Source organism: Rothia nasimurium (assembly GCF_928381705.1).
GTDB classification, from domain to species: Bacteria; Actinomycetota; Actinomycetes; order Actinomycetales; family Micrococcaceae; genus Rothia; species Rothia nasimurium_G.
In genome coordinates this window covers 1-57,671 of the sequence record NZ_CAKMSR010000006.1, presented here as the reverse complement: position 1 = coordinate 57,671, position 57,671 = coordinate 1, and the positions used below count along the sequence as shown (strand labels likewise).

48 protein-coding genes and 1 tRNA gene (1 of these 49 running past the window's edge) are annotated in these 57,671 nt (G+C 59.7%); 10 read left to right on the top strand and 39 right to left on the bottom strand.

All coding sequences use genetic code 11. The annotated features are described in order from the left end of the window. From gndA to L6762_RS06395, 5 genes are all read right to left on the bottom strand, one after another. A protein-coding gene (gene gndA, locus L6762_RS06415) for an NADP-dependent phosphogluconate dehydrogenase (RefSeq protein ID WP_237186115.1) crosses the window boundary here: on the bottom strand, positions 1–368 show its start. Its footprint begins 1,111 nt before the window's first position; the window shows 368 of its 1,479 coding nt (coding positions 1–368); the start codon lies at positions 366–368; the stop codon falls past the left edge of the window. 98 nt (positions 369–466) lie between these two features. Next, positions 467–652 (bottom strand): hypothetical protein, encoded by a 186-nt coding sequence (locus tag L6762_RS06410; protein ID WP_237186114.1) that lies wholly within the window; start codon positions 650–652, stop codon positions 467–469. 26 nt (positions 653–678) lie between these two features. Continuing rightward, a complete protein-coding gene (locus L6762_RS06405) occupies positions 679–1,329 on the bottom strand; it encodes a hypothetical protein (protein ID WP_237186113.1) in 651 nt (216 codons plus the stop codon). Between the two features lie 183 nt (positions 1,330–1,512). Continuing rightward, a tRNA-Val gene (locus L6762_RS06400) sits at positions 1,513–1,585 on the bottom strand. Positions 1,586–1,849: 264 nt separating this feature from the next. Next, the gene (locus L6762_RS06395; RefSeq protein WP_237186112.1) at positions 1,850–2,266 is read right to left on the bottom strand and encodes a DUF3052 domain-containing protein; all 417 of its coding nucleotides are present in this window, start codon (positions 2,264–2,266) and stop codon (positions 1,850–1,852) included. Between the two features lie 389 nt (positions 2,267–2,655). On the opposite strand from L6762_RS06395, the gene aceE reads away from it, so the two are divergent. From aceE to L6762_RS06370, 5 genes are all read left to right on the top strand, one after another. Next, positions 2,656–5,397, top strand: a complete 2,742-nt coding sequence (gene aceE, locus L6762_RS06390; RefSeq protein WP_237186111.1) for a pyruvate dehydrogenase (acetyl-transferring), homodimeric type — start codon at positions 2,656–2,658, stop codon at positions 5,395–5,397. A gap of 297 nt (positions 5,398–5,694) precedes the next feature. Further along, positions 5,695–6,606, top strand: coding sequence for an ACP S-malonyltransferase (locus L6762_RS06385; RefSeq protein ID WP_237186110.1), 912 nt, complete (start codon positions 5,695–5,697; stop codon positions 6,604–6,606). A 23-nt stretch (positions 6,607–6,629) separates the two neighbouring features. Further along, positions 6,630–7,655, top strand: coding sequence for a beta-ketoacyl-ACP synthase III (locus tag L6762_RS06380; protein ID WP_237186109.1), 1,026 nt, complete (start codon positions 6,630–6,632; stop codon positions 7,653–7,655). A gap of 233 nt (positions 7,656–7,888) precedes the next feature. Further along, the gene (locus tag L6762_RS06375; protein WP_185174557.1) at positions 7,889–8,128 is read left to right on the top strand and encodes an acyl carrier protein; all 240 of its coding nucleotides are present in this window, start codon (positions 7,889–7,891) and stop codon (positions 8,126–8,128) included. A 92-nt stretch (positions 8,129–8,220) separates the two neighbouring features. Beyond that, positions 8,221–9,492 (top strand): beta-ketoacyl-[acyl-carrier-protein] synthase family protein, encoded by a 1,272-nt coding sequence (locus L6762_RS06370; RefSeq protein ID WP_237186108.1) that lies wholly within the window; start codon positions 8,221–8,223, stop codon positions 9,490–9,492. 96 nt (positions 9,493–9,588) lie between these two features. On the opposite strand, the gene L6762_RS06365 is transcribed toward L6762_RS06370, so the two are convergent. From L6762_RS06365 to ftsY, 32 genes are all read right to left on the bottom strand, one after another. Further along, a complete protein-coding gene (locus L6762_RS06365; protein ID WP_237186107.1) occupies positions 9,589–10,140 on the bottom strand; it encodes a DUF3145 family protein in 552 nt (183 codons plus the stop codon). A gap of 32 nt (positions 10,141–10,172) precedes the next feature. Further along, positions 10,173–11,210, bottom strand: coding sequence for a tyrosine recombinase XerC (locus tag L6762_RS06360; RefSeq protein WP_237186106.1), 1,038 nt, complete (start codon positions 11,208–11,210; stop codon positions 10,173–10,175). Position 11,211: 1 nt separating this feature from the next. After that, positions 11,212–12,456 carry a DNA-processing protein DprA gene (dprA, locus tag L6762_RS06355; RefSeq protein ID WP_237186105.1) on the bottom strand — a complete coding sequence of 415 codons (1,245 nt, stop codon included), beginning with the start codon at positions 12,454–12,456 and terminating at the stop codon, positions 11,212–11,214. Then, a complete protein-coding gene (locus L6762_RS06350; RefSeq protein WP_237186104.1) occupies positions 12,453–14,003 on the bottom strand; it encodes a YifB family Mg chelatase-like AAA ATPase in 1,551 nt (516 codons plus the stop codon). Before L6762_RS06350 ends, dprA begins: the two co-directional genes overlap by 4 nt. 2 nt (positions 14,004–14,005) lie before the next feature. Beyond that, on the bottom strand, positions 14,006–14,422 hold the full coding sequence (locus L6762_RS06345) for a YraN family protein (protein ID WP_237186103.1): 417 nt from the start codon (positions 14,420–14,422) through the stop codon (positions 14,006–14,008). Positions 14,423–14,700: 278 nt separating this feature from the next. After that, entirely contained in the window at positions 14,701–15,036 is a 336-nt protein-coding gene (locus L6762_RS06340; RefSeq protein WP_185174550.1) for a DUF2469 family protein, read from the bottom strand. Continuing rightward, complete coding sequence (locus L6762_RS06335; protein WP_336603585.1) at positions 15,033–15,815, bottom strand: ribonuclease HII; 783 nt, start codon at positions 15,813–15,815, stop codon at positions 15,033–15,035. Before L6762_RS06335 ends, L6762_RS06340 begins: the two co-directional genes overlap by 4 nt. A gap of 4 nt (positions 15,816–15,819) precedes the next feature. Next, on the bottom strand, positions 15,820–16,554 hold the full coding sequence (gene lepB, locus L6762_RS06330) for a signal peptidase I (protein ID WP_237186101.1): 735 nt from the start codon (positions 16,552–16,554) through the stop codon (positions 15,820–15,822). 50 nt (positions 16,555–16,604) lie between these two features. Continuing rightward, the gene (gene lepB / locus L6762_RS06325) at positions 16,605–17,261 is read right to left on the bottom strand and encodes a signal peptidase I (protein WP_237186100.1); all 657 of its coding nucleotides are present in this window, start codon (positions 17,259–17,261) and stop codon (positions 16,605–16,607) included. Between the two features lie 23 nt (positions 17,262–17,284). Further along, entirely contained in the window at positions 17,285–17,632 is a 348-nt protein-coding gene (rplS, locus tag L6762_RS06320) for a 50S ribosomal protein L19 (RefSeq protein ID WP_135011098.1), read from the bottom strand. A 290-nt stretch (positions 17,633–17,922) separates the two neighbouring features. Beyond that, on the bottom strand, positions 17,923–18,747 hold the full coding sequence (gene trmD / locus L6762_RS06315; protein ID WP_237186099.1) for a tRNA (guanosine(37)-N1)-methyltransferase TrmD: 825 nt from the start codon (positions 18,745–18,747) through the stop codon (positions 17,923–17,925). 5 nt (positions 18,748–18,752) lie between these two features. Next, complete coding sequence (gene rimM / locus L6762_RS06310; RefSeq protein WP_237186098.1) at positions 18,753–19,370, bottom strand: ribosome maturation factor RimM; 618 nt, start codon at positions 19,368–19,370, stop codon at positions 18,753–18,755. Between the two features lie 143 nt (positions 19,371–19,513). Beyond that, a complete protein-coding gene (locus L6762_RS06305) occupies positions 19,514–21,133 on the bottom strand; it encodes an McrC family protein (RefSeq protein WP_237186097.1) in 1,620 nt (539 codons plus the stop codon). Then, positions 21,123–22,754, bottom strand: coding sequence for an McrB family protein (locus L6762_RS06300; protein WP_237186096.1), 1,632 nt, complete (start codon positions 22,752–22,754; stop codon positions 21,123–21,125). The genes L6762_RS06305 and L6762_RS06300 overlap by 11 nt, the downstream gene beginning before the upstream one ends. A 67-nt stretch (positions 22,755–22,821) precedes the next feature. Beyond that, a complete protein-coding gene (locus tag L6762_RS06295; protein WP_237186095.1) occupies positions 22,822–23,064 on the bottom strand; it encodes an RNA-binding protein in 243 nt (80 codons plus the stop codon). 2 nt (positions 23,065–23,066) lie between these two features. Further along, a complete protein-coding gene (gene rpsP, locus L6762_RS06290; protein WP_185174544.1) occupies positions 23,067–23,495 on the bottom strand; it encodes a 30S ribosomal protein S16 in 429 nt (142 codons plus the stop codon). A 207-nt stretch (positions 23,496–23,702) separates the two neighbouring features. Beyond that, positions 23,703–24,884 carry an ABC transporter permease gene (locus tag L6762_RS06285; RefSeq protein WP_237186094.1) on the bottom strand — a complete coding sequence of 394 codons (1,182 nt, stop codon included), beginning with the start codon at positions 24,882–24,884 and terminating at the stop codon, positions 23,703–23,705. Beyond that, a complete protein-coding gene (locus L6762_RS06280) occupies positions 24,881–25,798 on the bottom strand; it encodes an ABC transporter ATP-binding protein (RefSeq protein ID WP_237186093.1) in 918 nt (305 codons plus the stop codon). Before L6762_RS06280 ends, L6762_RS06285 begins: the two co-directional genes overlap by 4 nt. A gap of 118 nt (positions 25,799–25,916) precedes the next feature. Beyond that, the gene (locus L6762_RS06275) at positions 25,917–26,639 is read right to left on the bottom strand and encodes a response regulator transcription factor (RefSeq protein ID WP_237186092.1); all 723 of its coding nucleotides are present in this window, start codon (positions 26,637–26,639) and stop codon (positions 25,917–25,919) included. Beyond that, the gene (locus L6762_RS06270; RefSeq protein WP_237186091.1) at positions 26,636–28,027 is read right to left on the bottom strand and encodes a sensor histidine kinase; all 1,392 of its coding nucleotides are present in this window, start codon (positions 28,025–28,027) and stop codon (positions 26,636–26,638) included. Before L6762_RS06270 ends, L6762_RS06275 begins: the two co-directional genes overlap by 4 nt. A gap of 63 nt (positions 28,028–28,090) precedes the next feature. Further along, on the bottom strand, positions 28,091–30,022 hold the full coding sequence (locus tag L6762_RS06265) for a hypothetical protein (protein WP_237186090.1): 1,932 nt from the start codon (positions 30,020–30,022) through the stop codon (positions 28,091–28,093). A gap of 70 nt (positions 30,023–30,092) precedes the next feature. Then, entirely contained in the window at positions 30,093–30,587 is a 495-nt protein-coding gene (locus L6762_RS06260; RefSeq protein ID WP_237186089.1) for an NUDIX domain-containing protein, read from the bottom strand. Positions 30,588–30,762: 175 nt separating this feature from the next. Beyond that, positions 30,763–32,337 (bottom strand): signal recognition particle protein, encoded by a 1,575-nt coding sequence (gene ffh, locus L6762_RS06255; protein WP_237186088.1) that lies wholly within the window; start codon positions 32,335–32,337, stop codon positions 30,763–30,765. A 216-nt stretch (positions 32,338–32,553) separates the two neighbouring features. Next, positions 32,554–34,269: an ABC transporter family substrate-binding protein gene (locus L6762_RS06250; protein WP_237186087.1), complete on the bottom strand. Its 1,716-nt coding sequence runs from the start codon at positions 34,267–34,269 to the stop codon at positions 32,554–32,556. A 339-nt stretch (positions 34,270–34,608) separates the two neighbouring features. Next, the gene (locus L6762_RS06245) at positions 34,609–36,324 is read right to left on the bottom strand and encodes an ABC transporter family substrate-binding protein (RefSeq protein WP_237186086.1); all 1,716 of its coding nucleotides are present in this window, start codon (positions 36,322–36,324) and stop codon (positions 34,609–34,611) included. A gap of 75 nt (positions 36,325–36,399) precedes the next feature. Further along, positions 36,400–38,475: an ABC transporter ATP-binding protein gene (locus L6762_RS06240; protein ID WP_237186085.1), complete on the bottom strand. Its 2,076-nt coding sequence runs from the start codon at positions 38,473–38,475 to the stop codon at positions 36,400–36,402. After that, positions 38,476–39,450: an ABC transporter permease gene (locus tag L6762_RS06235; protein ID WP_237186084.1), complete on the bottom strand. Its 975-nt coding sequence runs from the start codon at positions 39,448–39,450 to the stop codon at positions 38,476–38,478. Then, positions 39,447–40,433, bottom strand: coding sequence for an ABC transporter permease (locus L6762_RS06230; RefSeq protein WP_237186083.1), 987 nt, complete (start codon positions 40,431–40,433; stop codon positions 39,447–39,449). Before L6762_RS06230 ends, L6762_RS06235 begins: the two co-directional genes overlap by 4 nt. A 428-nt stretch (positions 40,434–40,861) precedes the next feature. Next, positions 40,862–41,692 (bottom strand): exodeoxyribonuclease III, encoded by an 831-nt coding sequence (locus L6762_RS06225; RefSeq protein WP_237186082.1) that lies wholly within the window; start codon positions 41,690–41,692, stop codon positions 40,862–40,864. A 145-nt stretch (positions 41,693–41,837) separates the two neighbouring features. After that, a complete protein-coding gene (locus tag L6762_RS06220) occupies positions 41,838–42,176 on the bottom strand; it encodes a P-II family nitrogen regulator (RefSeq protein WP_237186081.1) in 339 nt (112 codons plus the stop codon). A 14-nt stretch (positions 42,177–42,190) separates the two neighbouring features. After that, positions 42,191–43,447, bottom strand: a complete 1,257-nt coding sequence (locus tag L6762_RS06215) for an ammonium transporter (RefSeq protein ID WP_237186080.1) — start codon at positions 43,445–43,447, stop codon at positions 42,191–42,193. A 285-nt stretch (positions 43,448–43,732) separates the two neighbouring features. Further along, a complete protein-coding gene (ftsY, locus tag L6762_RS06210) occupies positions 43,733–44,836 on the bottom strand; it encodes a signal recognition particle-docking protein FtsY (protein ID WP_237186079.1) in 1,104 nt (367 codons plus the stop codon). A 155-nt stretch (positions 44,837–44,991) separates the two neighbouring features. Here ftsY and L6762_RS06205 point away from each other — a divergent pair, with 155 nt between their 5' ends. Beyond that, positions 44,992–46,350, top strand: coding sequence for an MFS transporter (locus L6762_RS06205; RefSeq protein WP_237186078.1), 1,359 nt, complete (start codon positions 44,992–44,994; stop codon positions 46,348–46,350). A gap of 6 nt (positions 46,351–46,356) precedes the next feature. On the opposite strand, the gene smc is transcribed toward L6762_RS06205, so the two are convergent. Then, positions 46,357–49,833: a chromosome segregation protein SMC gene (gene smc / locus L6762_RS06200; protein ID WP_237186077.1), complete on the bottom strand. Its 3,477-nt coding sequence runs from the start codon at positions 49,831–49,833 to the stop codon at positions 46,357–46,359. Positions 49,834–50,033: 200 nt separating this feature from the next. On the opposite strand from smc, the gene L6762_RS06195 reads away from it, so the two are divergent. The 3 genes from L6762_RS06195 to L6762_RS06185 are packed head-to-tail and all read left to right on the top strand — an operon-like array spanning position 50,034 to position 54,850. Next, on the top strand, positions 50,034–51,065 hold the full coding sequence (locus tag L6762_RS06195; protein WP_237186076.1) for a 3-oxoacyl-ACP synthase III: 1,032 nt from the start codon (positions 50,034–50,036) through the stop codon (positions 51,063–51,065). Positions 51,066–51,074: 9 nt separating this feature from the next. Next, entirely contained in the window at positions 51,075–53,792 is a 2,718-nt protein-coding gene (locus L6762_RS06190) for an alpha/beta fold hydrolase (protein WP_237186075.1), read from the top strand. Then, positions 53,786–54,850 (top strand): NAD-dependent epimerase/dehydratase family protein, encoded by a 1,065-nt coding sequence (locus L6762_RS06185; RefSeq protein WP_237186074.1) that lies wholly within the window; start codon positions 53,786–53,788, stop codon positions 54,848–54,850. Before L6762_RS06190 ends, L6762_RS06185 begins: the two co-directional genes overlap by 7 nt. Before the next feature lie 143 nt (positions 54,851–54,993). Here the strand turns inward: L6762_RS06185 and mutM are convergent, their stop codons facing one another. Then, complete coding sequence (gene mutM / locus L6762_RS06180; RefSeq protein WP_237186073.1) at positions 54,994–55,947, bottom strand: bifunctional DNA-formamidopyrimidine glycosylase/DNA-(apurinic or apyrimidinic site) lyase; 954 nt, start codon at positions 55,945–55,947, stop codon at positions 54,994–54,996. A 166-nt stretch (positions 55,948–56,113) separates the two neighbouring features. Here mutM and L6762_RS06175 point away from each other — a divergent pair, with 166 nt between their 5' ends. After that, the gene (locus L6762_RS06175; RefSeq protein ID WP_237186072.1) at positions 56,114–57,622 is read left to right on the top strand and encodes an amino acid permease; all 1,509 of its coding nucleotides are present in this window, start codon (positions 56,114–56,116) and stop codon (positions 57,620–57,622) included. Positions 57,623–57,671 lie beyond the last annotated feature (49 nt).

Genomic DNA, 57,671 nt, shown 5'->3' with positions numbered 1-57,671 from the left:
GCCAGGGCACGCTCGCGGCGGATGGTATCGGGGAAGTGGGAGTTACCGCCGTCAATGATGACATCGCCTTCATCGAGCAGGGGTTCGAGCTGCTCAATGACAGCATCAACGGGGCCGCCTGCCTTAACCATGATGAGGATGCGGCGGGGAGCTTCGAGAGAGTCAACCAGTTCCTGCAGGGTCTCGGTGCGGATGAAGTCACCTTCATCGCCGTGGGCTTCGAGCAGGGCGTCGGTTTTTTCAACGGAGCGATTGTGCAGGGCTACGGTGTAGCCGTTGCGGGCCAGGTTGCGGGCCAGATTTGCACCCATGACAGCCAGGCCGGTTACACCAATTTGTGCCTTACGAGCAGTATTGTTTTCAGTCATGTCTTAAGACTACGCTGGTCTGCTCTATTTATGCTTCAGGGCTGGGTGAGATGAAGCAAACTCTCACATTATGGGAGAGCAGTAGGGGTCATGGGTTTTTAGGAGTTGTAGGTATCGGTGAAGAGCACCCACAGAGCAGCAGCCCCGATGACCAGGGCCACGCACGCAAAAATCGACCAGAGGGTCACCATAGCTCCCTGAGTGATAAAGAAAATCGATATCAGGAGCCAGACAACTGAGAGGAAGACTGCTGTGAAATTGCGGGGCTTAAAATTTCGGTTCATCGGGGTTGCTGTGAGTGTTTTTGTGGTTAGCGGACGCTGATAGCAGCGGGGCTGACGGTGGATGCTGTTGCTGCGGAACCACCGTCAACAGCGTAGGTTGCGACGTAGCCTGCGTAGATGCCGGCGACAGCGGCGGGGTCGCCAGATGTAATGGCGATGTCAGCGTTGATGGTGCTTCGGTCAACCGGCAGTGAATCAGCCTGGCCACCAACAGCGTAGTTGGTGATGGGCAGGGTGGAGTAGCTAACCGAGTAGAAAGTGTAATCAGCTGCGGTCAGCACCTGACCATCTGCTGTAGCGATTGAAGCGTCCCTGGCGAGGCCAAAGGCAGTCCAGGCGGTGTCGACAAGGTCAAAGTTATGCTTGACCATATCCACAGTCCAGCCCTGGTTCTTGGGGAAGGCGATGTAGTAGGTCAGGGCAGAAATCGTGGCGGTGGTTGCGGTACCTGATGTCCGGTAAAGACGGAAGCCAGCGGGGTCGGTGGATGAGACCGCAGAACCGCTGACGCGACCGCTTGCACCGGAGACGGTGTTTTCCAGGGTGATTTCGGTGGTGGAGCCGTGGGCTACCACGGAGGGAGTTGATGCTGCGTAGGCAGGGATAGCTGCAGTAGCGAGGACGGCAGGTGCCGCCCAGGCAGTCCCCTCAAGTAGAGCACGGCGTGAGGTAGTCACGATAGGTTTCCCCTCTAAAGGTATGTGTGTGAGTCAGACTGAAGTTTTCAGTCTACCTATCGGCGCCTTCTGCCGGTGCGACTTTCACCCTGATAAGAAGCCCACATTTTCTCTCGCCCCACCCGACCTACAGCTAGCCGTAGAAAAACAAAAAGCCCCACACCGAGGTGTGGGGCTTATCTGTGGGTCCTACCGGGATCGAACCGATGACATCCACGGTGTAAACGTGGCGCTCTACCAGCTGAGCTAAAGACCCTTGTTGTCCCTTCCGCGTTATCTCTCGCGGCGACATGTAATACTTTACGCAGACCCAAACGGTCTTGCAAATCGAAACCGCCCCTCAGGGTGCAAAAAGCCCGATTTTCTGACTATTTTACACAGACAAATATCAGAAAATGCCGATTTGACAAGCACTTATATTTTTTCAAAAAATTTCTAATTTTTTTCTGAACCACCGCTCTCCATGGCTAAAACCCATGAAAAAGGGCCCCCTGTCTACCCTGACAGAAGGCCCTCACACTTATTTCCCCTGTTTCATGACCAGGCGAAAAGCAGCCCAATCCTGAGCTAGCGACTCAGATGTGGTCACATGCAGCCCCGCCAGCGGGGCAGCTTCTTGAATCTCCACCGGAGGAATATGCCCATCCCGACCAGACTTGGGGGTCAGCAGCCATACCACCCCACCCTCGTCAAGAGTAGCTAGCACATCCATCAGACCATCGACCAGGTCGCCGTCCTCAGCACGCCACCACAGCAAGATGCCATCGACAACTTCTTGGTCATCCTCATCAAGAAGCTCTGTTCCCAGAAAATCCTCCAAGGCATCGCGCAGGTCGAAGTCGACATCCTCATCGTAGCCAAACTCCTGCATCAGGCTGCCAACAGGCAGCCCTAGCTTCTGACCAACAGTCTCTTTAGCAGCACCGGTGGCGCTCACGTACATCCTCCAAGATTCAAATGACAATGGCGGGCTAGCAATTCAACAAAGCCCCACACACCCTCCTTCACCACTTCCGCAACGAAAGTAAACGAGACCGGGCATGCCTTTAGTTCCTACTGAACACGCTTCATGCCCCCAAATCAACAGAACACGACCAAAATAGGCCAGCTAATTTCACCCTCAGAAAAAGTAGGGGCAAGTGACGGCTATTTCACACCCCCAAACCCTTGAAACCACAACCTTAAAAGAAGCAATTTGTGACAACATAGAAGGGAAGTTGTCTTAGCGCCTGCCCACCGGCCGCGCAAGGCATACACCCAAGGCTCACCGGGCACATAGGCTGCCGCTGGTGAACACATACCCCTACAACAAAGAGAGGTTGACTAGTGGGACCCTCAGAAACGAACGATCACGTTTTGAGTGCACTGACCAACAGCTTCACCGACATCGACCCCGAAGAGACCAACGAGTGGATTGAGTCCTTCGACGACCTGGTAGAAGCCCACGGCACCGAACGTGCACAGTTCATCGTGCGCTCACTTATGCAGCGCGCAGGCCAGAAGTCGATCACCGTACCCATGGTGACCACCACTGACTACGTCAACACCATTCCTGTCGACCAGGAACCCGAATACCCCGGCGACGAGCAGATTGAACGCCGCTACCGCGCCATGCTCCGCTGGAACGCTGCCATGATGGTACAGCGTGCCCAGAAAGCCACTATCGGCGTAGGTGGCCACATTTCCTCCTACGCAGGTGTAGCCACCCTCTACGAAGTAGGTTTCAACCACTTCTTCCGTGGCCGCAACCACCCCGGTGGCGGCGACCAGATTTTCTTCCAGGGCCACTCCTCCCCCGGTAACTATGCACGTGCCTTCCTGGAAGGTCGCATCACCGAAGAGCAGCTCGATGGCTTCCGCCAGGAAAAGACCAAGCAGGGCACCCATCTGCCCTCCTACCCCCACCCCCGCAACCTGCCTGATTTCTGGCAGTTCCCCACGGTATCCATGGGTCTTGGTCCCCTCAACGCTATCCACCAGGCTCAGTTCAACAAATACCTGCACAACCGCGGTATCAAGGACACCTCAGACCAGCATGTCTGGGCCTTCCTGGGCGACGGCGAAATGGACGAGCCCGAGTCACGCGGTGCCCTGCAGCTAGCTGCCAACGACAAGCTCGACAACCTCACCTTCGTTGTTAACTGCAACCTGCAGCGTCTGGACGGCCCCGTCCGCGGTAACGGCAAGATTGTTCAGGAACTTGAAGCCTTCTTCCGCGGCGCAGGCTGGAACGTCATCAAGGTCCTCTGGGGCCGCGAATGGGATTCCCTGCTCGAAAAGGATAAGTCCGGCGAGCTCGTCCGCATCATGAACGAAACCCGCGACGGTGACTACCAGACCTACAAGGCTGAGTCCGGCGGCTTTATCCGTGAACACTTCTTCGGTCAGACCCCTGAAACCAAGGAACTCGTTGCGGACATGACCGACGACGAGATCTGGGCCATGAAGCGCGGCGCCCACGACTACCACAAGGTTTACTCAGCCTTCAAGGCAGCTGTTGAGCACAAGGGCCAGCCCACCGTCGTCCTTGCTCAGTCTGTTAAGGGCTACGGCCTGGGTGCTTCCTTCGAGGCTCGCAACGCCACCCACCAGATGAAGAAACTGTCGATGGAAGACCTGAAGCAGTTCCGCGACCACCTGCGCATCCCCATCTCCGACGAGGAGCTGGAGAAGGACCTCTACAACCCGCCCTACTACCACCCCGGTAAGGACTCCGAAGAGTACAAGTACCTCATGGCCCGCCGTGAGGAACTGGGCGGCTTCGTCCCCTCCCGCAAGAATGTTCAGCCCAAGATTACCCTGCCTTCAGACAAGGCCTACAAGGGTGCATTCAAGGGCACCGGTAAGCAGATGGCTGCAACCACCATGACCTTTGTGCGCCTGCTCAAGGACCTCATGCGCGAGAAGGACTTCGGCCACCGTATCGTGCCCATCATCCCCGATGAGGCTCGTACTTTCGGCATGGACTCCTACTTCCCCACCGCCAAGATTTACAACCCCAACGGCCAGAACTACCTGGCTGTTGACCGTGAACTCATGCTGGCCTACAAGGAATCACCCGAGGGCAAGATCATTCACGTAGGTATCAACGAGGCCGGTGGCACCTCAGCCTTCACCGCCGTAGGTACTTCCTACGACACCCATGGCGAGCCCATGATTCCCGTATACATCTTCTACTCGATGTTCGGTTTCCAGCGCACCGGCGACTCCTTCTGGGCTGCTGCTGACCAGCTGACCCGTGGCTTCATCATGGGTGCAACCGCAGGTCGCACCACCCTGACCGGTGAAGGCCTGCAGCACGCAGACGGCCACTCACCGATCCTGGCCGGCACCAACCCCGCAGTGATTCACTACGACCCTGCCTACGGTTACGAAATCGGTCACATCGTCAAGCGCGGCATCGAGCACATGTACGGTGACAAGGACGAAGACCACAACGTCATGTACTACATCACCGTCTACAACGAGCCCATTCAGCACCCCGCTGAACCCGAAAACCTCGACGTTGACGGCCTGATTGGTGGTATCTACCGCCTGCACGAGGCAAAGAATGACGGCCCCCGTGCCCAGCTTCTGGCCTCAGGCGTTGCAGTTCCCTGGGCTGAAAAGGCACAGCAGATTCTTGCCGAAGACTGGGGCGTCTCAGCAGATGTTTGGTCAGTTACCTCCTGGACCAACCTGCGCCGCGACGGCCTTGAGACCGAACGTGAGCTGCTGAACAACCCCTCAGCTAGCCCCCGCACCCCCTTCGTTGCCCAGCAGCTTGAGGGTGCCACCGGCCCCATCGTTGCCGTGTCTGACTACCAGACCGACCTGATGGACGGTATCCGCCAGTTCGTTCCCAACGAATTTGCAACCCTGGGTGCAGATGGCTTCGGTTTCTCTGATACCCGTGCCGGTGCCCGCCGCTTCTTCAAGATCGATGCCGAGTCCATCGTCGTCCGCACCCTGCAGATGCTGGCTAAGCGAGGCGAAGTTCCCGCTGACGCTCCTGCTAAGGCCTTTGAGAAGTACGACCTGAACAACATCAACGCAGGCACCTCAGGCACCGCCGGTGGCGACGCCTAAGCCCCTGTGCTGATCAGTTCCTAGCTCACAGCGAGTCCTAGATTCGCGCTGAGTGTAAGGGCGGCCCCCACGATTATCGTGGGGGTCGCTTTTGTTCTGGGCAGTCTTTGGCCTAGCCTGTCTTACTCTCTAGCTTTCTTGGGCCGAAGTCCTTAGCTGTGAGTTTTCTTGGCTTTTGAGATTGAACAGCTGTGCCGTCCCAGCTAGCCTGCCAACAGGAGTAGGATAGTTATTTGAACAAAGCGCTAGAAACTTTCAAGTTCTAGGTCTCACACTCTATTTTCAAGGCGGTTACGCGTGATAGCACTGGTGTGCCCCGGCCAGGGGTCGCAGAAGCCCGGATTCCTCACAAACTGGTTAGACCTCGATGGGGTACGCCCCCACCTCGAGCGCCTCTCTGAGGCTGTAGAGCTCGACCTGGTTCATTACGGCACCGAGGCCGATGAGGAAACCATCAAGGACACCGCTATTGCCCAGCCCCTGATTGTGGCAGCTGGTCTTGTCACCGGTCGCCTAGCCCAGAAGACCTTGGAGGGCCAGAAGCTTGTTTTTGCCGGTCACTCGGTAGGTGAAATTACAGCTTCAGCCCTAGCCGGTGTGCTCACCGAAGAGGACGCCATGCGGTTTATCAAGGTGCGGGCCGACGGCATGGCTCAGGCAGCTGCCGCTACCCCCACCGGCATGGCCGCCGTGCTTGGCGGAGTTGAGGACGACGTCCGCGCCGCTATCGCTGAAGCAAACCTCACCGCCGCCAACTCGAACGGCGGCGGGCAGATTGTAGCCGCTGGTTCCATCGACGCTCTTGCAGCTTTCGCCGAGAACCCGCCCGCCAAGACCCGCGTGATTCCGCTGAAGGTAGCCGGTGCTTTCCATACCGACTACATGGCGGCAGCCCAGGGGCCCCTGGCAGACTTTGCGGCAGGCCTCTCCCCCGCAGAACCGACTGCTGAGCTGCTCTCAAACTTCGACGGCCAGCCCGTTGCCTCGGGGGCAGCGGCCCTTGAATCGCTGGTTGCCCAGGTGACCCGCCCCGTCCGCTGGGACCTGTGTATGGCAACCCTCGCGGAGCGGGAAGTTACCCGTCTTGTTGAGGTTGCTCCCGCTGGTACCCTCGTGGGTCTCGCCAAGCGCGGTATGCGCGGCACACCGGCGTCTGCCATCAACACCCCCGACGACCTTGCCGCCCTAGCCCAGGCTCTCCAGGCCTAAAGTTTCCCCGAAAGGACTTCACGATGCCTACTCTCAAGCAGGTTGAGCCCAACCGCTACTCCCGTATTCTGGGCTACGGCGCCTCCCGCCCTGACCTCATCGTCACCAACGACGACATTGCCGGCCCCATTGATTCCTCCGACGAGTGGATCGTCCAGCGCACCGGCATTAAGACCCGCCACCGCGCGTCAGAGAAGATTTCAGTTACCGACCTGGCTGTGGGAGCTGCCAAGGACGCCCTGGCCGCCTCAGGTGTGCAGGGCGAAGAGCTGGATGCCGTCATCGTCGCCACCATCTCCCACCCCTACGCAACCCCCGCCCTCGCGACCCTGGTAGCGGAAGCTGTGGGGTCCAAGGCTCCTGCTTACGATATCTCAGCAGCCTGTGCAGGCTTCTGCTACGGCATCGCCCAGGCGGACGCCCTGGTGCGCTCCGGCACCGCCCAGAAGGTTCTGGTCATCGGCGTTGAGAAACTCTCGGATTTCATCGACAACACCGAACGCACCATTTCCTTCCTGCTCGGTGACGGTGCTGGTGCGGCGGTCGTAGGTGCCTCCGATGAACCCGGCATCGGCCCCACTATCTGGGGTTCGGACGGCGAGCGCTGGGGCGCTGTGGGTATGACCCATTCCATGCTTGATATCCGCAACCGTGATTTTGTGGCTAACCCGGTGCAGGAGGGCGAGAAGCTTTGGCCGACCCTGCGTCAGGACGGTCAGACGGTCTTCCGTTGGGCTGTCTGGGAGATGGCTAAGGTTGCGCAGAAGGCTCTCGATGCTGCCGGTATTACTGCAGATGATTTGGGAGCGCTGGTGACTCACCAGGCGAACATGCGCATTATCGACCAGATGGTGAAAACCCTGAAGCTACCCGAGAGCGTTGTGGTGGCCCGCGATATTGAGTGTGCAGGTAACACCTCTGCTGCCTCTGTTCCGCTAGCTGCCCACCAGCTGCTCCAAGACAACCCCGACCTCTCTGGTAAGTTTGCCCTGCAGATTGGTTTCGGTGCGGGTCTGGCCTACGCGGCCCAGGTTGTTGTGCTCCCCTGACCTGCCCTGTGCCGGGTGGGCGGGGCGGGCGTCCGCACCGTATTTTGACAAAATGTTAGATTTATTTCAAAAATTAGGTGGCGTCACAGCTGAGCTTTGTGCGGGCTAGGGGCTACACTCATTTTTGGAAGCTAAAGTGGGCATCGCTCACTTACCCTTAACCGCTGCGCGCCCCTGCGCGGTGAGTTACATCAGTGGCCCCACGCCACTCATACTAAGACGAAGGAGCCATCATGGCAGATCAGAACGAAATCCTCGCAGGTCTTGCAGAAATCGTGAACGAAGAGACCGGTGTAGAGGTTGAGGACGTCCAGCTCGAGAAGTCCTTCACCGAGGACCTGGACATCGACTCCATCTCAATGATGACCATCGTTGTGAACGCTGAGGAAAAGTTCGGCGTTACCATTCCCGACGAAGAGGTCAAGAACCTGAAGACCGTCGGCGACGCTGTTAACTTCATCGCTAACGCCTAAGTCGCGTTGACAAGGTTGGGCACGGTCTGATCGTGCCCAACCTGCTTTTTATTCTTTACCCCAACCCAAGACTGTATTCGAAGGAATCAAGCATGACTCGTAAAGTTGTGGTCACCGGCCTCGGCGCCACCACCCCCATCGGTGGGGATGTTCCGACGACCTGGGAAAATGCGCTTGCAGGTGTCTCAGGCATCACCACTATTGAAGAGCCCTGGGTTGAGGAATTCGACCTGCCGGTTTCGATTGCTGGCCGTGTGGCTGTAGACGCTGTTGATTCGGGCCGCCTGACCAAGGTTGAGGCTAAGCGCCTGGACCCCTCGGGCCAGCTGGCTTTGGTTGCTGCGCGCGAGGCCTGGGAGGACGCCGGTTTTAGCGGCCCTGACGCTGAGGCTGCCGAAGAGTGCGACCCGCTGCGGACCGCGGTTGCTTTTGGTACCGGTATCGGTGGTGTGTGGACTCTGCTTGATGCCTGGGATACTCTGCGCGAGAAGGGCCCGCGCCGTATGCTGCCTATGACGGTTCCCATGCTGATGCCCAATTCAAATGCTGCTGCCGTCTCGATGAATCTGAAGGCCCGTGGCGCTGCCCAGACCGTGGTGTCTGCCTGCGCTTCGTCGACCGAGGCTTTGGAGCTGGGCCTGATGCTGATTCGCTCGGGTAAGGCCGATGTGGTGATTGCCGGTGGTTCTGAGGCCGCGATCCACCCCATGACGATTGGCGCCTTTGCAAAGATGCAGGCCCTATCGACCCGCAACGATGACCCTGCTGGTGCTTCCCGCCCCTACGATATCGGCCGCGACGGTTTTGTGATGGGTGAGGGCGGTGCTGCGCTAATTCTTGAATCTGAGGAGCACGCGCTGGCCCGCGGAGCCCGTATCTACGCGGAGCTGGTTGGCACCGGCGTCTCAGCGGACGCCCACCACATCACCGCTCCCGACCCGGCTGCTCTGGGTGCTACCCGCGCCCTGCAGGAAGCTCTGACCGATGGCGGTATTTCTCCCGAGCTGGTAGTGCACGTCAATGCGCACGCAACCTCTACTCCCGTGGGTGATATCCCCGAGTCTCTGGCTCTGCGTGAGGTCTTCGGTGAGCACACCGGCAAGGTAGCTGTATCTGCAACCAAGTCAATGACCGGTCACCTGCTCGGCGGTGCCGGTGCTCTTGAAGCTGTGCTAACTGTTCTTGCGGTTTACCACCGCAAGGCTCCCTGCACCATCAACCTGGAGAACAAGGACCCCGAGATTGACCTCGACGTTGTCACCGAGGCTCGGGACCTTCCTGCCGGTGAGATTGTTGCTGTCTCGAACTCCTTCGGTTTTGGTGGCCACAACGCTGTAGCGGCTTTCCGTAGCGTCAGTAACTAACACCGTGCTGGTCTAGCGTGTGCAAGGGCCCTTCTGCGCGAACCCTGGTTCGGGCAGAAGGGCCCTTTGCTGTGCTCTGGGGCACACTCTCTTGTCTTAGGCCCGGAGCCTGGCGGTAGCGCTAGCCGATGAAGCGTTAGGACGCAGGGGCTCAAGTTCGTCGTCCCAGGGCTGGCCAACGGCCGCAGAGAACTGCCGGTAAAGTTCATCGAAATTACCGGCTGCCTTTTCGAAGGCATAGCGGATGCGGTCTTCGGTCACGGTGAAGTTGCCCTGGAGGTCTACCGGTAGGGTACAGATACCGAGTTCGGGGGTATGCATGATGCGTAAGGCATCGGAGGTTGCGGTGCGGCGCTCGGTGACTTCAAAATAGCTACCCTTGAAGTGCCGCAGGGTGGAGGCGATGAGAGCGGCTCCCCCGCTGTTGCCCTGCCAGCTGATATCTGCACGGTGGTAGCCCGGTTTCTGGGGTTGGGCTTGCCAGGTGGGGGTCAGCCGGTGAGCAGTGAGATTTTCAAGAGCCCAGGTCACGTGACTTGTGAGAGCTGAGGGGACAGCCAGCAGAAAGATAAAACCACCGGTAGGGTTGCCGATAGTCTCTGGCGGTAGTGGAACGGGCTGGCCGGGCTTTTCTGCTGGTGAAAACATGGTCTTCCCATCCTATACCTTCTGCCTTACCTTTAGGCCCTGGGGTGAGCCCTGCTATAGGCCTGGGCAAGGCGGTCTACCGAGACGTGGGTGTAGACCTGGGTGGTTGCTAAAGAACTGTGCCCAAGAAACTCTTGGACGGCTCTGATGTCTGCTCCCCCATCGACCATGTGGGTTGCAGCTGTATGGCGGAAGACGTGGGCGCCTGTGGCTTCGGTATCGCCCAAAGTACCCAGCAGGGTGGTAAGGTCTTGGCGAATCTGCCGGGGGTTGGCGCGTTTACCCTGGGGGCCGATGAAGAGGGCGTGTTGAGCCGGGGCGCTTTTAGCTTCTTCTATCTCGGGAAGCCACTGCGGGCGTCCTGCCACAACCCACCGGTTGAGAGCCTGCATAGCCTGGGCTCCGAAGGGCACAACCCGCTCTTTATTGCCCTTACCCAGCACGCGTAGGGTTCGCTGGTGGCGGTCAATGCTTGCTAGGTCGAGACCTGTGAGCTCAGAGATGCGCAACCCGCTGGCGTAGAGTAGCTCCACTACCGCCTGAAGACGCAGGAGTCGGGCGTCCCGCGGGGTCTGCTCCAGAGCTGCTGTGAGGGTTGTGGTGAGGGCCTGCATCTGGGTTTCGCTGAGTACCGAGGGCAGGTGGTTGCTCTTCTTGGGGGTAGTGAGTTTGAGTGCCGGGTTGGCTTGGATGAGTTCTTCTTCCTCCGCCCAGGTGAAGAAGGTCCGCAAGGACGAGGTCCGTCGGGCCATAGAGCTCCGGGCAGCTTGTTTGCGGTGATGGTAGGCTAGCCAGTCTCGAATGACTTCAAGGGTGATGTGGGAGAGGTGGGTGGTGCCGTGCCTGCGAGCGTGGGCAAAGAAATCGGTGAGATCAGAGACGTAGGCCCGAATTGTTTGGGGTGAGCGGTGGAGCTCGTAGGTGAGGTAGCGTTCAAAAGCTTCAAGGGCTCGTACGAACTCTCGGTCTTCGTCGACCGTGGAGGCCCCGATTTTGAGGGTGGTGGGTAGCTGGTCTGCAGAGTGCACCGTACTGCTCCTTCCTACCGGTGACTGAGGTGAGGTCTTCATTCTATCCCCCGGAGCTTTCCGCCGGTGGTTTGGTTTTTCGCCAGCCCATGCCTTCCTGCTCTGCGAGGTTGAGTCGGTTGAGTTGAGATAGGGCAATCATGACGGTTCGGGCAGGTAGCGCAAGGTCAGCACTGAGCTGTTCGACGGTAGCCGGAGTGCGGAGGGGCAGTACGTCCCACACCCGTCTTTGAGTTTCGGTAAGCGAATCCAGGAGCTGCTGGTGGGCAGAAGGAGCTGCAAATAGGCTGGTTTGTTCTGCAGCTATCTCCGAAGTTCTGTCGTCAAGAATCTGCCGGGCATCGGTCACAAGTTGGGCTAGACCGTCTCGAATCAGACGGTGGCAGCCTTCTGAGGTCGGTGAAAAGATAGGGCCGGGTACAGCGTAGACGGGGCGACCCAGTTCCAGAGCATGATGGGCTGTGTTGAGCGCGCCACTGCGCCAGCGGGCTTCGATAACTATGCTGGCCCCGGTGAGAGCGGCGATAAGCCGATTACGTTGAAGGAACCTGTAACGGGTGGGGTTCTGCCCCAGGGGAACCTCGCTCAGCAGCAGGCCCCGTTCAATGATCTCGTGCAGCAGGCGTTCATTGGGCTTGGGGTAAAGACGGTCAAGACCTCCCGCCATCAAAGCTACCGTGGGCAGGGAAGACGTCGCCGTAGCGAGGGCAGCTCGATGGGCGGTGGCATCTACACCAAAGGCTCCGCCTGAGACCACCGTATAGCCCCGGTTTGCTAGTTCACCGGCCAGGTGGCTGGTTGCTGAGTTACCGTAGGAGCTGACATCGCGGGACCCCACTACCGCATAACTCTTTTCGGTGGTGAGCTGAGCCAGCAGCTGGCGCTCTCCCCTGCCCCAGAGGCCGACCGGAGTTTTTTCTGCGAGGTCATTCAAGGCCTGTGGCCAGTCTGGGTCTTCGGGTATACACAGCCAGCTGCCGCTAGCCCGGGCTAAAGCCGTATCCTGTTGGACGCTGATACCTGCCCGTCTGTTCTTCCACCGCTGCGTCCGTTCGCCGATGGCACTAGCTAGGGCAGGTGCCGCAGAGACATCGTGCGCTCCTGCTTCCTCAAGGTGGCGGGCTAAAAGATGCGGGGTGAGCTCCTGACGGCCGGTGAGGTAGTCTGCGGCACGCACCGGTCCCACAAGCCGAAGCAGGGTGTAGGTGGCGACGTCCTCGGGGTCGGTAATGCGCAGGATCTCGGTGCGGGCTCTACGAATATCGTGGTGGGGGTCGTGATGTGTCATGTCTGGTAGCTTTCAGTGGCATGGTTGCGGAAGTAGAGGGCAAGGTCAAGGTGGTCTCGGCTGGGGCTGGTGGCTCCATCTAAATCGGCTAAGGTCCAGGCTGTCCGTAGTACTCGGTCATAGCCGCGGGCTGTGAGGGTGCCGTGGTCCAGGGCGGTGGAGAGGGACGAGGTGAGTTGGGATGGAAGCTTGAGAGGGCCTCGCAGAATCTTGCCGTTCGTCTCAGCGTTTGTGGCCATGCCCAGCGGACTCAGTCTTTCTGCCTGGGCTTTGCGGGCTTGGCTAACCCGGTAACGGATTTCCTCTGAGCTTTCGTTGGTGCCGCTGGTAGCGAGGTCGGCGGCCGTTACTTTAGGAACGCTGATATGAAGATCGATACGGTCGAGCAGGGGCCCCGATAGCCGGCTGAAGTAGGACCTTCGCTCTCGACTGGTACAGGTGCAGTCCAGACCCCGACCAACGTTGTAGCCGCAGGGGCAAGGGTTGGCAGCTAAAACGAGTTGGAACCTAGCCGGGTATCGGGCTGAAGCAGCTGAGCGACTAATAATAACTTCGCCGCTTTCGAGGGGCTGGCGCAGAGAATCTAAAACGCTGCGCTTAAATTCCGGGGCTTCATCGAGAAAAAGGACGCCCCGGTGCGCCTTTGAGATACACCCCGGCTTGGGCAGCCCGGCACCGCCTCCCATAATCGCCGGTGCGCTGGCAGTGTGGTGGGGTGCTTCGAAAGGCGGTCTGGTCATCAGTTCGGTGAGCGGCTCACCCGAACGGCAGAGCGAGTGCACCGCGGTGACATCCAGGGCTTCTTGCGGTGTGAGCGGAGGAAGAATACCGGGGAGGCGTTCTGCCAGCATGGTCTTGCCAGAACCAGGGGGGCCGGTCAGCAACAGGTGATGGCCCCCTGCAGCCGCTATTTCAAGGGCTAGGCGCCCCTCAGCCTGCCCGGCAACATCTGCCATATCAGCGCTCTGCTGCGGGCTGCTGGGCTCCGCAACGGTCCTCTGGCTCCCCACCAGAACTGGTCTTTTGAGTTTTTCTGGTTCGGGGCAGCCCAGAAGTTCAAACACTTCAGCGAGACAGCTGACCCCGGTCACTTCAACCCCCTCTATGAGGGCTGCTTCTTGGGCGTTGCCTTCGGGTACAACTACCCGCTCATGACCGGCATCGCGGGCGGCTTTGACGGCAGGTAGTACTCCGGGAACCTGTCGCACGCTCCCATCGAGACCGACTTCGCCCAGGAAGACCGTGCGGCCTGATGAACCTAGCTGCCCCGCCGCCTGCTGGGCTGCAACCAACATGGCCACATCAAATGCCGAGCCGCGTTTGGGAAGAGTAGGCGGGGTGAGGTTGATGGTGAGTTTCTGGGGTGGCAGGGGCAGCCCGGAATTCTTCGCGGCAGACCGTACCCGGTCTTTGGCCTCGTTCAAAGAACTATCGGGCAAGCCAAGCAGGACGAAGCCGGGTAGGGCAGATGAGATATCGGCTTCTACTTCAACGAGATAGCCGGTGACGCCCACCAGGGCAACCGAATAGGTTCGTGCGAAGGCCACGGCTACACCACCGCCTGCCGATGCTCAAAGGTGAAATCAGTGGGGCTCCCGCACAGGGCAATAGCGTCTACTCTCATGGTAGAACAGGGAGCCCGGTTTTCTGCTAACCAGGCGTAGGCCAGGTATCGTAGCATCTGGCATTTCCGGGAAGTAATAGATTCAAGAGGGTGCCCGTAGCCCACACCAGAACGGGTTTTAACCTCGATAAATACCAGGGTCTGGTCGCTATCGCGCATAATCAAATCAAGTTCGCCGCTCCACCGCGGCCGCTCTTCAGTTCGTGCAGGACGCCAGTTACGAGCCAAGAGGGTATAGCCCTGTTGCTCTAAGACTGCCAGGGCGATATCTTCACCCCAGCGCCCCACTTCTTTGGGCCGCAAGGACGCATGGGGCGAGACTGGCTGTAGTGCGGGGTTCATGGGGGCCTCCTTCAAGTATCAGGGTTAGCCCCATCATGACCTGCTGTGTCTGGTTCTGCCTACCTCTGCGCTGGCTGTGGATATCTGCCCTTCCCTATACCACCAGGTCAGCACCAGATAGCTCCCGTCTTCGCGCTCATAAACGGTACAGCCATGACGCAACTATGACGCCCCGCGCGTCCTTATCCCCAGCCAGCTGCACCGGGCGTCCGCGCATCTCTGCATACAAAAACCCGCCCCTTCCCTCACGGGAAGGAGGCGGGCTCATACGCTAGTTTTTAGGCCGAACCGGGGTCGAAATCACTCATGGTCGGCACTACCAGGTCTTCGGCAGCAGCGCGTTCTTCAACGTTCACATCGCGCACCGAATACACCTTCACGTTCTTAACAAACCGAGACTGGCGGAAAATATCCCACACCCACACGTCCTGCATCTCAACCTCAAAATACAGAGACCCATCAGCAGTTCGCGGGGTCACCTGCACCTGGTTGGCCAGATAAAAACGGCGGTCGGTCTCAACGATATAGGTAAAGAGCTCAGCTACATTCTTGTACTCTTCATACAGGGCTAGCTGGGCACCTGACTCGTAGCTCTCAAGATCCTCTTGGCTCATACTTCTTCCTTCTCTCGTTCCACCATAGCCTGCTGGATTTGTGCCTCGGTAGCCGGCAGCGACCAGCTCAGCCGATGCAATGGGGTGGGCCCCATCGTTTCTATCGCGGTGCGGTGGGCACCCGACCCGTAGCCCTTATTTTTCGCCCAGCCGTAGCCGGGGTAGCGGGCGTCCAGCTCGTCCATGAGGGTATCGCGCTCCACCTTAGCCACCACCGAAGCTGCCGCGATAGAGGCACAACGGTAGTCACCCTTAATCTCCATCTGCACCGGCCCGAACCAGCCACCTGACTCCCCCGCCAGCCCTGCCCAGGCTTCAGCCACCAACCCACGGTAGAGGGCGGTTGCCGGATCAAGGTCGGCAAAAAGGTCAGCATAGGGAGCAGAAAGCCAGTTATGCTTGCCGTCCAAAAGGACGGCGTCAGGGTAAGCCCCAGCCCGGGCCACCTTGGCAAGAGCCCGCTGCCCCGCTAAACGCAGGGCCGTGGTGATACCCAGAGCATCGATTTCAGCAGGGCTGGCGTGCCCCACCGCGGTCACGGCCCACTGCTTCACCTGCGGAGCCATCGCCACCCGCTTTTTCTCGGTCAGGGCCTTTGAATCGATGAGCCCCTCGATGCTGAGCTGGGCGTTCGCATCAATCACGGCGACCCCAACGGTGACCGGCCCGGCCAGCGGTCCGCGCCCCACCTCGTCCATACCCGCCACCAGGGTCTTGCCCGCTGCAAAGAGCTGGGTTTCGACGCTCAGGTCAGCGGACGCGGGTTCTTTAGCTGGCACGGTCTTACTCGGTATCGGGTACGTCGGCAAAGACATCGCTAGCCCCACCAATGAAAGTGAAGCTAGACAGGGGCCAGGCGACCACAAAGACTTCGCCCACGACGTCGGCGTCGTTGATGAACTCGGTGCCGGTCTGAATATGGTAGCGGGAGTCAGCAGAGTTAGAGCGGTTATCGCCCATGACGAAGTAGGAGTTCTGGGGAACGATCACGTCGAAGGGAAGCTCGGTGGGGCTTACACCGGGCTTGAGGTAGGTCTCGTCAATTTCTACGCCGTTGACGGTAATGCGGCCATCGGCAGTACCCACGATATGGTCACCACCCACACCAATCACACGCTTGACCAGGTAGTTTGATGAGCTATCGGGCATAACCCCCACAAAGGCAAGCGCATCACGCACGGGGTTAGAGCTGGTAGAGACAGGCATCCAGCCCTGAGTGTCCTTGAAGACCACGATGTCACCGCGCTCGGCTTCGGTGAAGAGTCCACCTGCCACGTTCACAAAAACGCGGTCGTTGATCTGCAGGGTATCTTCCATGGAGCTAGAAGGAATGTAAAACCCGCGAACCACAAAGGTTTTCAGCAGGAAGGCGATGAGCACAGCGTAGAGGATAATCAGGGCGTACTCTTTGACCGCGCTGTTTTCGCGGCGGCGCTTACCGCCGCGGGGCTTGTCGGTCGAGGCTGTGGTGGCGTCCTGTGCCGCTGCCTCGATGCTGTCTGAATTCTGCTGCTCCATGAGCCCGCACCCTTCTGCTGTGAACGTGTTTAGAGGATAGTTTAGTGGTTTTAGCTGGGAGCTTGACCAAAGCGGTGGGCTGGCCAGGCGATGAAGACCGGGGTGCCGATGATTTTCTCGGTGCGGATCATACCGCCGCCGGGCGCCCCTAGCAGAGCCCGGGAGTCAGCGGACGCCGAGCGGTGGTCGCCCATCACCCACATGCGTCCTTCGGGTACCTGCACGCTAAAGCTCACCTCGCTGGCGCTGTCGCCGGGGTAAAGATAGGGCTCTTCGGAGCGCTGCCCATTGATGAGAAGATAGCCCTCGGCATCGCAGCACTCGACGGTATCGCCAGCTACCCCGATGACGCGCTTGATGTAGACCGTATCTGAGCCCACCAGCCCGAGCCACTGCCCCGCGGTTGTGAGCGGATCACGCACCCAGGGGCTGCCGGGCACATAGGGGGCAAAGGAGCCGGTACCGTCAAAAACGACCACATCGCCACGCTGGGGCTCGGTAGCTAGTTTTGAGACTAGAATACGGTCGCCCGGTTCATAGGTGGGTTCCATGGAACTTGAGGGTATGTAGAACACATCAATGAAAAAGGAACGAACCACCAGGAGCACGGTAAAGGCGAGGGCTGCGGCGACAGCAACAAGGCGCCAGCCCTGTAGAAAGGGTTGGCGCCTTGCCTCAGAAGAGTCGGCGTTTACGCCAGTCTCCATAAAACTGTTGAAACCTAAATGGCTTAGGCTTCGCGCTTCTCGCGGATACGAGCAGCCTTACCGTGACGGTCGCGCATGTAGTAGAGCTTTGCACGGCGGACGTCACCGCGGGTGACAACCTCGATCTTTTCGATGACGGGAGAGTGTACGGGGAAGGTACGCTCTACGCCAACACCGAAGGAAACCTTGCGGACGGTGAAGGTTTCGCGGACGCCAGCACCCTGACGGCCAACAACGAAGCCCTTGAAGACCTGGACACGGCTGCGGTTACCTTCAACAATGTTGACGTGTACGTTCAGGGTGTCGCCGGGGCCGAACTCGGGGATGTCGGTGCGAAGTGACTTGTTATCAATGAAGTCAAGAGTCTGCATTGAGTTTCTCCGTGAATATCTCTGCCGCAGGTCAAACATATTCGGTGTATGTCGCAGGCAGTGTCTAGGGGTCACCGGGTGGTGCCAGACTGATGCTGTCTGCGATGAATTCTTTACTCACCGCGCTCTGAACGGTCAGAGCCGGTGGTTCACGCTGTTATAGGTCGCTCTTCCCCCTGCGGCAGGGGCGTGCCCAGCATGAACACAAATAAAAATTATCCCACAGAAAACCCGCCCGCACCAGGGGTCCCGGGGCGGGCGTCCGCGTGTTGCTTGTGAGCTTACCTACTTTACTGGCCTTCCCTCGAAAGCCCGGCCTCGCGCTCAGCTTTTTTGGCGGCTTTCTGCTCGGTGTGCAGCTCCTGCAGGAGCTTGCGGTCTTTCTTGTCCCAGTTCTCTGCGGGGTAGGCCTTGATCATGTCGGGGCGGCGGGCGAAGGTGCGCTTGATCTGCTCGTCGCGGCGCCAGCGGGCAATGGCGCCATGGTTGCCAGAGAGCAGGACGGGCGGCACCTGCTGGTTTCGCCAGGTGGCGGGCTTGGTGTAGACCGGGTACTCCAGCAGCCCGCCGGTATGGGACTCTTCGGCCAGGGACTCAGGGTTGCCCATAGCACCGGGTATCAGGCGGGTAATGGCCTCAATCATGACCATCACGGCCACCTCGCCCCCGTAGAGCACGTAGTCGCCGATTGATACGGGCAGCACCCTAAATTCCTGCTCAGCCCAGTCCAGCACCCGCTCGTCAATGCCTTCGTAGCGGGCCGGGGCGAACACGATGTGCTCTTCTTCGGCCAAGTCGTAGGCCAGCTGCTGGTTGAAGACAGTGCCGGCAGGTGAGGGCACGATCAGCAGGGGTTTGCTCCCGTCCGCCCGCGCGGACGCCGGCGAGGCGGCAAGTGCCTGGTCCAGAGCGAGGCCCCAGGGCTCGGGTTTCATAACCATGCCCGCTCCCCCGCCGTAGGGGGTATCGTCAACGGTCTTGTGCCGGTCAAAGGCGAAGTCACGCAGGTTGGTCAGGTGCAGGTCAACCTTGCCCGATTCACGAGCTTTGCCCATGAGGGAGAGCTCTAGCGGGGCCAGGTATTCGGGGAAGATGGTGATAACGTCAAAGCGCATGAGCGTTAGTTGTGCTCACTCTCGGTCTCGGGCTCTACTTCTTCATCGTCGCTGTTGAGTTCGAGCAGGCCGGCGGGAGGGTTGATGATGATGTAGCCCTCTTCGGTGTCAATAGCGGGGATAAGTTCTTCGACGAAGGGGATCATGACCTCTTCACCATCTGCGGTGTTTTCGAGGATCAGCAGATCCTGGGTGGGCATGGTCTGCAGGCCGGTGACGATGGCGATGGGTTCTTCGGGTAGGTAGCCGTCCTTGATGTCGGCGGCCAGGTAGACGGGCAGGTCGAGCAGTTCGTGCTCGTAGTAGCCTTCGTCGTCGCTGTCGGTGTCGGCTTCTGCGGAGGAGTCGAAGGTGAGGCGGGTGTCGCGGAGTTCTTCGGCCTGGTTGCGGTTGGTGACTTCTTCGAAGGCTACGACCAGGATTTTCTTGTTCCAGCGGGCTTTTTTGACGGTGAGGGTTCCGGCGGGGGCGATGGCTCCTGCGGGGCTTGCGGGGTTGAAGTTTTCGATCTCCAGTACAGCCCCGGGAGCGAAGCGTTCTTCGGGGGCGTCGGTGAAGAGCTGGACGGTGACTTCGCCGCGGATGCCGTGGGGTTTGCCGATGCGGGCGACCTGTACCTGCACGCGTATCTCCTTGGGGGTAAAGGTGGTGTGGGGTTTGGGTCTAACTTTACCGGGTTTTACGGACGCCGGTGGGTAGGTAAAAGCCCCATGCCAGCGAGATGCTGGTATGGGGCTATTATCTTTTTCTTCTCCTAGTTTTGTCTCTAGGCAAAAGAGGTGCGAGATAATTCCTTGACCCGTTCAGGAGTCAGTTGACTTGCTGTTGGAACAAAGTTCTTTCTTTGGGCGTCCTCTTGGGAGGGGAAGGGAAGATAGAACTGACCTACTTGAATAAATTCATTAGTAGCAGGTATTTCCTGGGTATCGGTGTACGGATCTGCGTAGGGAATGTACTGGAATTCAGGCACTTTTTTGACCAGCTCAGCGTCACAGGTGGGATAGGCCAGATATACGTTCCGTTTGGTTCTCAAGGCGTAAGTGGCCATCTGATATTGGTCTCCCATCCCTGCCTTAGTGATTCCCAGTTCGTTTACCTTATATTTAGCGTCTACATAGAAGGTTGATTCTGTGTTGTTTTGTGTATATTTGACGACGACGTCAGGTCGTTTGCCGCCGTCCAACGCTCTACCCCACTGTCCATCTTTCCGGTCATAGAAAATATGGACCTTTGCCGATTCGTTTTGTCCAGCAGCCTCAGTATTATCAACCTTATTGAATTGCTCTTGGACCATCTGTTCCCAGAGTCCGTTCATGGAGTATTTGAGGTTGGCTACAACACCAGGTGCTTCTTGCTTATTGACTGATGCGTTGAACTTAGCCTGCAGGATTGCTCGTGCAAGTTCGTAGCTAGTGCGAACAGCAGAGGACTCTTGCCGGGGCACAGTGTAGTATGCTGCTTGCGACAGAAGGGCCTGTCTTGAAGCTACCGTGACATCGCGCAATTGGGCTGCTGCTAGCAGTGCCTTTGCATAGCTGGTCTTTTTATTCTTGACGTGGTGGCGTTTGAGCTCGGGAACACACAGCTCGACAGCGGCCCTGATAACCTGCCAGATGTGATTATCCGGGGTTAGCTCATCAAATTCACACTCAATTTTTGCTGAGCCAGTAATCTTCCTTTTGATCAGCCCTTCCGGGGTGATCCGTCCTTTGACAGTAGCAATATGGTCTGTCTGTAAGACATACTGGGGGCGTCGGTCTCGCAGGGAAAGCAGGACTTCTTCGATAAAACGTTGGTATACAAACTGCTTCATCAGTCTGCTCGTTGCAAACATAGCCATACCGGCTGATCCAAAATCTTTGGAAGTCGGGATGGGCTCGATTTTAACCTGATAGGCGTCCAACATGGTCCAAAGGGCCATAGGCCCCTCCAGCTCTTGTGAATTTTCAGGCAGAAGGAACCCACCCACTCCCCCTTGTGGTGCAGATGTTACAGACCAAAGAGGCGAGAGCCTGGAGTTGTCATCATTTTCAGAAGCAGAAACAACGGCTTCTTCTGCAAGGAGCTCTTCCGTGACTGGCTTATTCTCAACCAGGGTGGTTAACACTTCCACCAGGTAGGAATCGTGTACGCCGATAAGGTCCTGCTCATTGAGGACGAAGTGATTTTCCTGGTGAGCTTTTAGCTCTCCAATGTCGAGGGTAAGAGTTCTCGCATATTGAGGGCGCCACAGCTTGGGTAGGATATGGAAAATCAAGGTTGCATGGTCATTGGAGTTCGGTGATATGGGAACTCTAATCACAGTTAGCCCTACCCCGTTACCCCGGCTACTGACCTGGAACCAGCGGGTGGTTTCAGTTTGGGTCTGGGCACCGTTAACCTTCATCAGCTAAGCTTTCTGAAGACTCATCAGAAGATTCTAGGGGCTCTGCACCCCCATCCGGGGTTTCGGTGTCTGGACTGGTGGGTGCAAAAGCTACGATGACTCTCTTGCCCAGACCATCACCCGGCATTTCAAGGCGGAGACCGTTAATTGTCTGGTTGAAGGGTGACTCGGTCATTAAATCTTCTAGATGGAAGATGTAGGCGATTTCAGCCAGTTGTTTGAGGAGGTCATGGGCAATCTGCTGGGCAGATTTATCGTCTTGGAAGAAGTAGGAATGTCCCAAGCGTGCATCAGGGCCCACCTTGGTGTAGAGCTTCTCATTAGCCTCGTTATACCAACTCAGGAGAGGACGTAACTGGTCAAGGTCAGTGCGGTGTTTCACTTTTTTCTGGCCACGAAGTTGTTCCATTGTCATAGGCTCCATGGTGTGCCAGGTAAAGCGACGCCGCAGAGCCAAGTCGATGGTTCCCACAGAACGGTCCGTCGAATTCATGGTTCCAACAATGTAAAGGTTGTTAGGAACAGCTAGATATTCGAGCGGTTCTTCAGGTAATTTAGAGATGCCGGGGACCTCATCGACTGCAGTTTGCAAACGAACGGCTGCATGCTCCGGATCTTTATCTTCATAGCGGGTACTTTGCAGCTCCTTTGCTTCCTTACGGGTGAGAACCGCTCGGCCGTACTTACTGAGTAGCTCTTTAGGAGTTCGCTTGGCTTCCTCAATTACCATGAGTAGATCACCGAATACCTTCGCGGTGTTGGCACGGTTAATCTCATCGATAAAGAGTAGGTAGTTATTCTCCTGGTCTGCTGCAGCACGGTTACAGAGCTCCACGAAAATACCAGCTTTACCTGAAAAGTTTCCGCCTTTCTGAGGACGCAAACCTGATACAAAATCCTCATACGAGGTTGAGGGGTGAAAAACTACAGTTTCGCTTAGTTCAGGGTCAAACCCAAAATGGCCGTTGATATCTTGAGAATCAAAAAGCGATTTCTGATAATATGTTTTTCCACAGCCGGCTACGCCCTCTAAAATTGTATTTAGTGAAGAAATTACCAATTTAGAATCTGAGTATCCACCACCAGCTTCCTCAAGCATATTTTCCTCCGACCAGCCCAATTCAACATTTAAATTGTTATTTCTGAACACCCTTGAGGTTGTCCCAATCTTTTCATCATATCTACTGTATCCAACCATTTTTATTTCAAGAAATTCAGGTTCATCAACAAAATTTTTGAAATTATCTAGAAAATTATGGTAAATCTTAGGATCATTAACTCTAATATTTCCTGCAATTGGTAAGCTTCCGGCTTGAGTTTCAAGAAAGTTTTTGTATCCACCGAAATAAGCTAACGCAACTAAAGACTGGCCAATAGTTGATTTACGACCAACAGTATAGTTTTCTTTATATTTTTTTATTAATCCACTTATTTTCTCATTGGTACCTGTGTATTCAAAATCAATTACAGTACCACTCAGGAGGTGAAACTTCCCTCCATCTTCCAGCTTCAATGAGAGAAATTCATCAAAAGTTAATGATTGCGGTTCTTTTCGATTTGAGTCTGCTTGATATGATGTCACAGACTTATCGGCTGATATCCATTCGACAGGTGAATCCATTTATATAACCTCACAAAAAAGTAATCCTGAGCATATTATACACTCAGGATTACTTTTTTGTATTCAGTTAGCGTCGCTTGTCCGTGTCGATGACGTCTACGCGCACATGGTCGCCGTCGTTGATGGCGTTGACCACGGTGCGGATGGACTTGGCGGTGCGGCCGGAGCGGCCAATCACACGGCCAAGGTCATCAGGGTTCACGCGAACCTCCAGGGTTTCGCCCCGGCGGCCGGTTTTGGCGCGCACCTGGACGTCGTCTGGGTTGTCGACGATACCCCGAACGAGGTGTTCGAGAGCGTCAGCCAACATGATTACTCAGCTGCTTCCTCAGAAGCTGCTTCTTCAGCAGCCTCTTCTGCGGGAGCTTCTTCAGCCTTGTCCTCGCCCTTGGGGGTGATTGCCTCGGGAAGGATAACGGAACCCTTTTCGGGAACAACGAACTCGGGCTTGGCGTCAACGGGCTTTACGGTTGACTCAGCCTTTTCGCCCTTGGCAGCAGCCAGGTCGCCGGTCAGCTTCAGCAGAGCAGCTACCTGCTCGGTGGGCTGGGCGCCAACGGACAGCCAGTACTGGGCACGCTCTGAGTTGATCTCGATGCGTGAGGGGTTCTCGGTCGGGTGGTAAATGCCGATTTCCTCGATAGCCTTACCGTCACGCTTGGTGCGTGAGTCAGCTACTACAACACGGTAGCGGGGATCGCGGATTTTACCGAAACGCTTCAGACGAATTTTAACAGCCACTGTAGTGGTTTCTCCTGTTTTCTATAACTGTTCGAGGTCAGGTCTCAGCTCGTGGGGCGGGCTTCGTCAAGACCTCTGCGGACACAATTCCTCCCGGATGAGAGGGGCCGGGAAAAATCGAGTACCCGTCAAGTATGCCAGCTTGTCCCCGCTTAATCTAGGGTTACGCTCTATGCAGTGAGCGTGTTGTGAGCAAGCTGACCGTGTTTATTTCCTCAGCGCCTGCTTCCAGCTCACCGAGGTTCCACCGCGCATGATGTTGGCGCGGTAGATGCGGGCGCCGAGCCGGGTGAGGAGGGCTGCTACCGCCAGGGTGAGGGCGAGGGCGAGTAGGGGCTCCCAGAGGGCTACGTCTTCGGTGAGTAGGCGGCGGGGCATGGCGATGGAGGATAGGACAGGCACAAAGGAGACGACCTTGAGCCAGGTTCCTGAGACGTAGATACCGGCAAAGAGGGCGGCGATGAGCACCATGGTGATGGGGTTGGAGAGGTTGGCGATGTCTTCGGTGCGAGCTGCCATGGCGCCGACTGCGGCCCAGATGGTGGCGATAGCTGCGAAGCCAACGACGTAGAACAGGGCGAACCAGCCGACCGAGGGTAGAATCCAGCCGAATTCTGAGGCACTTCCTGTAATTTGCATGCCGATGAGGCCTGCGACTGCGTAGATGGCTACTTGCAGGATGGCGAGCACGATGTTGCCCACGATTTTTCCGGCGAGAAGTTGGCCGAGCGGTATGGCGGTGGCGATGATTTCGACGATGCGGTTTTGTTTTTCTTCGACCACGGAGTTGGCGATGGCTACGCCGAAGAGCACGGTGGTCATGTAGAAAATCATGGCGAAGACCATGGCGATAAGGAAGGCCAGCCCTGCATTGCTGTTACCGGAGAGGACGCTGGTGCTCACCTGGGTGCCCGCGGCCAGGGCTTCGAGATCAACGCCTGAGGCAGCTGCGTTTTCGGCTGTAACGGTGGAGGTGATGGCGGCGCTCAGTTCAGTGACCAGGCTGTTGTCGGGAGAAGAGTCAAAGACGAGTTCCCAGCCCTGGTCGGTGGGGGCGAGGTAGGCGTCCGCGTCCCCGTCGGCAACGAGGGTGCGGGCGGCGTCCGCGCTGTCAACCTGGGTGGCGGTATAGCTGGTTTCGTCGTCGCTCGCTGCATCGGCTGCGGCGACCAGGGAGCTTGCCCGGTCGTCGCTGGTGGCTACGGTGTAGTCGGTAGAACCGGAGCTGACAAAGTAGGGGATGAGGATTGCGGCCAGGATGATGACCAGGGAGAAGATGGTGCCCCCGATAAAGGATTTATCGCGCAGCTTGACCATGATTTCGCGGGTGGCAACAATCTGCCAGGCGTTCTTGGGCCTTGAAGTGCGCTGTGCTGGTGTGGTGCTCATTGGCCGGTGACCTTTCGGTAGATGTCGCCGAGGGTGGGAAGCTGGCGGGAGAACTCCTGTATATCGTGTTCCAGACCGCTGCTGAAAATCTGGTGACGGACGCTGGGGAGGTCAGCGCCGGGGGCCAGTTCGAGGACGGCGTCGGTGCCGGATACATCAAGGACTCTGACCCCGGGTAGTTCGCGCAGCCAGGCGGCATCGGCCCCTCCCCGGTAGAGGTAGCGGGGGGTGCCTGATTCTCTGAGTTCGGTGGCGCTACCGGCCGCCCGCACGGTGCCACCATGCAGAATGACGACGCGGTCACAGAGGCGGTCGACCAGGTCGAGCTGGTGGGATGAGAAGAGGATGGGGACGCCGGTGCGCATGAGCTCCCGCATCATGGAAACCATGGTATCTACGGCTCTGGGGTCCAGGCCGGAGAAGGGCTCATCGAGAATCAGGGCGGTGGGCTGGTGCAGGATTGAGGCTACAATCTGTACCCGCTGCTGGTTACCCAGGGAGAGGGATTCAAGTTTGTCGTTCAGACGTTCTCCCAGCCCCAGTTCAGTCAGGTGTTCGGTGGCGACGGACCGGGCGGTGCTGGCGCTCATGCCGCGTAACTGCCCCAGGTAAACCAGCTGGGCCAAGATAGCCTGCTTGGGGTAAAGGCCGCGTTCTTCGGGCATGTAGCCAAAGTTTGCGCGATCTTCGGCGGTGATGGCACGCCCGCCGTAAAGTACCTGCCCGGCAGTCGGTTCGAGCAGCCCCATAATCATGCGCATGGTGGTGGTCTTGCCAGCACCGTTTGCGCCAAGAAAACCGGTCATGGAGCCGGGTTCAACGGTAAAGCTCACCTTTTCTACGGCGGCTGTTGCGGTGGGGCCGCTGCCGTAGACCTTGGTGAGGTCGCGGACTTCTATCGTACGGTCGTTCATAAGGGCACTTCCTGTATCTTGCTTGTACCCCCAAGTCTAGAAAGCCCACGCAGAGAAGAACTCCCCCGTGGGGCGGAGCTTCACGGGGGGAGTTCTTTTGGGGTGACAACAGGCGAAGCTAGCCAGCTAGCCCTACCCGGTGGGCAAAAATCACGGCGCCAACCCGGTCACGGCTGTGGGTTTTGGCCAGGATGTTAGAAACGTGCGTCTTGACGGTTGCAGCTCCCAGAAAGAGTTGTTCTGCAATTTCCGCGTTGGTCAGCCCCTGGGCGAGCAGTTCCAGGGTCTCTTTCTCGCGCGGTGTCAGGGCTGCAAGAGCAAAGGCATCGTCGGGGCTCAGGTCGCTGGTGGCCTGCACTCCCCCAGCCTGTCCCTGCCCGATGCTGCCTGCCGGGGTCGCGGCGTCCTGCCCCTTAGTCTGCTCCACAAAACGGGCGATGAGCGGCAGGGTCATTTCGGGTGAGAGCAGAGCTAGACCCCCGGCAACCTTACGGATAGCAGCAACCAGCTCATCAGCGTCTGAGGTTTTGAGCAGGAAACCGCTGGCACCGGCTTGCAGGGCTGAGAAGAGGTAGTCTTCGCGGTCAAAGGTCGTGAGGATAAGGACGGCTGTGCCCGGCAGCTGCTCGGTTAAGGCGGCGGTGGCGGTAATTCCGTCCATCACGGGCATTTGAACGTCCATGAGCACTACATCGGGGCGGACGCTTGCGGCAAGTTCCAGGGCCTCTTTGCCGTTGCGGGCCTGGCCGACTACCTCGATGTCGTCCTCCAAGGAGAGAATGAGGGCGAAACCGGATCGCACCATGTCTTGGTCGTCAGCTAACAGTACTTTGAGGGTCATGAGGCGCTCCTAGAGGCGTCGGGGTCGTGGGTTTCGTCAATCTCTATAGGGAAACGCACCTGCACCTTCCAGCCGGGGGCACCCTGCCTCCGGCCTACCCAGCAGGTACCACCCAAGGCGGCAGCTCGTTCCCGGATGCCTTGCAGACCGTAACCGTGGTGGCTGGAATCGGGTATGTACTCTTGGCCTTCTCCCCGCTCTAGGCCGGTGGCAGGGCCGTCATCGGTGACCTCTAATTCAGCCCAGTAGGCACCGGTGCTGCCGCCGGTACGCAGGGCCAGCACCGCGTTTTGGGCCGCTGAATGTTTGCGCACGTTAGTCAGGGCTTCTTGGGCCATACGGTAGATGGACAGCTGGGTTCCCTGGTGAAGGTGGGTCAGCCGGGCAAGGTCCTGCTCCCCTACCTGCAGCCGGGTCTGGACGCCGACCGAGCTCATGTGCTCTACCAGGTCAAAAATTTCAGCGACCTGGGGTTCTTTCACCGAACCGCCGCCATGCTCCGCTTCCCCGGCTGCCCGCATGACTCGAATCAGGTTCTTCATTTCAGAGACCGACGAGCGAGCCAGCTTTTCAATGTTGGCCAGGGGCTCTGCTGCCAGTTCAGGTTTCTTACTCAGGGCCCGGCGGGCTGCTGCCGCCTGAATCCCCATGGACGAGACGTGGTGGCCCACCGAGTCGTGAAGCTCCCTGGCAATACGCAGGCGGTCGCGGGTGACGGCGTCCTGGGCCATCTGCTCGGCCTGCTGCTCTAGCTGCCGGGCCTGGGCAGCAAGGACAGTCCGCTGGTAGGCCTGGTTCCAGGCGGTTCGCCCCATGAGGGCTGCGCACCCGTAGTAGAAAAGGTTCGTGACGAAAGCCATCACGTAGCCAGCCGTTGCCTGGCTAAAAGGCCCCCCGGAATACTCTTCAACACCCGCCATGCTGTAGGCCGAGTCGGTTACCACCCAGGCAATCACGATCCAGACGAGGGCAGCAGCACAGACCAGTGCGTAGACAATCCAGGTCAAGGTGCGGTTTTTGCCCCAGGCTATGCCGGCAAAAAGCACCGCGAAATAGCAGAGCTGGTAGCTCAGGGTGGCGGGCGCTATTTCGGACACATAACTCAGAGCAAAGAAAAGGGCGGTGGCTACCAGCATCATGCTCAGCGGGTAGATACGGCGCAAAATCAAGGGCAGGGTCATAGCAGCAGCTGCCCCATAGGAATAGCGAATCTGCTCGGTATCGTCCCCCAGAAAACCCGCAGAATGGTAGGCGGCATTCAAGAGAAGAGTAGCTGCAAGCACCACGCCCCACACCAAAACATCTTTACGTAAGGACGCCGCCGGTGGGGTGGGCCGCTCCCAGTCGGGGTCTATCTGTGAGAAGGAAAAACGGGTGGCAGTGTTCACCTGCCCACTGTATCAAGACCGGGGCGCTGGCGGCTCCCCCGCGAGGCGGAAGGAGCCGGGCTCCTAGTCGCGAGCGCCGAAGAACCGCCCCAGCTGCTGCCGGGCAAGCTGCCCTGCCTGGCGGCCGAGCTTCTGGGCGTTGCGGACGACCTTGGGGGTCTGCGGCTCGGAGGTTTCTTCTGCCTGCTGCTGGGCCTGGGCCCGGAGCTCTTCAGTCAGTGAGAGGGGCCGCACCCGATGGTGTTCGACCGTGGGCAGTTTCTCGGCTGCCTGCAGGCGGTGGTAGACCCTTGCGATGACCAGTTCGGCTGCGCCGGTAGCCCCGAGGGTGGCTGCTGCGATGAGGGCAGCGCGGGGTGAACGCCCCTGCGCCACGCGCCGGGCTGCCCACAGGGCCAGGGCGCCGGAGGCACCGAGCTGGGCGGTGGCGTCCGCTGTGATAAGCCAGGGGCGTTCCCTAATTTCCCGGCTCACGGTGCTGAGTGTATCGGTGCCGTTGGGGTAGGCGGTGACGCTCTCCTTGAAGCGCTCCAGCCCGTTCATATCGGGGGCGAATTTTCGGTAGCCCACAAACTCGTCAAGGTGCACAGCCCCGGTGAGCACCTTCAGTAATTCTTCGGGAAGTTCGAGGGCGTGGATAGTGGATTCCAGCCCGTCGGAACTTTCGCAATCCAGCACGTAGTTGGTCAGGCGGTTAGCGGTTTGCTCATCGAGCCCGTAGAGCCAGATGAGCTGTTCGAGCTGGTCACGGGCGGCTAGCTCCCTGAACGGTGCTGGGAGTAGGCCCGGCAGACTCCAGACCAGATTACCCACTTCGCTGGAGACCCGTTCAAGGGCAGAGCCAATTTTTGTGAGGGGCGACCAGCTGAAAGTCAACACGGTGCCCACCAGACCCGAGTCGGGAGTGCCCATGACCTGGTTAACCCAGTCGGTGACGCTACTGGTTTCGGGACCGGTGGAATCGGCCGGGAGCACGAAGGTCAGGTTCTGACCGAAGAGGGTCTGCTCAGCCACAATCGAGGGCACGTTCATAGCTTCAAGCAGGTTGGCCAGGGTGCAAGGGTCGGCGGTGAGCAGCGACCAGCCCTTATCGGCAGGCGCCGCCTCAACCTCACCGGCCATGAGCTCAGGCTGCATGTAGGTGGCAAGATCAGCCATCGACAGTTCCACCAGCGCAGCACTCACCCCGTACGGGTCAAGGCTCAGAGAATCGGTGCCCTGGGAGAAGGACGCCAGGTGGTAGTCCTCCCCCGGCTTTTGGGGCAGAAGGTCAGCGGCACCCGGGAAGAGGGCGTCCAGCTGATTCAGAAACTCGTTCAGGGGCACACCGGGCAACAGCACCCCGGTGCTGTCGGTCTCTACGGTGCGCAAGGACGCCTGCCCCGGCACCCGCTCGCACAGCACGAAGAGCTGGGCGCGGCGTCCGTCCGTCTCAAGGGCCGTCACCGTCGCCACCGACTCTAAATAACCCGCCAACTGAGGGGTGATTTCCCAGTTCAGCTCTTCCATCGCGGCCAGAGCCTCTGGGGTGGGGTCGCCGGTCAGCGCCTGAAGCTCCTCTGCGGTAACCTCAGTAGAAACCTCTTCAGGCTCTGCCAGGACCTCTTCGCTCCCCTGCTCAGCCTGCATAATCTGCTGAATCAGGTCATCGAACTTATCGGGGTCGGCAGCGAGCTCCTCAACGCTCTTGATGTCTTCATCGGTGTACTCATAGCTCTGGTCAGCTCCCTGAGCCTGCTCCCGAATCATGCCGATAATGCTCTCTAGCTGATCCCGAACCTGCTGCTCAACGTCAGCAGGCAGGGCAAGCTGCTCACCGGCGTCCGCCCCCTGCTGAGTATCAGACGCGCCGCTGTACAGGGCGGGCACTAGCTCCCGCCAGCTCCCCCAGGGCTGGGCACGATCAATGCGCAGACGCACCCACAGCACATCAGAACCCACAGCCTCCCCGCGGGAGGCACCCTGCTGGGCGGGGTCACGGTGTGATTCAGTCATATGCTTACAATCCTTCTCGACGCTTCATCAAACGGGCAGAGCTCTACCCTGGCTACAGGGGAAGAAAAATCTAGCTGGCAGGTCTTTCGCTAGAGAACTCATACACGGCGCCGGTCTGCACAGCGCGGAAAGCCTGTCGCAGACGGTGGGCGTGACGGGGCCCAAAATAATCATCTAAATCTTCAGGAGCAACCCACTCATAGCCGGTAAGCTCTTCCTCCTGCAGGGTAATCGTCGCGGTCGCAGGTAGCACGCCAGCATCATAAATGTAGTAGGTAGAGTCGCCCCAGATACCCATCTGAAGCCCGTGAAAAATCACCAGCAGGCGGCCCGGTTCTAGGTCAAGACCAACTTCTTCAGCTACCTCACGGAAGCAACCGGCCTGCGGGGCTTCGCCAGCCTCTACGGTACCGCCGGGAATAGCCCAGCCATCCTTATAGTTAGGCTTGACCACCAGCATCTTCCCCTCATCATTTCGAATCAGGGCTCCGGCTGCCAGACGACGGGTAGGTAGGGTTGCGATAAAGGCTTTCAGCTCTTCTTCAGGTAGATAAGAATCAACCACGGCTCTGCTCCTTCTCGGCTGGCGGTTACTACACCCAATGTACCGCGCCAGACCACAGCGTGAAAGGTAGAGGGGCCCTTGCACTCTCTCAGCAGAACTGGCCCCAGCCGCAAGCGTCCTTAATGACTAAAGGGGCGGGGGAAGCTGACCGCTTACCCCCGCCCCTAGAGCAGGTTTACTTGAGGAACTTCTCAAAGCCCTTGGGCAGGTTCAGATCCTCGGGCTTGACGTCCTGGGCCTGCTGGCCAAAAGCTGACCCCAGAGCAGCCTGCTGCTTAGCTGCCGCTGCCTGCTCCTGCTGAGCTCGCTTAGCCGGGTTGCCGGAACGAGCCTTCTGCTTACCCTTGCCCTTACCCTTGTTCTTGCGAGCAGCACCACCGGCAGCTGCCATACCGGGCATCTGCATGCCACCGGGCATACCTGCCATGTTGCCGCTAGCAAGCTTCTTCATCATCTTCTGGGCCTGGGCAAAACGCTCCATGAGCATGTTGACCTCAGAAACGGTCACACCGGCACCCTTAGCGATACGGGCACGGCGGGATCCGTTAATAATCTTGGGAGCCACGCGCTCGTGCGGGGTCATGGAGCGCACGATCGCTTCGACGCGGTCGATTTCCTTCTCGTCAAAGTTCTCCAGCTGCTGACGAATCTGGGCTGCACCCGGCATCATCATGAGCAGCTTCTTCATGGACCCCATCTTGCGAATCTGCTGCATCTGGGCCAGGAAGTCTTCAAAGGTGAAGTCTTCCTGGTCAACGAACTTCTTGGCCATGCGGTCAGCTTCGGCCTTGTCCCAGGTCTGCTCGGCCTGCTCAATCAGGGTGAGCACGTCACCCATGTCGAGAATACGGCTGGCCATGCGGTCGGGGTGGAACTGCTCAAAGTCGGTGACGTTTTCACCGGTTGAGGCGAACATGATGGGCTTGCCGGTTACCGAAGCAACAGACAGGGCGGCACCACCGCGGGCGTCACCGTCCAGCTTAGAGAGCACAACGCCGGTAAAGTCGACGCCCTCGTTAAAGGCGTTAGCGGTGTTGACGGCGTCCTGACCGATCATGGCGTCGATAACGAAGAGGACTTCGTTGGGTTCAATGGCGTCGCGGATATTGCGGGCCTGCTGCATGAGCTCAGCATCTACACCCAGGCGGCCTGCGGTATCGACGATGACCACATCGTGCAGCTTGGCGCGGGCCTCAGCGACACCGTCGCGGGCGACCTGGACGGGGTCACCGGTGGGCACGTCGAATTCGCTGGTGACACCGGGGTGGGGAGCGTAAACGGGCACGCCAGCGCGCTCACCCACCACCTTGAGCTGGTTAACAGCGTTGGGGCGCTGAAGGTCAGAGGCCACCAGCATGGGGGTGTGACCCTGCTTCTTGAGCCAGTGGGAAAGCTTACCGGCCAGGGTGGTCTTACCGGCGCCCTGCAGACCGGCCAGCATGATGATGGTGGGGCCGGTCTTGGCCATGTTGATACGGCGGGTCTGGCCACCCAGAATGTTGACCAGCTCTTCGTTGACGATCTTGACGATCTGCTGGGAGGGGTTGAGGGCCTCGGAGACCTCGGCACCCAGGGCACGTTCCTTGATGTGGGAGGTAAATTCGCGGACGACGGGGACGGCGACGTCGGCATCCAGCAGGGCACGGCGAATCTCGCGAACTGTAGCGTCAATATCTGCTTCAGTCAGCTTGCCTTTGCCGCGCAGGTTTTTGAAGGTTGCTGTCAACCGGTCTGAGAGTGAATTAAACACGGGCTGTGCACTACTTTCGTGGCTGGATGGGCGTCGCGGGCTTTAAAGGAGCCCGCTAACAAATTTAAGAATCAGCTATTAAGAATAACGTATATAGGCAAGGAGCCGCCGGGTTTGCGCGGTTGAGAGTTAGAATCCCTGTTTCGACACTTTCGCCGGTTTTCAACGGCAAAACCGTCGAAAACCGGCGAAAGGGTGGAAACTTAGGCGTTGAGCCTATTCCTTGACCCAACCAACGTTGATGTAGACATCAGGGTTAGCGTAGGGACGGGCGAAGAGGAAGGCGCCGTAGTTGGCCAGGTTGGTCTTGCAGAACCAGATTTCGGGGCCGTTAATGATGGGGATCATGGTGGCTACCTCTGCCATGTGCTTCTTCTCGATTTCATTGGCCAGGGCGTTGCGCTCTTCCATGGACTCGATGGTGCGCAGGCGCTCACACATTGCGTCGATTTCGTCGGTGCCGATGCCGTTGTAGGTGGCTGAGTGGTAGAAGTACTCTGCTGAACCTGAGGCGTCTTCACCCAGGATGCCGTAGCCGGAGAAGGTCACGTCGTATTCCTTGTTACCGATGACGGTGGAGAAGTTCGCATCGGGCTGGTTGTCGATGGTGCATTCGATACCGGCAGCCTTCATCTGCTGCACGATGGTCTGGGCGGTAGCTGATGACACCGGGTCATCGCCGAAGGTTGTGATGGCAAACTTGGCATTGCCTGAAGAGTTGGCCAGGTAGTCACCGTTTTGGCTGTAGCCCGCATCGGCCAGGATCTTCTTGGCTGCCTCTGCACCGGTTTCGGTTGGGTAGTTGTCCTGGTAGTCGGTGGCGAAGGGCATGAGCATCATGGAACCGGGGACTTCTTCGGTCCAGTTGAGGCCGTTGAAGCGGACGGCTGCAATGGCCTGACGGTCGATGGCTGCAAAGATAGCGCGGCGCAGGGCGGTATCGGTGAGTCGCTCAGGGTTGATGACCAGGCCACCGGCGTAGAGGTTCTGACCGCGGCGGGGCTCAGCGCCGCTGGTACCGTCAATGTCGTTGTAGGCGGTCAGGCTGTTAGCGGTCACCGCATCGATTTCACCGTTGCGGAAGGCTGCGCGGGCTGCTGAGGCTTCCATCTGGCGGAAGGTGATGCGGTCGAGCAGGGGCTTTTCGCCCCACCAGTTCTCGTTGGGCACAACGGTGAGCACCTTCTGGGCGGAGTCCCAGTTATCGACCTTGTAGGGGCCAGAGAGGTAGTCGTTGTTGATGGTATCGAGCAGGCCGTCGTTGAAGATTGCGGGGTCTTCCATGGCGGGGTGGACCAGGCCGGTGCCGAAGAGGCCCTCGATAGGGTAATAGGGTTCGGTCATGGTGATCTTGACCGAGTAAGCGTCTCCGTCTTCTTCGATAGAGGCGATGTGGGCATAAACGCCGGGATCAACGATGTTGTAGCCCTCTTCGGTGAGGGTCTTGTGGGTAACCTGCAGGGCCTTGACGTCTACGGGGGTACCGTCGTTGAACTTTGCCTGGGGGTTGAGCTTGATGGAGATGGTCTGCACGCCGTCAACTTCACTGGCTTCGTAGGCGGTGCAGTAGTCGGTGTTGATGCTGTACTCGCCCAGGGCGTTGGTTTTCCACAGGCCGCTGACGGTGGCGGTGTTGACGGCCGCCATGACGTTGAGATTGCTGGTGGTGTAGCCGGTTTGGGTTGCGACGTTGAAGTTGGGGCCCAGGGTGGCTACGGCAAGGTTAAGGACGCCGCCGGTCTGCAGGTCTGCGCGATCATGTTCGTTGATAGCCACGAGCTTTGAGATGTCGTCTCCGCTGGTGAGGGCTGAGCCGGTTTCGGCGCTTGAGGTATTGCTGTTGCCGCCACAGGCTGCGAGCAGTCCGGTCATACCGGCGACGCCCGAGACAATGAAAAAGGACCTGCGGTTGAGGTTAATACGTGCAGTCATGATGCCATCCTTAGATAAGCAGAACTTAATGTTCGCCACACCTTTTGTGTGATTGAGACTACCCTTGCAGGTAATTCATGCCACTGTAACTCTTTTTAAACCCGTATTTCACATAATGGCCCCGTAAGTGCTGAGTATTTTTATCAGAAATAGATTAGCTTCTCTAAATTTTTCTGATGTTTTCAACATCTTCAGAGCTCCTCCCCCGGCCACCAACCTACAGGCCTGACAGCATGCGGAGATAACGCCCCAGATTAAACAAACAACTTGCCCCACCACCTGCATTAGGTGATGGGGCAAGTCAGGGTTTACCCTAGGAGATTTCTAGACTCGAGGAGCTTAGTCCTTCATCCAGCCAAGGCGGGCCCAGAGATGGGGGTTGGCAGAGTGGCCACCAAACATAGCGGCACCGTAGTTAGCCAGCTTGGTCTTGCAGTAGTGGATATCGGGACCGTTGAAGACAGTACCGAGGGTTGCAAACTCGGCCATGAACTTCTTTTCGATCTCGTTGCACTTTGCGTTACGCTCAGCGTCGTCCTCAATCTTTTCCATCTCGGCGATCATGGCATCGATTTCCTCAGAGCCTGCGGCACCATCGAGGTTAGATGAGTGGTAGAACTGACGGGTTACTGAGGTTGCATCGGAGCCAACAGTGAAGCCTGAGAAGGTCATGTCGTATTCCTTGTTACCAACCACCGAGGCGAAGTTAGCGTCGGGCTGCTGGTCGATGGAGCACTCAATGCCGATGGTCTTCATCTGTTCAACCATGGTCTGAGCCAGGGCAGCTGAGCCAGGGTCGTCACCGAAGTTGGTCACGCGGAAGCTAGCGTTAGCGCCGTCCTTAGCGTAGTAGTCGCCGTTCTTGGTGTAACCGGCATCTTCCAGAATCTTCTGGGCAGCCTCAACGCCACGATCGGCGGGGAAGTTGTCCTGGTAGTACTCAGAGATGGGCAACAGAAGCATGGAGCCCGGGGTCTCTTCGGTCCAATTCAGGCCCTGGAAACGGATATCTGAGAGGGCCTTACGGTCGGTGCCTGCAAAGATTGCGCGGCGCAGGGCGGCGTCCTGGATACGGGCGGGGTTGAGGTTCAAACCGCCGGAGAAGAGGCGCAGAGCGCGACGGGGCTCAGCATCGGGGGTTCCCTCAACGTCCTTGTAGGCCGCTAGGGTACGAGCACCCACTGCATCAATTTCGCCGTTGCGGAAGGCTGCGCGGGCTGCGGCAGCTTCCATCTGGCGGAAGGTGATGCGGTCCAGGATGGGCTTAGTACCCCACCAGTTTTCGTTGGGAACAACGGAAAGGCGCTTTTCTGCTGAGTTCCATTCTTCCAGCTTGAAGGGGCCTACGCCGTAGTCGGGGTTGGGGTTGTCGGTCCAGCCCTCGTTGAAGACTGCCGGGTCTGCCATGGCAGGGTGTAGCAGGGTACCAAAGAGGTTATCTGCTGGGTAGTAGGGCTGCTTCATCGTCACAACAGCAGAGAAGGCGTCGCCATCTTCTTCAATGGACTCGATGAACTCGTACATGCCCGAGGTAACAATGTTGTAGTCGCCCTCGGTGGACTTGAAGACGTTCCATGAGGTGCGCAGGGACTCAATATCAATGGGGGTGCCATCGTTGAACTTAGCCTTGGAGTTAAGCTTGACGCGGATGGTCTGCACGCCATCAACGGTTTCAGACTCGTAGGACTCACAGAAGTCAGGGTTGATGCTGGGGGTACCGTCGAAGTCTGACTGCCAGATACCGCTGGTCATCGAAGTGTGGAAGGTGGAGAGAACGAAGCTGTTATTTGCTGAGTTACCGTTCTGGGAGGAGATGTTGAAATCAGGGCCCAGGGAGCTAACGGGCAGGTTGACGACGCCACCGGTCTGGAGGTTGGCGACGTCCTGCTCGTTGATTTCGACCTTAATTTCATCACCAGCTGCTGCCATGCTGGCGGTTGCGGCGCTGGTGGTGTTGGAGCCTGAGCCACCGCAAGCAGTTAGCAGGCCGGTGGTTCCCAGAATACCGGTACCCCAAAGCAGGGTACGGCGGTTCAGAACTACATTCTTGTTCATTCTCTCTTCTCCTTTGTAAAGAGCACGGGCAAAGGTGGGTTTGAAGTGATTTCGATTACATACTATACATGTAATTTAGCTCATAGCAACTTCGTGTTCAGGATAATGACAGGCGTACTGGTGGTCCTCGCTCGCCCGGCTTAGAACAGGCACATTCTCGGTGCAGTTCTTCTGCTTATCTTCAGGAAGAAGCTTGAAGATGGGGCAACGAGTTGCAAAAGCACAGCCCTCCGGTGCATTCACTGGGGTGGGCAGGTCGCCTTCGAGCACAATGCGCTGGCGGTTGGCCTCTACCTCGGGGTCGGGCACAGGGATGGCAGAGAGCAGAGCCCGGGTGTAGGGGTGCACGGGGTTATCAAAGACCTCGTCCACATTTCCAATCTCAACCACCCGGCCCAGGTACATAACGGCCACACGGTCAGAGGCATGACGCACCACAGCCAAATCGTGTGCCACCATCAGGTAGCTCAGCCCCAGCTCGACACGCAGCTTCTCCAGCAGGTTAATGACGCCTGCCTGAACAGAAACGTCAAGAGCAGAGACCGGCTCGTCGAGAGCCACCAGCTTGGGGTTGACAGCGAGCGCACGGGCGATGCCGATACGCTGGCGCTGGCCGCCAGAGAACTGGTTGGGGAAGCGGTTGACGTGGTCGGGTTGCAGGCCGACGGTCTTCATCAGTTCAAGCACGCGCTTCTTGATGTCTTTGACGGCCCAGCCCTGGTTTTGTAGGGGCTCAGCCAGGATTTCGTAGACGGTGAAGCGGGGGTCGAGTGCACCCGTTGGGTCTTGGAAGACCATCTGCTGGTTCTTGCGCAGGGCGTTGAGTTCGGAGCCGCGCAGGCCCTGCTTGTTGGAGACACCGGCGATGACGATTTCGCCGTCAATGTCCTTGGAGAACTCCATGATTTCGAGCAGGGTGGTGGTTTTGCCACAGCCTGACTCGCCCACGATGGAGAAGCACTCGCCTTCGCGGATATCGAAGCTGACGCCGTTGACGGCCTTGACGGTGCCCACACGGCGCTTGATGAGGGCGCCCTTGGTGAGGGGGAAGAACTTCTTGACGTTCTTTACCTCAAGCACGCTGGAGCGCTCCTCGCGAGGTACGCTATCGAGGGCAGAGACGGGGATGGGGGGAACGGGGAACATCTGCTCAGGACGTTCGTTGACGAACTTCTCTGCGTACAGGCAGGCTGAGCGGTGGTTCTCGCCGGTACCGGCAATCAGCTTGAGCTCCGGCTCCTGGGTGAGGCAGGCGTCCGTAGCCACCGGGCAGCGGGCTGCGAAGGAGCAGCCCACCACGGGCTTGAGCAGGTTGGGCGGGGTTCCCTCAATCGGCACCAGGGAGGTCTTTTCCTTGCGGTCCACGCGGGGCACAGCGCCCAGCAGGCCGATGGTGTAGGGCATGGAGGGCTTCTTGTAGAGGTCGGTGGCAGCGGCATGCTCTACAGCCTTGCCCGCGTACATGACCATGATTTCATCGGCCATACCGGCCACGATTCCCAGGTCGTGGGTAATCATGATGGTAGCCGCTCCGGTCTCTTCCTGGGCCTTCTGCATCACCTCAAGCACCTGAGCCTGGATGGTGACATCCAGCGCGGTGGTGGGTTCGTCGGCAATCAGTACGCGCGGCTCGTTCGCAATGGCCATAGCAATCATGACGCGCTGACGCATGCCGCCCGAGAACTCGTGGGGGAAGGACTTGAGACGGCTCTCGGGTGAGGGAATGCCTACCAGACGCAAGAGCTCCACGGAGCGAGCCTGAATAGCCTTATCACTCATACCCTTGTTGTGGGCCTTGAGTACCTCAGCCAGCTGGTGGCCGATGGTGAATACCGGGGTGAGTGATGACAGCGGATCCTGGAAGACCATGGAAATCTCTTTGCCACGGTAGTCGCACATCTGCTTATCGGTCAGACCCAGCAGTTCGGTGCCGTTGTACTTGATGGAACCGGTGATGTCTGCGGTGGTGGGGTGCAGGCCCATAATCGCCATAGAGGCAACCGACTTACCCGAGCCGGATTCACCCACGATGCCCAGCGTCTTGCCCGCGTACAGGTCGAAGTCAATGCCGCGCACCGCGTGCACAATACCGTTTTCGGTATTGAACTTTACGTTGAGGTCTCGGACGCTCAGTACTGGTGTAGTGCTCATTTACTTCTTCTTTTTCTTAACTTTGCCAACGGACAGGGAGGTGGGATCGAAGGCGTCGCGCAAGCCGTCGTTCATCAGGGCCAGGGGGCCAACCAGCAGGAAGAAGAACAGCAGCGGAATCCAGAACATCCAGGGCAGGGTGTTGATCTGGCTTGAAGCCTGGGCGATGAGTGACCCCAATGAGAAGTTGGGGTATTTCACGCCAATACCGATGAAGGTGTAAGACACCTCAGCCAGAATTGCAGCGGTGATACCGCGGGTGAATTCAAGCACCATCAGGGAGCCGATGTTGGGAACCAGGTGACGCCAGACAATCTTGAGGGGGTGCACACCCATGTAGCGGGCGGCTTTGACGTAGTCACGGGAGATGAGCGACATGGCCATAGCTCGAATCACACGGGCGGTGTACATCCAGCTGAAGATTAGGAGCACGATGGTCAGGATGAGCCAGCCGGGCAGGTTATCGCGGATGGCCTGGCCGCCAGCACCGTTGATGACAATCGCTACAACCAGCAGGCTGGGCGCCATAATCAGGGTCTCAAGGACGAACAGCATGGTCTTGTCGATCTTGCCGCCGAAGTAGGCCATGACGCAGCCGTAAATAGCTGCAAAGATGACGGAGACACCGCCCACGATCAGACCGATGAAGACCGAGGTACGGACAGCTTCAACCATCTGGGCGTAGAGGTCGGTACCTGCGCTGGTAGTGCCGAACCAGTGCTCGGCGCTGGGGCCGGTGGAGATATAGAAGGGGTCGATGGTGGTGGTGTCCCACTTGGAGAGGAAGCCGCCAAAGAGACCGAAAGCTATCACCAGCAGCAGGACGACCAGGCCAAAGACCGCGGTCTTGTTACGCATAAAGCGGCGGAAGATAATCTTCTTCTTGCTGATGATGTCGAAGTCAGCGTTAGTCTGATCGACCCTCGTGATAATACCGGTGAGGTTGTTGTGGTCGATGGAAGGTGAATTGCTCATGAGATCCTCACTCGGGGATCGACGATGGTGGTGGCGATATCAGCGATGATGGCGCCAACTGCGAAGATGAAGGAGCCGTAGGCCAGGGTTGCTACTGCCGCGTTGACGTCCTGGGCGCCGATTGCCTGGATTGACCAGAGACCAATACCGGGCCAGGCGAAGATGGCCTCGGCGAAGAAGCCGCCGGTGAAGATGGAGGGAACGGTAAAGGCGATGGACTGGGCTACCGGGATGAAGGAGACTCGCAGGGCGTGACGGCGGATGGCCTGGTTGCGGGTGAGGCCCTTAGCGCGAGCGGTGCGCACAAAGTCGGCGTTGACGCTGTCGAGCAGGTACTGGCGCTGGGAAATCTGGTAGCCGCCCCAGCTCATAATCGTGATACAGAAGGTCGGCACGATGTAGTGGGCTGCCAAGTCTACCCAGTATTCGAAGCTACCCGGGGTGAGGCCTGGCGAGGAAATACCGGTTACGAAGAAGATACGCTCCCCCGCTGCACTGTTGATAGCTACAGCTCCCAGCTGGACCAGGAAGTAGGCAATGGGGGCGGGCAGGATGTAGACCAGGTAGGAGTAGCCGGTAATCACACGGTCAGAGAACTTGTACTGACGAGCTGCTGAGTAAACGCCCAGGGCTACACCGATGATGAGGGAGAGAATCACGGCCACCAGGTAGAGGCGGGTTGATACCCACACGCGCTGACCGAATTCAGCGTTGATGTAGGCGCCGTTGGGGCTGCGGCCCCAGTCCCAGTGCAGAACAACGTTGGTCAGCCACTGGACGTAGCGGTCCCAGGCACTCATGGTGGGATCGAGGTTCAGGGCAGCGAAGTTGCGCTGAACCTGCTCCGGTGAGGGGCGGGGAATGCGTTCCTGTTCGAGCAGGGCGGGGTTCAGTGAGGTAACGGCGAGGAAGTAGCCACCGGTCGTCGTTAAGAAGATCATGACGGCGTAGGTAGCTGCTCGCCTCAGCAGATACTTAATCATGAGGCGAACTCTTTCTGGGTAACGAACATTGTGTGTGAGCCTTTACAGATACTGCCAGGCTTGTGATGCCCAACATATACTGACGTGTTGAGTTGAGTATATTTAGTCGCACCCGTCACATCAAGTTGGGCAACACACCGCTCGTCCGCAGCAAAGAGTCGGCGAAACGTAGCCGAAATAATCCACGCATTAAAAAGCCCGAGAATACACGGGCGCAGCCTTCACCACTCCCCCGCTTAAACCTGATTCTGCAGTTTCTACAGCTTCAAAACTTTAAAAACATTAAACATTTACCCCGGCTTTTCTCACATGTCAGTTCACGATTGTTGAATGACCGCTACTGACCGGTCGCCGGAGCACGGCAAAGCCCGAGAGACCCTGGAGTACAGGGCGCTCTCGGGCCTATCAACAGGCAGGTGAGTCTTTACCTAGTCCAGGTCAATATCGAGGAGAATCGGGGTGTGGTCCTGGCGCGGGCCAGAATCAATCATCTCAGAGGCCCTCACCTTCTCAGCTACCCGGTCAGATACCAGCCAGTAGTCGATGCGCCAGCCGGTGTTGTTGATCTTTGAGGTGCGCGAGCGCTGGGCCCACCAGGTGTAAGCCCCGGTGACGTCGCCGTGCAGGTGGCGGAAGGTGTCGGTGAAGCCGCGCGAGAGAATGTGGGTGAAGCCCTCACGCTCCTCGTCGGTAAAGCCGGGGGAACGGCGGTTGGCCTTGGGGTTGGCCAGGTCAATTTCGGTGTGGGCGACATTGAAGTCGCCGGTTGCCAGCACCGGCTTAGAGGCATCTAGGCTGGCAAGGTAGTCGGCATAGAGGGAATCCCAGATTTGGCGGTCAGGTAGGCGGCGCAGGCCATCTGAGGCGTTGGGGGTGTAGACCTGGGTGACGTAGAAATTATCAAATTCTAGGGTGATCATGCGGCCTTCGGCGTCCATGGTGGTGGGCGCTGCGAGGCGGGGGTAGGTGACGGTGGGCTCTAGCTCCTGTTTGTAGAGGAACATGGTACCCGCGTACCCCTTGCGGGCGGGTTCGTCGGAAGATACCCAGGCAATCTTGTAGTCGGGGAAGTAGGCGTGCAGGGCTTCGAGATGCTTCTTGGTGGGCCCCTTGGCCGAGAGCTTGGTTTCTTGCAGGGCAAGGACGTCGGGGTTCAGCAGGGCGATGGAGGCAAAGACATCGCGGGAGAGCAGGGCACGGGCCGACTCACTGGTGAGTGCAGCATTGAGTGAATCAACATTCCAGGAGACAAGTTTCATGCCCCCTAGTCTACCCGGTGCTCCCCCCCCCCGCCGCCCTGACCCACGTCCGCCCCTCTCTGCCAGCTCTCCTACCCAGACTGCAAAAAGTAAGGGCAGACCCACGAACCCATGGGTCTGCCCTAGATGTGCATGTCGCTTGTGTTTAGATGGCGGAGACGCCGCGTTCTCCGGTGCGGACTCGAACTACCTCGTCCACGCTGCTCACCCAGATTTTGCCGTCCCCGGCGCTACCGGTATTGGCGGTGGCGATAATGAGGTCGATGATGTCCTCGGCCCGGTCAGCGTCCGCCAGGATTTCCAGGCGAACCTTAGGAATCAGACGAATGTCGTATTCCTTGCCGCGGTAGACCTCTACGTGCCCGTGCTGGCGTCCGTAGCCCTGGGCTTCTGAGACCGTCATCCCGTCGACCCCAAAGTTTTCAAGGGCCTGGCGGATATCGTCAAATTTTTCGGGCTGAATCAAAGCGGTAATGAGTTTCATGGCGTGAACTCCCTCTAGTTTTTAGCGAAGGCACCGGAGGTGCCGCTCGACATGGCGTAGGCGGTTTCAGCGTGCTGAGCCAGGTCGATCCCCTGGACCTCCTGCTTCTCGCTGACCCGGAAGCCCATGGTGCGGTGAATCGGGATCACAATCAGCAGGGTCACAACCGCGCAGTAGGCCATAGAAATCAGGGTTGCTACGGTCTGGGTGACCAGCAGGCCTAGACCGCCACCGTAGAAGAGACCGGCGGTTCCGGTGGCCGGGGTTGCGATAAAACCGAGGGCCAGGGTGCCGATGAGGCCGGAGACCAGGTGTACACCCACTACGTCAAGAGAATCGTCGTAGCCGAAGCGGTACTTGAGGCCCACAGCCCAGCCTGAGGCGATACCCGAGATAAAGCCCAGGGCCAGGGCACCGACCGGGTCAACGTTGGCGCAGGCCGGGGTGATAGCAACCAGGCCAGAGACCAGGCCGGACGCCGCACCCAGGGAGGTCACATGACCGTCGCGGATTCGTTCAAGCAGGGCCCAGCCGAGCATGGCAGCTGCCGGGGCAGCAAGGGTGTTGACCCAGATCAGGCCTGCCTGGGCGCCGTCCGCAGCAGCCCCCACGTTGAAGCCGAACCAGCCAAACCAGAGGATAGCTGCACCGAGCATGACCAGGGGCAGGGAGTGGGGGCGCTGGTTGGGGTCTTCACCAAAGCCCTTGCGGGCACCCAGCACCAGGGCCAGGATGAGACCGGCGACACCGGCGTTGATGTGAATTACCAGGCCACCTGCAAAGTCGATGGCTTCGCCGAACATGGACCCGATGAAGCCCTCTTCACCGAAGAGGCCGCCGCCCCACACCATGAAGGCCAGGGGGCAGTAGACCAGGGTGAGCCAGAGGGGCACGAAGATGCACCAGGCGCCGAAGCGGGCTCGGTCTGCGATAGATCCTGAGATGATAGCCACCGCGATGATAGCGAAGGTGGAGCTGAAGGCTACCGAGAGGAGGTTGGTACCGCCGTCCGCAAGGGTCGCTGATAGGCCAAAATCGTTGAAGGGTGAGCCGACGATGTCGTGGATGAGGGCGTCTCCCCCGCTCATGCTGTAGCCCCACAGCACCCAGCACACGCCGACGAGACCCATTGAGATGACCGACATCATCATCATGTTGAGTGCTGACTTGGCTCGCGTCATACCGCTGTAGAAGAGAGCGAGACCCGGTGTCATGAACAGAACAAGTGCCGCGGCGACCACGGTCCAAACATCACTGGCGGTGAGTTCCATGCCTGTTACCCCTTTCAAAACCCGTATAGAAAACCTGTGTGCCGGTAGACCGGCTCTTGGTGTGTTGACAGGTTCTATTGTTCTCTGCGCGTGTTTCGGCTGCTTGCGCGTGGAGTTTCGCCCTGGTTACAGGTGCCCTCCCCGTGTTGCGGGTATGAAAACAGGGGTTACAGGGGTGTTTCGGGCAGTAACGGGCAGGTTACCGGCCCTCTAGGCGGGTATGAAAAAACCGGGGGAACTGTTTGAAACAGTTCCCCCGGTTCCTTGATGAGCTTAGGTTGCGCTTTAGTCGAGGAGGGCGTCAACGAAGGCACCAGGCTCGAAGGGCGCCAGGTCGTCGGGGCCTTCGCCCAGGCCGATGAGCTTGACGGGCACACCCAGCTCTTCCTGGATAGCGACCACGATGCCGCCCTTGGCTGAGCCGTCAAGCTTGGTCAGCACGATACCGGTAATCTGAACGACCTCGGAGAAGACCTTGGCCTGGATCATGCCGTTCTGGCCGGTGGTGGCGTCAATGACCAGGAGCACCTCGGTGACCGGGGCTTCTTTCTCGACCACGCGCTTGATTTTGCCCAGCTGGTCCATCAGGCCGGCCTTGTTTTGCAGGCGTCCGGCGGTGTCAATCATGACGGTATCGACGCCGCGGGCCTTGCCCTCGCGGATAGCCTCGAAGGCAACGGAAGCCGGGTCGGCGCCGTCCTTATCGGAGCGGACGGTGTCGACCCCTACGCGATCGCCCCAGGTCTGGAGCTGGTCGGCAGCTGCCGCGCGGAAGGTGTCGGCGGCACCCAGCAGGAGGTTCTTCTCTTCAGCGACCATCACGCGGGCCAGCTTGCCCACGGTGGTGGTCTTACCCACGCCGTTTACACCAACGACCAGCACGACGCCGGGGTTGCCGTCTGTGCCGTCCAGGGCCAGGGAGCGATCGGTATCTTCACCCACGATTGAAAGAAGCTCCTCACGCAGCATCTGCTTGACGTGGGCGGGATTCTCAGTGCCCTCCACGCGCACACGCTGCTGCAGGGCCTCTACCAGGCGGGCCGAGGGCTCGGCACCCAGATCTGCCAGGAGCAGGGTCTCTTCAACCTCATCCCAGACGTCCTGGTCAATCTTGTCGCGGGACAGCAGGGCCAGCAGGCCCTTGCCCAGCAGGTTATTGGAGCGCGAGAGGCGGGCGCGTAGGCGCACCAGGCGGCCTTGGGCGGACGCCGGACGCTCGATAGTAGTGACCGGCCCGTCAGCGCTATCTGCGGGGAGGTCATCGGCATCGCGGGTGCCCTCGTAGCCTTCATTAGGGGCCTTAGGGCCGCGCAGCAGAACCGCGAGCACGCCACCTAGAATCAGCACACCGAGAAGTATGTACACAATGAGAGTTAGAGAATCATTCACCCTTCTAGCTTGCCATATTCTCCCCGCCCCATACAGCCCCAGCGATGGGAGTAGAATGCACTTCTGCACACTGCCACCCCACACCGGCGGGCATTGTGAGCTAAGATACTTTTCAGACAGATACACGCAGCATAGAAGCAGCAGAGCACAAGCGCATGAGCAACCACATCCCCACCCCCTCCATGGACACCGGGGCCATCCCCATCATCCCCGAATCCGTACGGCAGGAAAGCCGCAACCAAAAGCCCCACACCAAAGAAACCGTCAAGGTGCCGACCCAAATCAAGGTCCTGATTGCGGCCTCATTCCTCATTGCCCTCGGCTACGGCCTGGTCGCCCCCGTGCTCCCCGGCTTTGCCCGTAGCTTCGATGTGGGAGCCATGGCAGCGACCTTCGTTGTCTCAGCCTTCGCCCTCTCGCGCCTGGCTTTCGCGCCGGCGTCCGGACGCCTCATCTCCCGCTTCGGCGAGCGCCGCATCTACTCGGCGGGCCTCATTATTGTGGGGCTGGGATCCATTGGAGCCGGACTTTCAGTTAACTACCCCATGCTCATTGCCTCCCGCATTGTCGGTGGCACCGGCTCCGTCATGTTTACCGTGGCCGCCATGGGCATCTTGGTGCGCAACTCACCCCCGACGATTCGGGGTAAGGTCTCGGGCTACTTTGCTACGTCCTTCCTGCTGGGCAATATTTTGGGGCCCGTGCTGGGGGCAGCGGCCTCGTCCCTGGGTATGCGGGTGCCCTTCTTTGTCTATGCGGCAATGCTCCTGTGTGCTGCCCTGGTAGTGCTCACCCAGCTCAAGGACGAGCCGCAAGAGGTCAACCTCAACACCCAGGGTATCGCCGTACCCAAGCCCGAACTCAAGCTGGCCGACGCACTGAAGTTCACCAACTTCAAAGCAGCCCTCGTGACCAACCTGGCGGTAGGGTGGAGCGTCTTCGGCCTACAGTCCACCGTAGTTCCCCTCGCCGCCGTAGCCCTCCTAGCTAACCTGCACGCCGGTGAAGCCGGCTACGATGCCGCCGCTGCCGGAGCCAAGCTGGCAGGTTTCACCCTGGCAACCTACGCAGCCGGTAACGCCCTAATCCAGATTTACTCGGGCAAAATGGGCGATAAGATTGGCCGCCGCCCCATGGTCTTTTCCGGGCTAATTCTGGCAGGTATCGTCACCATCGTCTTTGGCCTGATTACCAACCCGGTTGTCTTTGTGGGGGCAGCCGTACTTCTGGGCATTGCCTCGGCCCTGCTCGGCCCCTCCCTGCAGGCTGCTGTATCAGACATTGTGGGCAACAAGCGCTCAGGCGGTCAGCCCCTGGCCTACTACCAAATGGTCTCAGACATCGGCCTGATCGTCGGCCCGCTCGTAGCTGGCTTTATCATCGACGCCTGGGGCTTCTTCCCCGCCTTTATCGTGGCCGGTGCTCTACTTCTTCTTGCGGCTGTTGGCTGGTTCCCCGGCTACCGCCCCAAGTTCCCGGTAGACATAGCCGACGAAGGCTACACCGGCAAGTAGCTTGCCCTAGTCCGCCAGGCGGTGCGAGAGTACGCTTGATACCCCCTGCCGCATGGTGATGCCGTAAAGGGTATCGGCCTGGGCCATGGTGCGCTGGTGGTGGGTAATCATCAGCAGCTGGGACTTCTCCCGCAGCTGCCCTAGCACCTCCAGCAGACGGCCCAGGTTACGGTCATCAAGCGCAGCTTCTACCTCATCCAGCACATAGAAGGGGGCAGGCTGGGCCATAAAAACCGCCAGGAGCAGGGCCAGAGAGGCCAGGGTGCGCTCGCCGCCAGAGAGCAGGGAAAGACGGGTGACCTTCTTACCGGCCGGTGTCACTCGGATATCAAGCCCGCTGTGCTCAAGGTCGTTGGGGTCAGCCAGCACCAGTTCGGCCTGGCCGCCGGGAAAGAGCAGGGCAAAGATTCGACTGAACTCCACCTGCACATCGGCCAGTGCCCGATTGAAAGAGGTTTCAATCTGGCCGGTCACGTCCTTCATCACGGCCCGCAGGTCTGCCCGCGAGGTCTTGATGTCTTTAATCTGCTGGCGCAGGTAGCTATGGCGCTGTTCGAGGGCCTCATATTCTTCAAGGGCCAGGGGGTTGATAACTCCCAGGCGGGCCAGCTCTGCCTCGGCCGCCGCAAGGTCAGTCTCGATATCCTCCCGGGGCAGGTCACCGGCCTTGCGGCTCTCTAGCAGGGCCTCAAGGCTGAGCCCCAATTCGCTATCTATCCGCTGGGTCAGGGCTTCCCAGCGGGCTTCAACGCGGGCGCCCTGGGCCGACGATTCAGCCTGCAGGGTTAGGGCAGCAGCCAGCGATGTCTGGGCCCCGGCCAGTTCTTCGCGGGTGGCAGTGAGGGTCTGCTGGGCCTGCTCAGCACGGGCCAGGGCCTTACTGTGTTCTTCGTTCTCTTGGCTCTCCACCTGCGCGAGGGCCAGTGCCAGAGCCTTGGCGCAGGCAGCTACCCTGCGGGCACGATGCCCGGTGTCAGCGGCCTCTTGTTGACGCAGCTGACGAGCTTCCTCAGCCTTTTCGAGGGCGGCCAGGGCTTCTTGGGCCTGAGTGAGACGGGCCTGGGCAGCTTCCTCTTTTTCGCGGGCGTAGATTGCTGTAGCCTCGGCGAGGGTTTTAGCCTCCTGGGCTGCGACCAGGGTTTTTTCTGCGGTGCGGACGGCCTCGCGCAGGGTAGCACTGTCGGCTTGGGGCTCCGTGCTGCGAGCCCGAGCCAAGGCCTCTTGGGCGGCCTCCACGTGCCTTTGGGTCTCTTTCTGGGCTTCTTCAGCGCGGGTTGCAGCTTCTTGCAGACGGTCAAGGGCCGCCTGTGAGCTTTCTGCCCGGCCGGTGAGGGTGGCAAGGTCTGCCCGGGCGGCAGTTAGCTGGGCCGTGAGTGAACCGGTGGTGCGGGCCTGGGCTTTTTCAGCCTCCTGGGCAGTCTTTAGTACTTCTTCGGCCTGCTGGTGGGCTCTCTCTGCCTGCTCCTGTTGCTGGGCAAGCTCCCGGTGGGTCTGTTGAGCTCGGGTGAGTTCAGCGTAGCGTTCAGTCAGGGGTCGCTCTTGGGAGGGGTAGAGGGTTGAGCCTGCGGTCAGCACGGTACCGTCGGGGGTCACAGCGCGGACGCCCGGGTGGGCAGCTACCAGGGCGCGGGCGGCTTCTTGATCGGGAGTCAGGTAGGTATCAGCGGTGAGCACAGCGAGAGCGCGGCTGAGGGCCTGCGGTGCGGTCAGGACGTCCGCCAGCGGGCGGGCTTGATAAACCTCAGCTTGAGATGTAGATAGTTCATGCAGGTCAATCTGCTCAATGTCACCCTCAAAGGAATAAAGCTGGGTTACTCCAGCGGGCAGGGACTCACCGCTCGTCAGGGTGAGGGCCCTCAGATAGGGGCCCAAGGCAGCAGCCACAGCAGCCTGCCAGGTATCTTCAATCTCAAGTAGAGAAATAAGTTCCTGAGCTCCCTGCTCCAGGGCCTGCTGGCGGAGACCTTCACTATCGCCACTTTCGGCATCGTCATGCTGCCAGGCCGCCTCAAGGGCCTCGCAGCGAGCTTGAGCAGCATGAAGCTTTACCTGAGCTTGATGCAGTTCTTTGCGGCTGGACTCCACCGCTTCGCTCGCCCGCTGCCGCGCCCGACGCAGGTTTTCTTCTTCGGCTTCGGCCCGCTCTAGCTGCTCCCGGTAGCCGTTCACGGCGGCCTGGGCCCGCTCGGTATCAGCACCGGCTGAAGCCCCCTGCTCTTTAGCCTCGGCATACTCAGCCACCCGACGGGCGGCCTCTTCACCGGCTCGCTCAAAAGCTACGCGGGCGGTAGCCAGCTGGGCGGTGAGCTGCGACAGGTTCTCCTTATAGTCCCGCACCTGCTGGTCGGCCGTAGCCAGTGCCTGCTGGGCCGTGCTCTGCTCCACCCGAGCCTTTTCTAGGGCAGAGTGGGCAGCGGTAAGTTCTTCTTCAGCCGCTTTCCCCGCCTCCCGGGCCCGTTCAAGGTTTTCTTCCTCCCGGGCACAGGCCTGCTGGGCCGAATCTAGGCGGGTGGCGGCGTCCTGGTCTTCTTCCTCGTGGTGGGAGGCGGACAAACGTTCAGCAGCCACCAGCTGAACCGTCTCCACCAGGTGGGCCACCTCTTTCAAGGAGGTACGGCGCTGGGTGGCCTCATCAAGTGCCTGCTGGGCTACCTGCCGGGCCTTGGCCAACTCCCCCAGCTGCCCCTCGAGGGTGCGGCTGCGCTCCTGCGCCCGTAGGCGGGCAGCCTCAGCCTGTTGGCCAGCGGCATGCTCGGCCTCCCGCTCCTGCATCATGGCACGCGCGTCATGAGCCAGAAGATCAGCGGTCAAGCTACGAACACGGCCCGCCACCTCGCTAGCTGCCCGGGCCGCGTCAGCCTGCTCCCGGCGTCCTTCCAGCTGCTCAGCCAGCTCACCGGCTAGATCCTCCAGCCGGTCAAGATTGGTCTTCAAATCATCAAGCTTGCTCGCGGTCTTCGCCTGGCGCTTACGGTGCTTGAGCAAGCCGGCAGCCTGCTCAATCAGCTCGCGCCGGTCATCAGCGGTGCCGTGCAAAATCTTATCGACCTGCCCCTGCCCCACCAGGGTGTAGAGTTCCCGGCCCACACCGGCGTCCGCCAGTAAGTCCTGCACATCAGCCAGACGGGCAGGCTCCCCGTTAATCTCGTACTCAGAACCGCCTGCAGAAAACATGGTGCGCGAAAGCCGAATCTCAGCATGAGGCAGCGGCAGGGCGCCGTCCTCGTTATCAATCACCAGCTCAACCCTGGCGCGCCCCAGCGCACCGCGGGAACCACCGCCAGCAAAAATGACGTCCTTCATGGCGCCGCCGCGCAGCTGCTTAGCCCCCTGGGCACCCATCACCCAGGCAAGGGCATCCACCACGTTCGACTTACCCGACCCGTTCGGCCCCACCAGCACATTCAAGCCCGGCTCAAACTCAAACACGGTGGCCGACGCAAAAGACTTAAAGCCGCGCACGGTCAAAGATTTTAGGTACATAGTGGTGGGCCCCATCGGTTGGGTAAAAACAGGTTTGGGTCGGCTTACCACTTTACCGCAGGCCCGCGCCCCTGTTCGGTGTGAGATGAACCCGCACCATCAATCACCGCACCTGCCCCGCCGGGGCATATTATTGAAAAAGTGCCCTGTTTCTTCAAATAAGGGCTTACCCAAATCCGCACTAAGGCTAGAAGAGTAGATTGACCGCTAATTCAGATATTCGCCACAAGAACGCCTCCCTGCTATCGGTAACCAGGGTGCTACCGCCGGAGGTCGTCACCAGCTCCTACTTTGACGAGCAACTAGCGGCCACCTACAAGCGACTGAGGATGCCCAAGGGTCTACTCGAGCGCCTCGCCGGTATTAGCGAGCGCCGCTCCTGGGGCACTTCCATGCATTTTGAGGACGGCGCGGTGCAGGCTGCTGAGCAGGCTATCGCCCAGGCCGGTATCAGCAAGGAACAAATCGGGCTGATTATTAACACCTCGGTCACCCGCGATAATTTTGAACCGGCCGTGGCCGTGGGTATTCACGACCGCCTGGGCCTGCCCCGCCACGCCCTGAACTTCGATATCACCAACGCCTGCCTGGGCTTCGTCAACGGCATTACGGTTGCCGCCACCATGATTGATGCCGGGGCTATCGACTACGCCCTCATCGTCGACGGCGAAGACCCCTCCCCCTGGCATGCCACCGCCCTGCGCCAGCTGAACCGCCCCGATTCAACCCGAGACGACGTGCTGGCCCAGTTCGCCACCCTGACCCTGGGCTCGGGAGCCGCAGCCGCCGTCATTGGCCGCTCCGACCTGCACCCCGCTGGCCACAAGATTGTCGGTTCGGTTTCCCGCGCGGGAACCGAGCACCGCAACCTCTGCATTGGCGGTGAAGCCGACCAGGGGATGAATACGGACGCCGCGGGTCTGCTCAAGCACGGCCTGCAGCTGGTCGCTGAGGCCTGGGAAGAAGCCCACCAGAACGGCTGGGACTGGGGCAACATGCGCTCCTACGTAACCCACCAAATTTCTAACGCCCACACCAACGCCATTATTGAGGCCGTGGGTATCGACCGCGAGCGCATCCCCATGACCTTCCCGGTCTGGGGTAACGTGGCGGCAGCCGCCCTTCCCATGACCCTGGCTGAGGAAAGCGCCCACTTCGTAGCCGGTGACCGTATTCTCTGCATGGGTGTGGGCTCCGGCCTGAATACCGCGCTCATGGAAATCACCTGGTAGGGGGCCGCTATGACGTTTTCTCAGCTCACTCCTGTTCCTGCCCTCTGGCCCGGCGTTGACCCTGCCTGGTCCCAGCAGGTGCAGGTGCCCGCGTCCGCCCCGGTAGAAGAAGCCGGGGCTAGCCGCCGCTGGCACTACCTCGATAATGGCCCGGCGCTCGAGGCCGCCGGGCGCACCCCGGTCGGTACCGTACTGGCGGTGCACGGTAACCCCACCTGGTCCTATCTCTGGCGGTCGGTTATCGCTGCCGCCACTGATGCCGAGCAGCCCTGGCGCGTGGTAGCGGTAGACCAGCTCGATATGGGCTATTCGGAGCGCACCGGCCTGACCCGTTCGCTTTCAGACCGCATTGCTGACCTCGGTGATTTTACGGCCGCGCTTGGGCTTGACACTACCGACCTGCCCCTTGTCACGCTGGCCCATGACTGGGGCGGGCTGATCTCGCTGGGGTGGGCCCTGCGCCACCGTGAGATTGTCTCGGGTGTCATGCTGACCAACACCGCTGTTTTTCATGACGCCGGTGAGAAAATCCCGGTCGCCCTGCAGGCAGCCCTCAACCCGGCACTGCATTCCTGGGCGACCGAAAAATCAACCGCCTTTATCGACGTGACTCTGGGTCTGGCCCAGGGCGGGCTTGATGCTGCGGTCAAGAAGGCCTACAAGCTGCCCTACACCACCGCCGAGCACCGGGTGGGCGTGCGGAATTTCGTGGCCGACATACCGGCAACCGAGGCGGCTGCCAGCTACCGCCCCATGGTCTCTGTTGCCGAAGGTATTACAGACCTTAACCTGCCTGCCCTGATGCTCTGGGGTACTAAAGACCCGGTCTTCCAGCGCCGTTACATGGCCGACCTGGCTACCCGCCTGCCGCAGGCCGACATCCACCGTTTTGAAACCGCCAGCCACCTGGTTGCCGAAGATGAAGACATCGCCACCCCCATTCTGGCCTGGCTGACCGAGCACTTCGTCACCGGCACGACCCAGCGGGACCTCCACCTCACCGCGCGCGCTGCCCGGGTACCGGCGTCCGCTCATTACCGCCCCATGGGAGCTGAGCTGGCAGACCGGGCGGACGACACCACCCTCGCTATCGTTGATATGAGCAGCAAGGGGGATGGCACCGAGGTAGCCGCCCAGCTCTCGTGGGCTGAACTGGCTTCCGAGGTAGACCGGGTTGCCTCTGGCCTGCACCGGCTCGGGGTGAAGCCCGGCGACCGGGTCAATCTGCTGGTGCCACCCGGCATTAAACTCACCACCCTCATCTACGCCTGCCTCAAGATTGGGGCCGTGATCGTTGTAGCCGATACCGGCTTGGGCGCTGCGGGGCTGACGCGCGCGCTCAAGGGGGCCCGCCCGTCCTGGCTCATCGGTATTCCGGCTGCCCTCACCTTGGCCCGTACCCTGGGCTGGCCTGGCCAGCGCATTGCGGCCGGTTCCCTCCCCGCTGCCGCTGCCCGGGCCCTGGGCGTGGTGGGTGCGGTCGATGACTTTGCAGCCCCTGAGATTTTTACGGTAGCCGACCCTGACCCCGATGCGGACGCCGCCATCCTCTACACGTCAGGCTCCACCGGCCCGGCTAAGGGCGTGGTCTACACCCACCGCCAGCTGGCGGCTATGCGGGATACCATCGCAGCCACCTACGATCTGGCTGCCGGCAGCGGTCTGGTGGCGGGCTTTGCCCCCTTCGCCCTGCTGGGCCCGGCCCTGGGAGCCACCTCTGTCACCCCGGCCATGGACGTCACCAAACCTAAGACCCTCACCGCCGCCGCCCTGGCATCGGCAGCTTCTGCAATTGGGGCAACCACGGTCTTTGCTTCACCGGCAGCCCTGATGAACGTGCTCGAGACCGTCGATGGCCTGAGCAGCCAGCAGCGCTCTGCCCTGGGGCAGGTCACCACCCTGCTCTCCGCCGGGGCTCCCATTACCTCTCCCCTGCTGGCCCGCCTGCAGACCCTGCTGCCGGCAGCTTCCCTGCACACCCCCTACGGCATGACCGAGTCCCTGCCCACCACCGACGTCTCCTACGACCAGATTCAGCAGGCCGAGCAGGACGCGGCAGCCGGGCTCCTCGGCGCTGGCGGCGGTGTCTGCGTTGGCACCCCCGTCCACGGGGCAGCCCTGCAGATCGCTCCCCTGCTGCCGGATGGAACCGCCTCAACCGAGGTCACCACCGAGCCCGGTATCACCGGTGAAATTCTGGTAGCAGCCCCGCACATCAAGGACCGCTACGACACCCTCTGGATCACCGAACGCGCTTCCAGCGCCACCCCCGGCTGGCACCGCACCGGCGATGTGGGGCATTTCGATGCCAGCGGACGCCTCTGGGTTGAGGGCCGCCTTGCCCACGTGCTGGTGACCGCCCAGGGCGTACTCACCCCGGTTGCCCTGGAACAGGCTGCCGAGCTCGATGCTGAGGTGCGCCGGGCAGCCGCTGTTGCTACCGGCCCGGCCGGGGCGGCGTCCGTCCTCATCGTGGCCGAGGTTGGCCCCACCTTCCGGGGCAAGAAGACCCGCAACGGCCTGGCTCCGGCTGACCTGGCCCAGCGGGTGCGGGAGCGGGTACTGGCTGAGACCGGTGTAGAGGTATCGGCTGTGCTGGTTGTTGCTGAGCACCCCACCGATGTGCGACACAACTCGAAGATTGACCGCCCGGTTCTTGCTGCCTGGGCTGAGCAACTCCTCCAGGGGAAAAAGGCCCGTCTGGGAAAGGGGGTTATCGCGTGGTAGTTTCACTGCGTCCCCTTACCCCCGAGGTCTGCCAGCCTGCCCGGTCTGAGCGGGTACTGGTCACCGGCGCCTCTGGGCTTCTGGGCCGTGAGGTTGTCTTTGCCCTGCTGAGGGCAGGGTATGCTGTGCGGGCCTTCCAGCGCGGGGACTCCGGTATAGCCCAAATGCTCCCTGCCCACCTAGCCGACCGCTTCGACCAGGTGCAGGGTTCCCTCACCGACCAGCTGGCGGTGCGCCGGGCTGTTACCGGTGTTCAGGGGATTATCCATCTGGCCGCTAAGGTATCTGTGGTCGGGGACTGGGAGGACTACCGGCAGGTCAACGTCGAGGGCACCCGCACCCTGCTTGAGGCTGCCCGCACAGTCGGTATCGGCAAGTTCCTGCACACCTCTTCGCCCTCTGTAGCCCACACTGGAGCCTCCATCGTGGGCGAAGGTAACCCGCCCGCTAGCCCCGACCAGGCCCGCGGTAACTATGCCCGGTCTAAGGCCGAGTCTGAGCTGCTGGCCCTAAGCTACAATGCGGACGACTTCTGGGTGGGTGTGCTGCGCCCCCACATTGTCTGGGGCCCCGGCGATACCCAGCTGGTGGAGCGCGTCCTAGAACGCGCCGCCGCAGGCCGTCTGCCCCTACTCAACCAGGGCACCGCCATGATTGACACCCTCTACATCGATAACGGGGCGGACGCTTTCGTACGCGGCTACCAGCGCCTGGAAGCGATTCGCGGGGTACCCCTGGTGGTTACCAACGGCCAGCCCCGCCCGGTCGGTGAGATTATCGCCGGCATGTGTACCGCCTGCGGCGTCAAACCCCCGGCCTACTCACTGCCGGCGTCCGTGGCCTATGGGCTGGGTTTGGTGATGGAAAAGGCCTGGGCCCGTTGTGCCCCCGGACAGATTCCCCCGCTGACCTCTTTCTTAGCCGAGCAGCTGTCCACCGCCCACTGGTTCGACCAGCGCACCACCCGGAAACTCCTGGACTGGTCTCCTGCCGTCTCCCTGGAGGAAGGGTATGAGCGGCTGGGCGACTACTACGGACGTAGATTTCGTAGGAACTAATAACTAGCCCTTTTCGAATAGGTAGGCAGAGCGCCGACAGCCAGCTGGACCGGGGCTGGCGGTGAATTGGGCGAGCGCCCCGCGCGAGACCAAGAGGGTTGCTGGCCTAGGCGCTCTGCCTGACTTTCTATTCCCTGATGTTGTTACATGCCCCGAGGTCTTCTCTGACAGTGAGGGCACCGGTATGAGCTCCTGCCTCCGAAGGGTTCCCGCACCATCAGCGAGGTGCGCCCCGCCTCTAGGCAGCGGGGGCAGGGTTTTCCTGCCTGCCCGTAGGCATTGAGGGACCTGTCGAAGTAGCCCGACTCCCCGTTGACATTGACGTAGAGGGCATCGAAGCTGGTGCCGCCCTGGGCTAGGGCATCCCGCATGACGGTGCGCGCGGCGTCCACCAGTTCGCGGGCGGTTGAGGCTGGGATGCTCTTGGCGGGTTTGGCGTAGTGCAGTCTGGCCCGCCATAGGGCTTCGTCGGCGTAGATATTGCCTACCCCGGAAATGGCGCTTTGGTCGAGCAGGAGCTTCTTGATGCCGGTGGAGGTGCCCAGCATGGTGCGCCTGAACTGCCCGAAGTCGAAGTGGGGGTCGAGCGGGTCGCGGGCGATGTGGGCAACGGCCTGCGGGATGAGGGGTAGCCCCAGTGCGGACGCGGACGCCCCCGGCACCGGCTCCCCGGCGGCGTTGTGTACGGGGAGCAGGGGGCTTACAAACATGCCGCCGAAGATGCGCTGGTCCACAAAGCGCAGGGTGAGCGGGGCTTCGCACCCGCTCTCGTCGGTGGCTCCTGCTAAGTCTATGAGCACCTTGAGGTGTTTTTCTGCCGGTAGCTCGGGGGCTTTAAGCAAAACCTGGCCGCTCATGCCCAGGTGAATGACCAGGGCAAATTCTTCGTTGCCCTCAAAGAGCAGCCACAGGTACTTGCCGCGTCTAGCCACATCCGCCACGCGCAGGCCCGTCAGCAGCCGCTCGAAATCCACCGGCCCGGCCTCGTGGCGCCGCACCGAGCGTCCGTCCACTACCTGCACGCGTTCCAGCACCGCACCGAGGATGTGCCCGGCTAGGCCCCGGCGGACCACCTCGACCTCGGGTAACTCTGGCATATTCACTCCGCCTTTCGAAAAATGAAAAAATATGCACCGCGTGGTGCCCACATCTTGAACATATCAGGTGCAGAATAGACCCTGTGCATTCTCGCCTGCAACCAGCCTACTGATATATGGCGGGCGGCAGGGGCAGAACCAACCCTTCTGTATCAAGGAGAGACTTTTGTCGACACCCCCAACCCCCAGAGGGCAGCACGCCGATGTGCCGTCCTTCGCCCACGAGCAAGAGGGCTTCCAGCAGGGGCTCAAGCCCCGCCAGATTCAGATGATTGCCATGGGCGGGTCTATCGGAACCGGCCTCTTTCTCGGCGCGGGCGGACGCCTGCACGATGCTGGCCCCTCCCTCATCTTCCTCTACGCGATTGCAGGTTTCTTCGGCTACCTGATTCTGCGGCAGCTGGGTGAACTGGTCAGCTACCGCCCCTCGTCCGGCTCTTTCGTTAGCTACACCCGCGAATTTTACGGCGAAAAATGGGCCTTCTTCGTGGGCTGGATGTACTGGTTCTCCTGGGCCGCCACCGCCATTGTGGACGCCACCGCTATCGCTATCTACTTCAACTGGTTTGGCCAGTATATCCCTGCTATCGAGCAGATTGATCAGTGGGTTGTGGCGCTCATCGTCATTGTTGTGGTGGTATCGATGAACCTGATTTCGGTCAAGATCTTCGGTGAACTGGAGTTCTGGTTTGCCCTGATTAAGGTCGGCTCCCTGCTGCTCTTCATGATCATCGGTATCTTCTTTGTTATCTTCGGTACCCCAACCGGCTCGCCCGTGGGCTTTACCCACATCGCCGAGTCCGGTTTCCTGCCCAACGGCCTGATGGCAGCGCTGGTTGTCTCTCAGGGCGTTATCTTCGCCTACTCCGGTATTGAGTTAGTTGGTACCGCCTCAGGTGAAATTAAGGACCCCCGCAAGGCTATCCCCAAGGCCATCAACACCGTGGTCTGGCGTATTGCCCTCTTCTATGTAGGCTCCGTACTGCTGCTCTCCCTGCTGCTACCTTACGACGCCTACTCGGCCGATGAATCTCCCTTCGTGACTTTCTTCGGTTCCATCGGTGTGGACTACGCCGCCCCCATCATGCAGCTGGTGGTCATTACCGCAGCGGCCTCATCGCTGAACGCGGGCCTCTACTCCACAGGCCGTATCACCCACTCCATGGCCATGAACGGCTCAGCTCCCCGCTTCACCGGGGCTATGAGCAAGTCTGGCGTACCCATTGGCGGTATCCTGCTCACCGGCGCCGTGGCCCTGCTCGGTGTAGCCATCAACTACTGGAAGCCCTCAGAGGCCTTTGAGATCGTCCTCAACATCTCAGCCGTCTGTATCGTGATTGGCTGGATGGCCATCACCCTACCCCACCAGCGCTTTGTGGCCATGGCCCGCCGGGGTGAGCGCGTCCGCCCCGAGTATCAGGCTCCCCTAGCACCCGTCACCAACTGGCTCACCATGGCCTTCCTGGTGGGTGTGCTGGTACTCATTGCCTTCGACTACCCCATCGGCACCTACGCCCTGGCAGCCATGATTCTGGTAGTGCCCGTGCTGGTGGTTGGTTGGCTGGCCGTCCGCAAGCGAGTACGGGCTCTGGCAGCCGAGCACTTAGAGCAGGTTCCCACCCAGACCACCTCTATCAACATTGTGGGTAGGGACGACGAAATTAGCCTGCCCTAGCCGCAGCAAGGCATCAGCCAGGTAGCACGACAAGAGGGGCGGGGGGCAC

Coding starts and splice junctions, on each gene's coding strand:
- L6762_RS06295 (WP_237186095.1), bottom strand. CDS start 23,064: ATGTTGGCTGACGCTCTCGAACACCTCGTTCGGGGTATCGTCGACAAC.
- L6762_RS06240 (WP_237186085.1), bottom strand. CDS start 38,475: ATGAGCACTACACCAGTACTGAGCGTCCGAGACCTCAACGTAAAGTTC.
- mutM (WP_237186073.1), bottom strand. CDS start 55,947: ATGCCAGAGTTACCCGAGGTCGAGGTGGTCCGCCGGGGCCTAGCCGGG.
- L6762_RS06190 (WP_237186075.1), top strand. CDS start 51,075: ATGACGTTTTCTCAGCTCACTCCTGTTCCTGCCCTCTGGCCCGGCGTT.
- L6762_RS06360 (WP_237186106.1), bottom strand. CDS start 11,210: ATGAAGACCTCACCTCAGTCACCGGTAGGAAGGAGCAGTACGGTGCAC.
- L6762_RS06410 (WP_237186114.1), bottom strand. CDS start 652: ATGAACCGAAATTTTAAGCCCCGCAATTTCACAGCAGTCTTCCTCTCA.
- L6762_RS06220 (WP_237186081.1), bottom strand. CDS start 42,176: ATGAAACTCATTACCGCTTTGATTCAGCCCGAAAAATTTGACGATATC.
- lepB (WP_237186101.1), bottom strand. CDS start 16,554: ATGGAGCAGCAGAATTCAGACAGCATCGAGGCAGCGGCACAGGACGCC.
- L6762_RS06365 (WP_237186107.1), bottom strand. CDS start 10,140: ATGTTTTCACCAGCAGAAAAGCCCGGCCAGCCCGTTCCACTACCGCCA.
- L6762_RS06285 (WP_237186094.1), bottom strand. CDS start 24,884: ATGAGCACCACACCAGCACAGCGCACTTCAAGGCCCAAGAACGCCTGG.
- L6762_RS06265 (WP_237186090.1), bottom strand. CDS start 30,022: ATGACTGAATCACACCGTGACCCCGCCCAGCAGGGTGCCTCCCGCGGG.
- L6762_RS06235 (WP_237186084.1), bottom strand. CDS start 39,450: ATGAGCAATTCACCTTCCATCGACCACAACAACCTCACCGGTATTATC.
- L6762_RS06345 (WP_237186103.1), bottom strand. CDS start 14,422: ATGAACCCCGCACTACAGCCAGTCTCGCCCCATGCGTCCTTGCGGCCC.
- L6762_RS06300 (WP_237186096.1), bottom strand. CDS start 22,754: ATGGATTCACCTGTCGAATGGATATCAGCCGATAAGTCTGTGACATCA.
- L6762_RS06230 (WP_237186083.1), bottom strand. CDS start 40,433: ATGATTAAGTATCTGCTGAGGCGAGCAGCTACCTACGCCGTCATGATC.
- L6762_RS06340 (WP_185174550.1), bottom strand. CDS start 15,036: ATGAGCCAAGAGGATCTTGAGAGCTACGAGTCAGGTGCCCAGCTAGCC.
- L6762_RS06275 (WP_237186092.1), bottom strand. CDS start 26,639: ATGACCCTCAAAGTACTGTTAGCTGACGACCAAGACATGGTGCGATCC.
- dprA (WP_237186105.1), bottom strand. CDS start 12,456: ATGACACATCACGACCCCCACCACGATATTCGTAGAGCCCGCACCGAG.
- lepB (WP_237186100.1), bottom strand. CDS start 17,261: ATGGAGACTGGCGTAAACGCCGACTCTTCTGAGGCAAGGCGCCAACCC.
- L6762_RS06280 (WP_237186093.1), bottom strand. CDS start 25,798: ATGAACGACCGTACGATAGAAGTCCGCGACCTCACCAAGGTCTACGGC.
- L6762_RS06225 (WP_237186082.1), bottom strand. CDS start 41,692: ATGAAACTTGTCTCCTGGAATGTTGATTCACTCAATGCTGCACTCACC.
- L6762_RS06215 (WP_237186080.1), bottom strand. CDS start 43,447: ATGGAACTCACCGCCAGTGATGTTTGGACCGTGGTCGCCGCGGCACTT.
- smc (WP_237186077.1), bottom strand. CDS start 49,833: ATGTACCTAAAATCTTTGACCGTGCGCGGCTTTAAGTCTTTTGCGTCG.
- trmD (WP_237186099.1), bottom strand. CDS start 18,747: ATGCGCTTTGACGTTATCACCATCTTCCCCGAATACCTGGCCCCGCTA.
- L6762_RS06245 (WP_237186086.1), bottom strand. CDS start 36,324: ATGAACAAGAATGTAGTTCTGAACCGCCGTACCCTGCTTTGGGGTACC.
- L6762_RS06305 (WP_237186097.1), bottom strand. CDS start 21,133: ATGAAGGTTAACGGTGCCCAGACCCAAACTGAAACCACCCGCTGGTTC.
- L6762_RS06380 (WP_237186109.1), top strand. CDS start 6,630: ATGCCTACTCTCAAGCAGGTTGAGCCCAACCGCTACTCCCGTATTCTG.
- L6762_RS06205 (WP_237186078.1), top strand. CDS start 44,992: ATGAGCAACCACATCCCCACCCCCTCCATGGACACCGGGGCCATCCCC.
- L6762_RS06375 (WP_185174557.1), top strand. CDS start 7,889: ATGGCAGATCAGAACGAAATCCTCGCAGGTCTTGCAGAAATCGTGAAC.
- L6762_RS06250 (WP_237186087.1), bottom strand. CDS start 34,269: ATGACTGCACGTATTAACCTCAACCGCAGGTCCTTTTTCATTGTCTCG.
- L6762_RS06370 (WP_237186108.1), top strand. CDS start 8,221: ATGACTCGTAAAGTTGTGGTCACCGGCCTCGGCGCCACCACCCCCATC.
- rplS (WP_135011098.1), bottom strand. CDS start 17,632: ATGCAGACTCTTGACTTCATTGATAACAAGTCACTTCGCACCGACATC.